The sequence below is a fragment of the Nocardioides marmorisolisilvae genome, from assembly GCF_003725775.1.
GTDB lineage: Bacteria > Actinomycetota > Actinomycetes > Propionibacteriales > Nocardioidaceae > Marmoricola > Marmoricola marmorisolisilvae.
The window spans coordinates 1,544,753-1,600,933 of record NZ_RJSG01000002.1 but is presented as its reverse complement, the minus strand read 5'-3'; the positions used below and the strand labels follow the sequence as shown (position 1 = coordinate 1,600,933).

Below are 56,181 nucleotides of genomic sequence, written 5' to 3'. Positions count from 1 at the left end.
CTGCGCGAGCTGGCCCAGCACTGCGGCCACGCCGAGATCCTGCGCGAGCAGATCCTCGACACGCGCAGATAGTCCCGGGCGATCCGCACCGTTTCTGCGTCGGAAAGCAGCCGGATTGTTGGGGACTAACGGCTCAACGCAGCGTCGGCACCGGCTGACGGCGGCCGCGGACGACGGCTCCGAGGTCGTCCACGTCGGTGTACCCGGTCCCCGGGCCGGCGAAGTTGTCGCGGCGGACGAACACGACCAGCGACACCAGGCCGCTGACCATGGCGATGATGGCGATGGCTGAAGTGATGATCTCGTTCATGGCAGTAATCCTGCGCTCATCTCATTCCTGCCAACAGTGGCAGGAATGACACCTACCCTCGCTTTTCTGCCATGTTCGTGCGACCCTGGGCAGATGCTCAAGAACGTTGCCGTGATCGTCTTCGACGGGGTCGCCCCGTTCGAGCTGGGAGTCGTCTGCGAGGCCTGGGGGATCGACCGGACCGAGCACGGCGTCCCGGCCCTGGAGTTCGCCGTCTGCGCCGCCACGCCCCGGGTGCGCACCAGCATGGGCTTCGACCTGCACGTGGAGCACGGACTGGACCGGGCCGCCCAGGCCGACCTGATCTGCGTCCCCGCCGTGAAGGGCGTCGACTCGGTGCCGCAGGAGGTCCTGCAGCTGCTCCGCGACGCGGTTGCCCGCGGCGCCCGGGTGCTGTCGGTCTGCTCGGGATCGTTCGTGCTCGGGGAGGCGGGGCTGCTCGACGGCCGCGACTGCACCACCCACTGGATGCACGCCGAGGATCTCCAGGCGCGCTACCCGCGGGCCCGGGTGATCCCCGAGGTGCTCTACGTCGACGAGGACCCGGTGATCACCTCCGCCGGATCCGCGGCCGGCCTCGATGCCTGCCTGCACCTGTGGCGCAAGGAGTACGGCGCGAAGGTCGCCTCGATGGTCGCGCGCCGCATGGTCGTGCCGCCCCAGCGCGACGGAGGGCAGGCCCAGTACATCGCCCGCCCGGTGCCGGACTGCGATGCGCCGACGCTCGGCCCGTTGCTGACCTGGATCACCGAGAACCTGGGCGAGGACCACAGCGTCGAGGCGCTCGCGCGTCGCTCCCACATGTCGCCGCGCACGTTCGCCCGCCGGTTCCGGGCCGAGACCGGTGCCACGCCGCACGCCTGGGTGACGAAGCAGCGGGTGCTTGCCGCCGAGGAGCTGCTCGAGGCCAGCGACGCCTCGATCGAGTGGATCGCCGACGAGGTCGGCTTCGGCAATGCGGCGACCATGCGCCAGCACTTCACCCGGGTGCGCGGCGTGAGCCCGCAGGGCTACCGCCAGTCGTTCAGCTGCTCGGAGGAGGAGATGGGGCGACCTGCGTGAGCGACCGACGCAGGATCTTCCCCGTCAGGGTCCTCGGGATCGCCTCGAGTCGCTGGTAGTCCTTCGGCCGCTTCGGCGGTGAGAGCCGTTCGCGTGCCCACGCGGTCAGCTCCTCGGCCGTTGCCGGCCCGACGTAGGCCGCGCAGACCCGCTGGCCCCAGCGCTCGTCCGGTACGCCGAACACGGCGACGTCGGTGACCCCCGGGTGCTCGGCCAGCGCGTTCTCGACCTCGGCCGGGTACACGTTGACCCCGCCGGTGATCACCAGGTCCTCGCGACGGGCGTCGAGGTAGAGGTAGCCCTCCTCGTCGAGGTGGCCGAGGTCGCCCACGGTGAACGCGTCGCCGCGCCACGCGGCCTGTGTCTTCGCGGGCGCGTTGAAGTAGGTGAAGCGGGCGTGCTCCGGGACGGCGCACCAGATCAGGCCGTCCTCGTCGACCGCCAGCGTGCGCCCGGGACGGGCCCGTCCGACGGTGCCGGGGTGCAGCAGCCACTCCTCGCTGCGGCAGGCGGTGAACTGGCCCTCGGTCGATCCGTAGAACTCCCAGGTCGACCCCTCCGGGAAGACCCGGATCAGGCGACGCTTGAGCGGGTCGGGGCAGGGGGCGCCGGCGTGAGCGACCAGCCGGAACGAGTCCAGGTCCGGCCAGGCGTGCTCGTCCCAGTGCTCGAAGAGCCGCTGCAGGTGGGCCGGGGCGACGAACATCGAGGTCGGTCGGTGCTCCGCGATCGCCGCCGTCATGGCGGCAGGTTCGAACGCTCCCGGGGCCACGATCCGGCCACCCGCGAGCAGCGTCCCGATCGCGAAGCGCAGCGGAGCCGAGTGGTAGAGCGGACTGACCACCAGGTTCACGTCGCCCGCGTTGAAGCCCCAGAGCAAGCGCTCCTCGGCGAGCAGCGCGGCTGCAGCTTGGACGTCGAGCACGCCGCTGTAGACGCCCTTGGGCGCACCGGTCGTACCGCTGGTGACGTGCATCGGCCGGGCCAGCGGGACGTCGCCGGGTGCCCAGCCGAGCGCCAGTGCCTCGAGCTCGCTCGGATCGGTGACCACCAGCGTCGGCTCGAGGTCGGCGAGGATCCCGGCACGCTCGCTCTCGGTGAGGCGGGGGTCCATCGGGATCGGGATGATGCCGCGCACCAGCAGGGACAGCACCACGTCGACGTACCGGGCCGAGCCGGGGACCAGCAGCGCGACGCGGTCACCGGGGGACAGGTCGGCCGGGCTCACGCCGGCCATCCTCGCAGGCGCCGACGGGCTCGAGAAAAAAGGTCGGACCGAATCGGGAACTCGCCTCTGCGAGCCGGACATGAAGGAGCATGAGAGCGAACGTGGTCACTCGGCCACTGGTCGAACCGACAGGACAGGATGCGGACGTGCCGGACGTGGTCTCCGACGCAGCAACCGTCGAGTCGGTGCGGCGCGGGGAGCGCGAGGCGCTCGCCGCCCTGTTCGAGCAGTACGCCGACCGGCTGTACAACCACTGCTTCCGGCGCCTGGGTGACTACGCGGACGCCGAGGACGCGGTCTCGACGGTCTTCCTCACCGTCTGGAACCGTCGCCAGCGCATCCAGCTGCACGAGGGTTCCGCGGCGCCGTGGCTGTTCGGGGTCGCGACGAACGTGTGCCGCAACCTGGAGCGCGGCCGCCGCCGGCACCTGCGGGTGGTCGCGAAGGCCGGCTCGATCGACGACGGGGAAGCGCCCGATCCCGCCGACGGGGTGACCGATCGCCTCGCCGACGAGCAGCGGATGCGGGCGTTGCTGGACCAGGTCCGCACGCTCTCGCGCGGCGAGCAGGACGTGCTCGCCCTCGTCGTCTGGTCCGGGCTCAGCTACGCCGACGCCGCAGCAGCTCTCGACATCCCGGTCGGCACGGTCCGATCACGACTCGCCCGCGCCCGTGCGCGGCTCTCCAGCACCGAAGGAGCAGGAGCATGAACGACTTCCCGGACCTCGTCCCGCCGCCTGAGCGGCCCCTGACCCCGCTGCAGCGCGACCGGCTACGGGCAGCCCTGCCTCTCCAGGACGCTCCCGGTGAGCGCCACTGGTTCGTTCCCGCGGTGGCGGCTGCGGCGGTCCTCGCCGTCGTCGGGGGCGGTGTCGTGCTCAGTCGCACCCTGAGCAACGACGAGCCTTCTCCGGCTCCGCTGACCGGTGGCCCGAGGGCCAACCCGATCCCGATGGGCGACGACGGCACGATGTGCTTGGGCGACCCGTCCCGCACCGTCGTCATGATGGAATCCGTGACGCCCGAGCGGGACATCGTGATGACCGGCGCCGTCCTGCGCGACCCGCAGGACGCGAGCTCCTCGGGCGCCTGGTACGCCGTCCAACCGCCCGGCGGGGTTGCCCTGGGTGGCGCGTTCGCTGAAGGAGTGCCCGGCATGTCCAAGCTCGAGAAGCAGGAGTGGGCTGCCCGCAAGCCGTTGGCCGGCGCGATGCTCGAGAAGGGCAAGAACTACACCTTCTTCGTCCGCGTCACGGTTGCGGTCGGTGGCCGCTTCAACGGCATCGCCTTCTCCTACAGCGACGCGAGTGCGTCCGGGACGTCGGTGATGAACCTCCGCGTCTCCGGGCGTCACCAGTGCTCGTGAACGCGCCTGCGATACTCGCCGCGTGACCAAGCGCGTAGGGCTGACCGGCGGCATCGCATCGGGCAAGAGCACGGTCTCGGCGATCCTCGCCGAGCTGGGCGCGGTCATCATCGACGCGGACGCTCTGGCGCGCGAGGTCGTCGAGAAGGGCACCCCGGGTCTCGCGGCTGTGGTGGCGGAGTTCGGTGACGGACTGCTCACCTCCGAGGGTGACCTCGATCGCCCGGCGATGGGCGCGCTGGTGTTCAACGACCCGGCCGCGCGCAAACGCCTGGAGGCGATCGTGCACCCGCTGGTGTTCGAGCGAATCGTCGACCTGGAGACCCATGCACCGCCCGGAGCGCTGGTCGTCCACGACATCCCGCTGCTGGCCGAGAGCGGTCGCGCCGACACCTTCGACGCGGTCATCGTGGTCGACGCGCCGGCCGAGCTCCAGCTGGAGCGGATGCTGCGCGACCGCGGGTGGACGCAGGAGGACGCCGAGTCCCGGATGGGGGCCCAGGCCACGCGCGAGGACCGCAACGCGATCGCGACCCACCTGATTGAGAACACCGGGACGATCGAAGACCTCCGTCGCCGGGTGACGGAGGTCTTCGAAGAGTTGTCGGGTCTCGGCTGACGCCTGGGGGCCGGCGGGCCGAGACCCGAGGTCAGGCGGCCAGGTCGGGGTCGGCCAGGCGGCGCAGCTTGGCGATCGCCTCGCGCTCGAGCTGACGGACCCGCTCGGCCGAGATGCCGTGCGCGGCTCCGATGTCGGCCAGCTTGTGCTGGCGTCCGTCGACCAGGCCGTAGCGGCTGCGGATGATGTCTGCGGACCGCTCGTCGAGCAGCTCGACCAGGGTGTTGAGCCGGTCGCGCGCCTCGACGTCGAGCACGGTCAGGTCGGGTCCGGGCGAGCTCTCCTGGGCGATCAGGTCGCCCAGCGAGGTGTCCCCGTCGACGTCGAGCGGGCTGTCCAGGCTGACGTGGTCGCGGCCCCAGCCGATCAGGTCGATGACCCGGTCGACGTCCATGCCGAGCTCGGCGGCGATCTCCGCCGGCTCCGGCTCGCGGCCGATCTGGCGCTCCAGCGTGCGGCGCGCCGACGAGACCTGGTTCAGCTCCTCGACCACGTGCACCGGCAGCCGGACCACGCGGGCCTGCTGGGCGATGCCGCGGGTGATGGCCTGGCGGACCCACCAGGTCGCGTACGTGGAGAACTTGTAGCCCTTCGCGTAGTCGAACTTCTCGACCGCGCGGATCAGGCCGGTGTTGCCCTCCTGGATCAGGTCGAGCATCGGCATCGCGCTGCGGCCGTACTTGCGGGCGATGGAGACCACCAGCCGCAGGTTGGCCTGGATGAAGCGCTGGACCGCGCGCTCGCCCTCCTCGACCATCCACTCGAGCTCGGCCTGGGTGGCGAACCCGGGGGCACCGCCCTTGCGGCGTCCGACCCGGCCCTCCTCGAGGAGCTGGGCTGCGAACAGGCCCGCCTCGATCGTCTTGGACAGCTCGACCTCGGTGATGGCGTCGAGCAGCGGCGTGCGAGCGATCTCGTCGAGGTAGAGCCCGACGCTGTCGCGGCCCTCGATCTCACGCTCCGTGCGACGTACAGTCACTTGTGCCTCCCTCTGCTACCCGGAACCGGTGGTTCTGGTTCCACTCATCTCAACGCGTGGCCCGGGTGGAGGATTCCCACCGATCGGCTCGCCCTACGTGATGTAGGACGATCAGGGGTTACCCGAAGTTGCCGACTTCCAACGGTTCTCAGTTACTTCTCAGATCGCCGTTATGGGTCCGTGGCCGGGCAGACTGGCTCCATGGGGTCCGGGAACGCGCAGATGGGCGCCGTGGTCGACCTGAATGCCGACCTCGGCGAGGGCGTCACCGACGACCCGGCGCTGCTCGCCGTCGTGACCAGCGCGAACGTCGCCTGCGGCTTCCACGCCGGGGACGCACGGGTGATGGCCGCGGTCTGCGGACAGGCTGCGGAGCTCGGGGTGGTCGTCGGCGCCCAGGTCTCCTACGCCGACCGCGAGGGGTTCGGGCGGCGAGCGATGGACCCGCCGGCCGAGCTGCTCACCAGCTGGGTCCTCGAACAGGTCGAGGTGCTGACGGAGATCGCCCGGGCGGCTGGCACCTCGGTCGAGTACGTCAAGGCGCACGGAGCCCTCTACAACCGGATCGTCGACGACGAGGAGCAGGCACGGGCCGTGCTCGCCGGCAGCGGCAGCCTCCCAGTCCTCGGGCTGCCGGGTTCCTCGGTCCTCGCGCTCGCGGCCGCTGCCGGACGCCTGGCCGTGGGGGAAGGCTTCCCCGACCGCGGGTACACCGCGGACGGGAGGTTGGTCCCGCGGAGCCAGCCCGGCGCCCTGGTCACCGACCCGGACGAGATCGCCGCCAACGCGGTGGCGCTCGCCGCGCGAGACGAGATCCGCACCGTCTGCGTGCACGGCGACTCCCCGGGCGCGGTGGCAGCTGCCGGTGCCGTCCGCGATGCCCTCCAGGCCGCCGGGTACGCGGTCCGAGGGTGGGTGTGACGGCCGAGTTGTCCACAGCGGCCTGTGGGTTCGGCTGTGGAAAAGCAGGTAATCCTGTGGAGCGATATGCCGGTTCGGTGGACAACCCGGGGTCCCGGAAAAAAACTCAAAAAATGTTGCCAGAAGCTCTTGCGCGACCCCTTCCGGGCGGCGTAGAAATCTCTCACCGCAGCCCGCAAGGGAGGCGGGGATCGGCCGAAGAACTCGGTTCCATCCGGCGGGGAAACTCGCAGGAAGATCGCCCGGTGGTGGGGAGATCGGAGCCAAGGAGGACGGCAGGTCAGGATCGGAGCATCACCGCTGATCCACCCGTAGGGCCCGTGAAACTCATACTTTCGCGGGCCCTACATCTATTTCAGAATGTATTTCTTGCGGGCGCCCGGTTGCTCACCGAAAATGCCCCGGAAAAGCGGCTTCGAAGCATTTCTTCTCGGTGGTGCACGGGCCGAGACCGCTTGTGGGCGGGCTTGTGGGTGAGGAGACGTCATGCGGGCACGTCCGGTCGGTGAGCACGCGGTGCTCGTCGAGTGTGACGACGCCGCGGACGTGAGGGCCACCTACGCCGAGATCCGGCTGCGAGCCTCGGACCTGGGCGCGGTGGAGGTCGTCCCGGCCGCGCGCACGGTCCTTCTCGACGGCCTCGTGGACGTGTCCGCGGCGCTGACCGCGATCGCTGACCTCCAGGTGCCCGCGGGAGCCGGACAGGAGGTGCCGGCGCGGTTGGTCGAGATCCCGACCCGGTACGACGGGGAGGACCTCGACGAGGTCGCCCGCCAGTGGGAGGTCAGCACTGCCGACGTGGTGCGGATACACCAGGCCGCGACGTTCACGGTCCTGTTCTGCGGCTTCGCCCCGGGGTTCGCCTACTGCACCGGCCTCCCGGACGGGTTGACGGTGAGCCGGCGCCCGGACCCGCGGCCGAAGGTGCCGGCGGGTGCGGTCGCCCTGGCCGGTGAGTACACCAGCGTCTACCCGTCCGCATCGCCCGGCGGGTGGCAGCTGATCGGCACCACCGGGATCGAGCTGTGGCGCCTCGACGCTGAAGAACCGGCGCTGCTCACGCCGGGGACCCGGATCCGGTTCGTCGATGAGTGAGCGATCCCTGGAGGTTCTCGCACCTGGCGCGCTGACGACCGTCCAGGACCTCGGCCGACCGGGGTACGCCCACCTCGGGGTGACGCGCTCCGGAGCGCTCGACCGCCCGGCCCTGCGGCTGGCGAACCGGCTCGTCGGGAACGCCGAGGACGCCGCCGGCCTCGAGACCACGCTCGACGGTGTCGGTCTCCGGGCCATGCAGAGCTGCCGGATCGCCGTGACAGGTGCCGAGGCGTTGGTCACGGTCGCCGGCCGCGCGATCGCCTGGGGGAGCGCAGTTCCCGTGCCAGCGGGCGCGGAGGTTGTCGTCGGACCTGCGCTCCGCGGCCTGCGCTCCTATGTCGCCGTCGCTGGCGGCATCGAGGTCGAGGCTGTTCTCGGCTCGCGGTCCACCGATCTTCTCTCGGGCCTCGGACCGCCTCCGTTGACAGCGGGCGCGGTGCTGCCGCTCGGCCTCGCAGGCGACGCCCCCGACGAGGGGTCAGCGGTTCCCCGGGTGCGGGACGCGGTTCTCCACCTCGACCTCGGACCGCGCGCCGACTGGTTCAGCGCTGACGCCCTGGCGGCGCTGGAAGGGGCGACGTACGAGGTCGGGTCGGCATCCAACCGGATCGGCCTGCGCCTGACCGGTGCCCCCGTCGAGCGGGAACGAGGCGGTGAGCTGCCGACCGAGCCGATGGTGCTGGGCGCCGTCCAGGTCCCGCCGAGCGGACAGCCCGTCGTGTTCCTGGCCGACCACCCGACGACCGGTGGCTACCCGGTGATCGGCGTCGTGCGCGAGGCGGACCTGCCGGTGTGCGCGCAGGCGCGTCCGGGCGACCGACTCACGCTTCGGGTGGTGGGCGGAGCTGCTGCAGAGCGGGATCGTCGGCCGCGAAGCTGAGCACCCGCCCGGGCCCGGTCGCAGCCGTCTCGAACCGCACGGTCACGACCCCGCGCCCCGATCCCCAGACCCAGCCCTGGCCGTGCTCGGTGTGCACGACGTCGAGCCCGGGGAGCCAGTACCGCCGCTCACCGAGCCGGGCCAGCGCCACCACGTCCTCGGGCTCGGGTGCCTCCTCCTCGATGTCCTCTGCGTCGCTGAACAGGTCGTCCTGGATCCAGTCCGCCAACGCCGAGACGCCGACGCCGAGCAGCCGCACGCCGCCCGAGGTGTCCAGCTCCGCGAGCAGGGTGCGCGCCACGCGCGAGATCGTGCGGGCATCGTCGGTCGGTCCGGGGAGCGTCGCGGACCGGGTGTGGGTGGAGAAGTCGTGCAGCCGCACCTTCAAGGTCACGGTCCGCCCCGAGGACCGCGCCTTGCGCAGCCGCTCGGTCACCTTCGTCGCCTGACGATCGACGAGCGCATCGAGGATGCGCCGGTCCACGTGGTCGACGTCGTAGGTGTCCTCGACGCTGATCGACTTGGCTTCGCGCTCGGAGACGACGGGACGGTCGTCCTCGGCCCGCGCCAGCAGGTACAGGCCGTGGCCCTGGGCCTTGCCGAGCACCCGGACCAGCTCGTCCTCGCTGACCGCCTCGAGGTCGGCGACCGTGTGCACGCCGATCCGTCGCAGGTTCTCAGCGGTGGCGGGACCAACGCCCGGGATCACGGTGACCTGCATCGGCCGGAGCAGGTCCTGCTCCATGCCGGGGGCGATCACCACCAGGCCGTTCGGCTTGTCCAGCTCGCTCGCGATCTTGGCGATGAACTTGGAGCTGCCGATCCCGACCGAGCCCGTCAGACCGCCGGTGACCTCGGTGACCTTCTCCTTCAGCTCGTGGGCCAGCGCGCTCACACCGGCGACCGAGGCGTCGGCCAGGTCGGCGGCGCTCAGGTCGACGAACGCCTCGTCCAGCGACAAGGGCTCGACCAGCGGGCTGATGCCACGCAACAGCTCCATCACCGCACGGCTGGTCTCGCGGTAGGCGTGAAAGCGCCCCGCCAGGAAGGCAGCGTTCGGACAGCGACGGCGAGCCTCGGCGGTCGGCATCGCCGAGTGCACCCCGAAAGCCCGAGCCTCGTACGACGCGGTGGCGACCACGCCACGTCCACCGATCCCACCGACGACGACCGGCTTCCCGCGCAACGACGGTTTGTCGCGCTGCTCCACCGAGGCGAAGAAGGCGTCCAGGTCGACGTGGAGGATCGTCGGCTCGGCACGCACCCGGGCATCGTACGGCGACAGTTCGCATCCACAGTCGGGCTTTCCGGTCGGCTGTCCACAGGTACGTCCGGCACGCCCGCGGAACGGGGGACCTGGCAACCACTGTTCGGGACATGCACCCGTTCATCGCCCAGAGCCCTGTCGACCTGCTCGCCGTCGTTCCGATCGCGATCGGATTCCATCCCGAGGACTCCGTCGTGCTGCTCGCGTTCGATGCTCAGATGCCGGGGGCTCCGGCCCGCCGGGGCGAGACGTTCCACGCGCGCGTCGATCTGCCCCGGACCGACGAGCACCGCGACGAGGTCGCCCAGCTGCTGATCAACGTTGTTCGACGCCACCGCGTCGGCATGGTCGGGCTCCTCGTCTACACCGAGGACATCGCGGAGTCCGTGCTCTTCGCCGACCTCTTCGTGCCGCAGCTGGTCGCTGCAGGCGTGGTCGTGGTCGATGTCCTCCGTGTCGGTCCGGACCGGTTCTACGCGCTCGGTGATCCGAGCGACCCCGGGGTGCCCTACGACCTGAGCAGCCATCCCTTCACCGCGCGGCAGGTGCTGAGCGGACGGGTCGTGCACCAGAACCGGGCCGCCCTGATGGACAGCCTGATCGGCGAGGACGAGGCGGACAGCGAGGCCCTGGGTCGGGTCGCCGACACCTACGTCGACGAGCTGCTCGCCTCAGGTCACACCCACGGCCGCCTGGGTGAGCTCCTCCGGGGAGAAGCGCGCTGGCTGCAGCGTCGCATCCGCTCCTACCTGCGATCACCCCGGCCTCTCGCCCCACTCGTGGCCGGACGGGTGCTGGTCCTGGTGGCCTTCGACGCGTTGCGCGAGGTCGCCTGGGCGGAGATGACGCGAGGGCAGGCGCACCTGCACGTGGAGCTCTGGCGGGACCTGACACGGCGTGCGCCGGCCGACCTGCGCAGTGGTGCGGGTGGGCTGCTGGCCTTCGCCGCGTGGCTCGCCGGCGACGGTGCGTTGGCCTGTTGCGCACTGGACCGCTGCTTCGGGACGGACCCCGAGGACCGGATGGCCCGCCAGGTGGTCGCGCTCCTGGAATCGGCGACGCCACCGACGGTGTGGGCGCCGATCCCGCAGAGCGCGCTGCGGGTCTTCACCATCGGGTCCGAGCCGACGGACGAGACTCCGCGGGAGAGCGAGGAGGGGAGCGCGGTGTCGTGATCTACTCGCCGACCCGGTGCCATCACCGCCCGGCTGCCCTATCGTCGGTCCATGGGCCAGGAAGTGGACCACCAGGAGTTCAGCCGAGCCGACCGGACCAAGCACCGGGAGAAGGTCCGCCGCTGCCTGGACGTGCTGGCCCTGATGCTGCGCCAGTCCAGCTTCGATGCCGAGGACCCGATGACCGGGCTCGAGATCGAGTTCAACCTCGTCGACGAGGACGGTCACCCGGCTCTGAAGAACGCCGAGGCGCTCGAGGCGATCGCGAATCCGTCCTTCCAGACCGAGCTCGGCCAGTTCAACCTCGAGATCAACGTGGCCCCTCGACGTCTGGGCAGTCGGGGCGCCACCGGCTTCGAGCAGGACCTGCGCGCCAGCCTGAACGACGCCGAGGCCCGGGCCAGCAAGGTCGGCGCCCACCTGGTGATGATCGGGATCCTGCCGACCCTCGAGCCCGGCCACCTGAGCCCTTCGACGCTGAGTCCCAACCCGCGCTACCAGCTGCTGAGCGACCAGATCCTCAACGCACGCGGAGAGGACATCGCGATCTCAATCAACGGGGTCGAGCGCCTGAGCACCACGGCTGACTCGATCATGCCGGAGGCAGCGTGCACCAGCACGCAGCTGCACATCCAGGTCAGCCCGGACGAGTTCGCGCCGTACTGGAACGCCTCCCAAGCGATCGCCGGCGTCCAGTTGGCCCTCTGTGCGAACTCCCCGTACCTGCTCGGCAAGGATCTGTGGAACGAGACCCGGATCCCGCTGTTCGAGCAGGCGACCGACACCCGCAGCGACGAGCTCAAGGCCCAGGGTGTCCGACCGCGCGTCTGGTTCGGCGAGCGCTGGATCAACTCGATCTTCGACCTGTTCGAGGAGAACGTCCGCTACTTCCCGGCGCTGCTGCCGATCACCGAGGACGAGGATCCGCTCGAGGTGCTCCAGAGTGGCGGTACGCCGATGCTGCACGAGCTGCGCCTGCACAACGGGACCATCTACCGCTGGAACCGGCCGGTCTACGACGTGGTCGACGGCCGGCCGCACGTGCGGGTCGAGAACCGGGTGCTCGCCGCCGGCCCGACGGTCGTGGACACGATGGCGAATGCGGCCTTCTACTTCGGTCTGACCCGGGCACTGGCCACCGACGAACGGCCGCTGTGGTCGCAGATGTCGTTCTCCGCCGCGGAGGAGAACTTCCACGTCGGTGCCCGTGACGGCATCGACGCCCAGCTCTACTGGCCCGGCCTGGGCCAGGTGCCGGCCACCGAGCTCACGATCCGCCGGCTGCTGCCGATGGCGCGCACCGGGTTGGAGGCGTGGGGAGTCGACACCGATGAGATCGACCGTCTGCTCGGCATCATCGAGGAACGCTGCCGGGTCGGGCAGAACGGCGCGAGCTGGTACCGCGGCCAGGTGCAGCGGCGTACTGCCGACGGGGCCACCCGCGGGGAGGCGCTGCGCCTCACCCTGCTCGACTACCGCGAGCGGATGCACAGCAACGAGCCGGTGCACTCCTGGTGATCACGCGCCCTTGGTCGCCCGAACCCTGCTCCACCTGATCAGCTCGTCGGTGGCCAGGTCGAGCCAGCCGTAGCGGGTCATCACGAAGAACCCGGGCAGGTCCAGCGAGTGCCGTCCGTAGGCCTCCCGGGTGGCGGCGAACCAGGCCAGGTCGACGTCCCCGGGTGCCAGCTCGCCGATGCGGGTGAGCCACGGCAGGGGGGTGCGGCTCAGGTCGAGGCCGTCCAGTGCGCGCTCCATCAGGTCGGCGCGAAGACCTGGGTCGAGGTCGGGTGCGTCCGGGACGGCAACCGCCTCGACTCCCGGAGTACCGACGTGCATGACGGTCGGCAGCGCGCGCTTGGTCCCGGCTGCCGAGACGTGCTCGGTCAGGGCGACGCGGAGGAGGCCGGCAACCTCGGCGAGATCGAGCCTGTGGGTCATCGGTCCAGGGTCACCCAGCACCTGGTTGCGGCGCAGCGGCGCTCCACAGGCGTTGGGGGAGTCGGTGTCCTGCGGCATCCTTGGGCCATGACCATCCAGATCACCGGCGACCCGGCCGCCGACCAGGTTCTCTCCGACGACCCGTTCGCGCTGCTTCTCGGGATGCTTCTCGACCAGCAGTACCCGATGGAGCACGCCTTCCGTGGTCCGGCGAAGCTGCTCGAGCGCTTCGGCACGCTGGACCCGGCCAAGATCGCCGCTGCGGACCCGACCGAGTTCGCGGCCCTGTGCGCCGTGACGCCGGCCGTGCACCGGTTCCCGGGGTCGATGGCCACGAAGATCCAGGCGGTCGCTACCGACGTGGTCGACCAGTACGACGGCGATGCCGCTCGGATCTGGACCGAGGCCTCCAGCGGTGCCGACCTGGTCAAGCGGGTGATGGCACTGCAGGGCTTCGGCAAGCAGAAGGCCCAGATCTTCACGGCCCTGGTGGCCAAGCAGCTCGGCGTACGCCCTGAGGGCTGGGAGAAGGCGGTGGGGGACTACAGCCTGGACGGGTACCGCTCGGTCGCGGATGTTGTCGATCCGGATTCGCTGGGCAAGGTGAGGGCGTACAAGAAGGAGAAGAAGGCTGCTGCGAAGGCACCTGCGGACGGCTGAGGTGGTATCGGTCTGGACGAATGCCAGGCCGATCAGCGGTTTTCACCGGGGCCGTGCCAGAATGTCTGCGCGGCTGTTGACAGGTACGGGCTTTGCCGCGCCCGAGAAGCCCCTTCGAAGATCCACCGAGAGGTAGTTCGTGTCCTCGAGCTCGTCCACCGCAACCCGGAAGTCCACCGCCAAGAGCGCTCCGGCCGCGGCCAAGAAGGCACCTGCGAAGACCACCGCCAAGGCTCCCGCGAAGAAGGCTGCCCCGGCGAAGAAGGCAGCGGCTCCGGCCGCGAAGAAGGCTGCCCCCGCCGCGAAGAAGGCCGCGCCCGCCAAGAAGGCCGCGCCCGCCGCAGCGAAGAAGGCTCCCGCCAAGAAGGCCGCTCCGGCTGTCGCCGAGGCCGCGGCCGAAGAGACCGTGGTGATCGGTCCTGACGGCAAGAAGGTGCTGCCCGACGTCTCCGACGAGCAGTTCGAGGCGGACGTCGCCGCCGACCCGACCATCGTCGAGGACGAGAAGCAGGCGTTCACCGTCTCCGCCGCGGACGACACCGACGAGCCCGAGCAGCAGGTCATGGTCGCCGGCGCGACTGCCGACCCGGTCAAGGACTACCTCAAGCAGATCGGCAAGGTCCCGCTGCTCAACGCCGAGATGGAGGTCGAGCTCGCCAAGCGGATCGAGGCCGGCCTGTTCTCGGAGGAGAAGCTCGGCAAGGGCGGCAAGATCAGCGTCAAGATGCTGGACGAGCTCCAGTGGATCGCGGAGGACGGCAAGCGCGCCAAGAACCACCTGCTCGAGGCCAACCTGCGCCTCGTGGTCTCGCTGGCCAAGCGCTACACCGGCCGCGGCATGCTGTTCCTGGACCTGATCCAGGAGGGCAACCTCGGTCTGATCCGTGCGGTCGAGAAGTTCGACTACACCAAGGGTTACAAGTTCTCGACGTACGCGACGTGGTGGATCCGACAGGCGATCACCCGCGCGATGGCCGACCAGGCCCGCACCATCCGTATCCCGGTGCACATGGTCGAGGTCATCAACAAGCTCGCCCGCGTCCAGCGGCAGATGCTCCAGGACCTGGGCCGCGAGCCCACCCCGGAGGAGCTGGCCAAGGAGCTCGACATGACCCCGGAGAAGGTCATCGAGGTCCAGAAGTACGGCCGCGAGCCGATCTCGCTGCACACCCCGCTCGGCGAGGACGGCGACTCCGAGTTCGGTGACCTGATCGAGGACTCCGAGGCCATCGTGCCGGCTGACGCGGTCAGCTTCACCCTGCTGCAGGAGCAGCTGCACGCGGTGCTCGACACGCTCTCCGAGCGCGAGGCCGGCGTGGTCTCGATGCGCTTCGGTCTGACCGACGGCCAGCCGAAGACCCTGGACGAGATCGGCAAGGTCTACGGCGTGACCCGCGAGCGGATCCGTCAGATCGAGTCGAAGACGATGTCGAAGCTGCGGCACCCGAGCCGGTCCCAGGTCCTGCGCGACTATCTCGACTAATCGGTAGCAGCAGCAGCCGTAGCAGTCACATCCGCCGCGCCAACCGGCGAGAGTGTGTGTGCGTAACAGCCGACCAGTACGGCGATCGAGCCGACGAGCATGATGATGGCGTAGGTCAGCGATCCGGTCTGGCCTCCGTCCGGCGCAATTCCGGCGACGGCGTCGAAGTAGTCCGGGAGAGCGGGCACCCAGATGATCAGGCCGACGACGAGGTAGATCATGACGGCCCTGAGTGCGAACGAGTCGCCCTGGGATGCAGGATCTGCACCGGCCGAGCCGATCGCGCGCTGGTTCCAGGCTCGGAAGAGTGCTCGACCGCCGATCGTCGCCACAGCGACGATCAGGGCCCAGGTTCCGATCCGGCGCGCATCCACGGTGCTCATGCCGAGCAGGTCCGGCACGATCCAGGGCACGTCGGAGAAGAAGATGATCGGCCAGACGCCTACGGCGATCACCGCCACCGACGCAACGACACCCGAGTTCCCGCGAGACGACCAGCGCTTGGTCAGCTGTGCGAGCAGGGTCATCGCGAAGGGCAGTGCAATCGAGAAGGCCTGGACGTTCAGGTAGGGGCTGGAACCGATCGCCGGCTTCGCTGACGGGACGTCCGTTGCCCACACCCACCAGTGCCACTGCGGCCCGATCATGTCGATGAACATGTAGGTGACGTGGAAGGCGAGCGCCGCGCACGTCGCTCCGACCAGGACATGGCGTCGCTCGAAGATGCCCGTGCGCTGGACCAGCATGTAGCTGACGTATCCGTACGCCGGGTACATCGCGACGATGTAGAGCGGCAGGCGGCCGTAGAGGAACTGCACCGAGAACTGGTTGTGCAGGAAGGTCAGGCCCATCGAGTCCTCGAGGCCCCACCACTGCGGGAAGTACGCGACTGGCTCGATCAGCAGTAGGCAGAAGATCCCTGAGAACCAGATCACCAGCGGGGCCGCATCGCCGTGAGCCTTGCGCCAGCGCAGGGCGTGGACGAGGCACGCGACTGCGCCCACCACCAGTGTCAGCTCGATCAACGGCATCGTCCAGTTGTCCAGGGTGAACGGGTCGTGGAACTCGACGAACGGGTTCGCGTTGCACCTCAGGCCGCCGACCGCACGAGCGAGGTGCTCGAACTCTTGTGTGCACGTGTCCACGGCCATACGCTACAACGTATGACGTATGGTCGTACACCCCCACGGCGCGGAGCCCTCGCGGTCGTCCTGGGCGGCAGCGTGGCGGGGTTGTGCTCGGCTGCGGCGGTTGCGCCGTTCTTCGACGAGGTGGTCGTCCTCGAGCGGGACGAGCTGCCAGCCGGTCCGGAGCACCGCCGAGGGACACCGCAGAGTCGGCACCCGCACTTCCTGCTCAATGCCGGTCGGTCGGCGATCGAGAACCTGCTGCCGGGCACGACCAAGGAGCTGCTCGCGGCAGGTGCCCGGGAGTTCGACCCGGCGCTGCTGACGGCCTACTGCGAACCGCACGGCTGGGCCCCTCGAAAGCCCGGCCCACTCACGATGCTGTACACCTCGCGCATCCTGCTGGAACACGTTCTGCGAGAGCAGGTGGCCGGGCTGGTCAATGTGCGCGTCGTGGAACGTGCCGACGTCGAAGGCCTGAGGTTCACCACGGACGGTTCATCGAAGCGCGTCGACGGTGTCGGCTACTCGGTGCAGAGCGAAGCGGCGCTGCTCGACGTGGACCTGGTTGTCGACGCCCTGGGACGGGGCTCCGGGGTGCCGCGCTGGGTGGGCGACGCCGTTGGCACGCCCGTTCCCGAGCAGACTCTGAACGCCAAGGTGATGTACTCCTCGCGCTGGTACCAACCGCCGAGCGGGAAGGAGCGTCCTGTCGAGTGGTGGTGGGAGCACCTCGCCCTGCTGCCGCTGCCCGCGGCGGCGCGTGAAGAGGACGACTACATGGCGACGATCTTCCCGGTCGAGGGTGGTCGCTGGATCGCGTTCCTCGGGTCCTGGGGCCACGACATGCCGACCACCCCGGAGGAGTTCGAGCACCGGGCAGCGAACCTGCGCACGCCGCTGTTCCTCGAGGCGATCCGTGCCTCCGAGCCGCTCTCGGACATCCACGTCACCCGGGCGACCGCGAACATCTGGCGACGTTACGACCGTTATGACGCACTGCCGCTCGGCCTGGTCAGCGTCGGTGACGCGGCCTGCGCCTTCAACCCGCTGTACGGACAGGGAATGTCGGCCGCCGCTGTGAGTGCGCAGCTGCTTGGCGAGGCGATCCGGGACCACGCCGACATCGACCGCGCCATGGTTTCCCAGTACCACCGGCGGCAGGCGGCGTTCCTCGACATCCCGTGGTCGCTGGCGGTCACCCGCGACCAGGTCTACGACCACGCGACCGGCACCGAGACGCTGCCGGACGGTCTGCGGAAGCGGCTGCTGAACCGCCTGACCTGGCCTGTCTTCGGACTGATCTCCCAGTCCTCACGGGAGGACGACGTGATCGCGGCCGAGTTCAGCGCCGTGTTCAACCTGGAGCAGAGCATGACCGGGATGCTCCGGCGGCCGCGGGTGCTGGCTGGGCTGCTGTTCTACGCGATCAAGCGGGCGACCGGGCGCACCCGCCTCCCGGCGTACCCCGGACCGCGATCCGCTCCGCCGGCCACCATCCACTCGCCCACGGCGGATAGGCTCGCCCGATGAGGACGCACGGCTGGGGTGGTCGACCGCCGAGCGACGACGCCGAGGCCCGTGACCGGATCATCGTCGCGGCCAAGGCGGTGCTCGATCGCTACGGCCCGGAGAAGACGACCCTCGCCGATGTCGCGAGCGATCTAGGCGTCACCCGGCAGACGGTGTACCGGTACTTCAAGAACACCGAGGACCTGCTCCGCGCTGCTGCGCTCTCGTCGGCTGCTGAGTTCCTGGACCGCCTCGTCGCCCATGTCGATGACCTCGACGATCCGGCGGACATCCTGGCCGAGGCGATGGTCTGGACGCTGGACCGGCTTCCCAAGGAGCGCTACCTCGGCGTGCTGCTCGCTGTCGGTCACGATGACGCGATGGTCCGCGGGATCACCTCCGAGCCGGCGCGCACGCTGGGTGGTGCGATCCTCGACCGCTTCCCGATCGACTGGTCGGCGCTCGGGATCGACGACTCCGATCGGGCCGAGCTCGCCGAGGTGATGCTGCGACTGCTGGTCTCGTTCGTACGGGATCCCGGAGATCCGGCGCGCTCGGGTCCGGACCTGCGTGCCTTCCTGCGTCGCTGGGTCGGCGCCATGCTGGTGACGGGCGCTCGTACCGGTGCTTGAGACTGGTGCTCCTGGAGGGCCGACGACTCCCGACCTGACCGACCTCGACCTGTTTGACGACGGCTTTCCGCACGAGGTGTTCGCGGACCTGCGTCGCGAGACTCCGCTCTTCTGGCATCCGCCCACCGAGCACACTCCGGACGGTGTCGGATTCTGGGTGGTCACCACCCACGAGCTCGCCCGCGAGGTCGCTGCCGATCCCGGCCTCTACTCGTCCGCTGCCGCGCCTGGACAGGAGGGTGGCGGGACCCTGATCGAGGACCTGCCCGTCGGGCTCGGCCCCGGGGTGCTGCTGAACATGAGCGACGACCCGCGGCACTCGCAGTTCCGCAAGCTGTTGACCCCGAGCGTGCTGCCGAAGGCGCTGCGCACGATCGAGGACGATCTCCGGTCGAGGTCGCGCAGTATCGTCGATGACGCGCTCGAGAAGGGGGAGTGCGATTTCGTTCTCGACGTGGCCGCTGAGCTTCCGCTCCAAGCGGTGTCCCAGCTCATCGGCGTCCCGCAGGAGGATCGGCACCGCCTGTTCGGGTGGGCCAACGCCACCCTCGACTACGACGGTCGTGAGCTCGGCCAGGCCACCGAGCGGAGCATGCAGGCCGCTGCTGAGATGTACGCCTACGGGGCTGAGCTCCTGGCCAGCAAACGAGAGAGTCCTGGTTCGGACCTGATCTCGGTGGTTGCCCAAGCGACCATCGACGGCCAGCCGCTGTCGGAGTTCGAGATCCAGATGCTGTTCAACCTGCTGATGGCTGCGGGCAGCGAGACGACCCGCAACTCGATCACCCTGGGGCTCCTCGGCATCCTGGCCCACGAGGGGATGTGGCAGCGGTTGGCGGAGGACCCGTCCCTGGTTCCCGGGGCTGTGGAGGAGATGCTGCGCTTCGCGTCCTCGACCCCGTACAACCGGCGTTCGGCGACCCGCACGCACCACCTGGGCGGCGAGACGATCGCAGCGGGGGACAAGGTGACGGTCTGGTGGGCGTCGGCCAACCGGGACGAAGCAGTGTTCGCCCGGCCCGACGTCTTCGATCCGACCCGCAACCCGAACCCTCACCTCGCGTTCGGCCGCGGCGGGCACTTCTGCCTCGGCGCTCCGCTCGCTCGGCTCGAGATGACCCTGGTGCTCGAAGCACTCCTGGAGTCGGTCGAGCGCATCGAGCAGACCGGTCCGGTCGAGTACAGCCGTAGCAACAAGCATTCCGGGGTACGCCGGATGCCGGTCAGGATGGTGAAACGAGATGACTGACTCAGTCGCCCACCGCTACGTCGCGGCGATCAACGCCCAGGCTGCCGACGACCTGATGGCGCTGTTCGCGGACGACGCCGTGCTGCTGCACCCGGTGGGACAGTTCGAGGGCAAGGACGCGATCGGTGGGTTCTACCGGGACATCGTGTTCCTCGGTCAGGCTCGGACCGAGATCGTCAACCACTACGCGCTCGACGGTGTCGAGATCGCAGTCCTCGAGGCGACCAGCCCGCTGGACCCGAACGCTCGAAGTGTCCACGCCGCTGACGTGTTCGCCCTGAACACCGCCGGAACGATCACCCAGCTGGAGATCTTCTACCGCTGACTTCAGCGAAGAGCGGTTCTCAGGTGCGCGTGGCTACGACCGAGGAACTCAGTCCAGAATATTGCAGCGCACAATGCTCGCTTCCTGCTGGCTCGGCCCGCGTCATCGCACAGCGTTCAGGCGTTTAGAGTTCGCGCCTACCTGGACTGACGTCCAATTCGCCCTAGGGCCGTTTGTGCAGGTCGAGAGCCTGTAGAGGCTGGTTCTCGCCGACACGCTAACCGTTACAGGGCTTCTGGTCCTGTGAGCGCGCGGCGTTAGTTGACGAAGTTGACCGGCGACGAGGTGACCTCGCGCCAGGCGAGGTATTTCGCGCAGGCTTCAGACAAAGAGATGGGTTCGGTCTTGCGGTTCTGTTCCCGCAGGCAGGGGTTGTCGAGCCGACCTGGACACGGACCGCCGGCCAGCGGTACTGATCTTGCTAGACCAGTCTCATTATCAAGGGCAGATCAGGTGACATGTGTGCGAGCGTGTCCAAGCGTCGAACTGCTCGACGGCTTTCATTCTCGGAGGTGGATGTCTCGTGGCACCAATTGATCGTCGAACTCTATTTCGGACCGGGGCAGTCATGAAGCTCGCCAACGTGCCGAAGTTCACCGGAATTCTCTTCTTGTCGCTCGTGTCGGCAGTGCTTGTTGGGGTCGTCAGCCCTCCGGCTGGTGCGGAGGCGACCCGGAGTCGATCCCTGCCGTCACCGACGTACGCCCAAGCCACGAAGGACCCCGACTGGATTGAGACGCCGTCCGGCTTGGTCAACAAGAGTTGCGTCCACAGGGTCCCGCCTGGTGCCACCGTGGCAGCGGACGGCAGCATTATCGATGGGGATGTGGTCACACGGGTCAAGCGATGCCCCTACGCGGGACCGGTTCGCCCAGCCAACTCGCCAAAGTCCGCCCGTCCCGATGCCCGGACGCCTTCGACTGGCGGTTGGTGGATCGACAGTTGGTGGCACCACAGTTGGCTCAGCGGCATTAGTGCGAACTGGAGCGTGCCCTCAGCCCCAACCGACCGGGTAGACCAAACTCTGTTTTTCTTCCCGTCCTTGGAGACTGAAACAGCCAAGAGCATCGTTCAACCGGTACTTCAATGGGGCGCATCTGCGGCGGGCGGCGGGCAATACTGGTCGATCGGCTCGTGGTACGTAACCGGGAATTCCTCCTACTACTCGACCCTCAGCCGGGCCTACTCGGGCGACAGCCTCACGGGCAAGGTCGCTCTGGGTACCTGCGCCAGTGATGGAGGCAATTGCGAGGGATACATCCATTTGTGGGATAACACGCGCGGATACGGGACCAGCTTGGACGTGAGCACGCCAGCAGCATGGACAAATGCCCAGAGCGGCGTCATGGAGAACTACGGCGTTTCGTCGTGCACGATGCTGCCGGCAAGCGGCTGGATCCAGTTCTCCTCCGTCGTCGTTACCAACGGGGCGTACCAGCAAGTTGATCCGAGCTTCTATCTCGACAGAGCGAGTGGGTCCTGCAATTCTCGAGGATCGCTTACCCAGACAACCATGAATATCGCTTGGAACTAGCGGGCGCCGACCGAGGTCGCGCCGCGCAGCGCCCCTGCCTACTTTGCTTCGGCAGGGGCGCTGCCTAGTCAGATCGCACTATGGAACCGTTCTGTCACCGCTGACAACCGTGTCTCGAGCCCCGTGGTAACCCGAGACGCCAAGGGTTCGTTCACGTCCGGCCTACCGCTCCAGGGTTGACTGCGTGCAGTCTCCGAGGGGCGCTGCTCTCCGCGTGACTCGACAGCTCCAGCCTTATCTGTGCCCGCGGCGACGTTTCGTGGGCGAGACCGGCGACGAACCTCGACTGAGCCGGGTTCCGACCCAGCGACGTTCGCAGGCTGCCTGCCTGTGACCGAGTCCACGCCGTAGGTGTGCCCTGCGCGGTCGTCCCCTCTGGTGCTTCGTGTGAGCGTGGGTGGTCCGGGCACGGCGAACGCCACCACGTCCGGGCGACAGGACGAGGCTGGTTTGGGCGATGGATCCGGAGGAACGGTCAGTCAGGCCACTGACGCGTCTCGAGCGTGAGATCTTGCTGTTCGAGGCGACCTGGCGCACGACCCGAGGTCGACCGTCGGACCGGAAGACCGTGATCCGGCAGCGGTTCGGGATGGGCGTGCCGGCGTACATCGACATCCTCGACGGGGCGTTGGAACACCCCGAAGCCGAGGGGCTGGCCCCAGCCGTGCTGCGTCGGCGACGAGGGATGCTCCACAAGTCCCGCAGGTCCGTCGCGCCGCCAGAAGAGCCGGGGGACCAGCAGGCGGACGGCGCATGACGCCTGACCACCGTTCCGGTGCGCGCCCCAGGAGGTGCGCGGCCCGACCCCCGTCGTGCAATGGGTTCACACCGATTGCCGGGCCGCGCTGACGGCAGATCCTGGGAGAAACCGGCCGTCGCGGCGGAACGCAGGGTGGGGGGAGCGCTCCGCCAACCTGGATCAACGCTGTCGTTGGTGCCCGGTTACGAGTGCGGCGGAGTGTTCTAGAGCACTCGTTCGGGTTTCGCCAGAAGTGCTGACATCCCGGCACAACGCGTGTCATCCTTTACTCCGAACCCCGTGGTGACCCGAGACGCCACGGGGTTCTTTCATGCCCGGAAGCGGCGGTGCGAAAAGGCGGTGCTCGGTCGAGCCCCGCCGTGATTTGCTGGCCCGATGCGCTTCACCACGTACGCCGACCTCTTCAGGAACCCGGCTGTACGTCGCATCCTCATCCTCGGTCTGATCATCCGGATCCCGCTCTGGGCCGGCAACATCGTGCTGACCCTGCACGTCGTCCAGCACCTCGACCGCTCCTACACCCAGGCCGGCATCCTCGAGATGGTCTACTCGCTCGCGCTGGCGATCAGCGGCCCGTGGCGTGGCCGTCGCCTGGACCGGGTGGGGCTGCGGACCTCCTTGATCCCGTCGCTGGTCGTGATGACCGCCTGCTGGCTGGTCGCTCCCTGGGTCGGGTACTGGCCGCTGCTGATCCTCGTGGGCGTCGTCGGCCTGTTCATGATCCCCGGGTTCTCGATCGTGAGGCAGGTGCTGATCGGCGCTGTCCCCGACGAGCAGCGCACGGCCGTGCTCTCGGTCGACTCGGTCGTCGTGGAGTTCTCGTTCATGATCGGCCCGATCCTCGGCGTCCTCGCCGCGGTCTACCTGCCGACCCCGGTCGCGCTGCTGATCTGCCAGCTCGCCTGCGTCGTCGGCGGCGTGGTGCTCTGGATCGCCAACCCGTCCCTGGGCATCGACAAGGCGGACACAGACGCAGCGGCCGGCGCCCGCGTCCGGGACTGGCTGACTCCCGCGGTGGTCGCGATCCTGCTGATCTGCGCCACCGCGACGGTGATCCTGACCGGTGAGGACCTCGGCATCGTCGCCGCCATGCGCGAGATGGGCCACACCAGCTCGATCGGGTGGGTCCTCGCCCTGTGGGGCGGCGGCTCGGCCGTCGGAGGCATCGTTTACGGAGCGCTGCACCGGCACCCGCCGGCCGGAGTGCTGCTGGCCCTCCTGGCGGCCTCGACAGCGTTGGTGGCGCTGAGCCACGGGCGGCCGATGTTCGTGCTGCTGCTCTTCATCTCCGGCGTCTTCTGCGCCCCGACGATCACCGCGACCATCGACGACCTGTCCCGGGCCGTCCCGGCAGGTGTGCGCGGCGAAGCGATGGGCTGGCACGGGTCGGCGCTGACCCTCGGCGGAGCCATCGGCGCGCCGGTCATCGGTGCGGCCATCGACAACAACGGCTGGCAGGGCGGGTTCGAGCTCGCCGGTGCCATCGGGTTCGCCAGCGCGGTCCTCGGTCTGATCGCCGCCACCCAGCGCCGACGCGCGGGGGAGGCCGACGAGGAGCTGGCGCCGGAGGGCGTGGAGCGGGCCTTCGACCCCTCGGTCTGAGCGCCTGGGTCCGGCCGGAAAAGCAGACCGCCCGGGCTGCTTCTCAGCAGGCCGGGCGATCGGATGTCGTGCGCCCCCCAAAGTCGTCGACGGGTCCAGGACCCGGCGGCGTCAGTGTGATCCCCGAAAACCGTTGAGAAGGCGGGAACGGTGGACCGGTTGCACCACAGGTGTGACGGTAGTGAATCTGTGAGCCAATTGGCGACGAAGTCATCTGATGTACAAATTCTGGTCTGGACAGGTCGCGCCTCCCCGGTATCTGTTACCCGGGTTCCTACTCTGGGTAGCCAGGAAGCGATTCCTGCGACCAAGGAGAACCGACATGGGCCTCACCATCGGCATCGTGCTCATCATTCTCGGGTTCACCCAGCTGCACCGCACGCTCTCGGAGCCACGCTCACCGCGCTGACGCACCCGGCGCGTACGCCGGAGTTCCTGCGGTTCCTGTCTGGATACAGGCACCGCCTCGTCGACATGTCCTGATCGGGGGTTACAGGGCACGGACGAGGCGGTACGCAGTGGCGCGCTGGGGGGAGTCGCGCCGCTTCGACCTTATCGACCCAAACGGGCTGAATCATCCTCAATCGGGGCCGATCGGGTGTGGGCTCGGCCACCTTCGGCGTTAGCGTCGGCCTGGGAAAGGGAAGCGCCCCGCAGCCTGGCGTACAGGCGGTGCGGGGCGCTGGGCGAGCTTCGCGTAAGGGGACGCGGCGGCTCGGTTCCTCCCTGTGCCCAGACTAGTAGCGGCGTTATGCGGGGTCACTAGGCCAAAGGCCCCGTCCTGGCGGCCAAAGGTCCCTGGTCAGCCCTGGGCTTGGTCTTTGGCCCCCACCCCCGGCACCTCAGGTGCCCTGGGCTTGGTCCTTTGCCCCCACCCCCGGCACCTCAGGTGCCTTGGGCTTGGTCCTTTGCCCATCGATAGTCGGCCTTGCCGCTCGGCGACCGCTTGATCTCGGTCCGCCGCACGATCGCCTTGGGCAGCTTGTACCGGGCCACGTGCTTGGCAGCCTCGTCCAGCAGCTCCTCGTCGCTCGGGTCGGCCCCGGCGCGCACAGCGACGATCGCGATGACCTCGCTGCCCCAGCGCTCGGAGGGGCGGCCGGCCACGACGACGTCGGCGATGTCCGGGTGCGCCGCGATCGCGCGCTCCACCTCCTCGGCGAAGATCTTCTCCCCGCCGGAGTTGATCGTCACCGCGTCACGCCCCAGGAGCCGGATCCGACCGTCCTCGAGCAGCTCGGCGCGGTCGCCCGGGACCGAGTAGCGGACCCCGTCGATGACCGGGAAGGTGGCAGCGGTCTTGGCGGCATCGCCGAGGTAACCCAGCGGCACCAGGCCTCGGCGGGCGAGCCAACCGCCGCCCTCGCCCGGCTCGAGCAAGCGGGTGCGGTCGTCGTCGACGACCCCGGTGTCGGGCTCGGGGTTGAACACCGCCGTCTCGGCCTCCGCGCCGGCCATCGAGTAGTGGTTCATCTGGATGCCGGTCTCGGAGGAGCCGACGGCGTCCAGGATCAGGATGTTCGGCAGCGCCTCGTGGATGCGGTGCCGGACGCCGGGGGTGATCGGGGCGCCGCCGTTGTTGATCGCCGCCAGGCCGGACAGGTCGTAGTCGCCGCGCTCGATCTCGTCGATCAGCGGCCGCGCCATCGCATCGCCGACGACCGGGATGCTCATCACGCCCTCGCGCTCGGTGGTGCGCAGCCAGTCGGCGGCGTCCATGCTCCTGATGTTGTCCGGGAGAACGACCTTGCCGCCGCCGGTGAACATGTGGAAGGTCGACCATTGCGCAGCGCCGTGCATGAACGGGGCCGTCATCAGCAGTCGGATGCCCCCGTTCGCATTGCGCGCGGCCTCCGCGATCTCCTCGTAGGAGGTGAACGGGTCCGGCGAGCCGAACGGACGGCCGCCCATGGCGGCGACGTACACGTCGTGCTGGCGCCAGATGACGCCCTTGGGCATCCCGGTCGTCCCACCGGTGTAGAGCAGGAACGCGTCCTCGCCGAGGGCCTCGGGCAGCGGGACCGGGGGAGTGCCGACGATCGTCTCGTAGTCCACGGCGCCGGGCAGCAGCTCGTTGCCGGAGTCGTCGGCGACCTGGATCAGATGGGTCAGGGTCGGCACCTGGTCGAGGATCGCGGCCATCCTCGGGGCGAACTCGGCGTGGAAGAACACGGCCTTCGCGCCGGCGTCGTTGAGGAGGTAGACGAGCTCCTCCTCGACGTACATGTAGTTGATGTTGAACGAGGCGGCCCTGGCCCGGTACGCCGCGATCATGGCCTCGGGGTACTCGTTGCCGTTGCGCAGGTACAGGCCGACGGTGTCCTGGCCGATCTCGTGGCCCGCGAGCCCGCTGCGTGCGGTGGTGCGACCCAGGCCGAGGCCGGCGAGGTGGTGCGCGACCCCGTCGATGCGGGCGTCCATCTGGCCGTAGGTGAGCCGGCGGTCGCGCCAGATCAGCGCCTCCTGGTCCGGGACCGCGGCGGCGACGGTGGCGAAGACCCGAGAGAGGTTGAACTCCACCACGTCGTTCACCAACCCTCGGGCAGGTTGGTGAAGTCGGGTTCGCGGCCCTCGGCGAACGCGGTCAGGGCCTCGAGGTTGGCCGGTCCGCCCATCAGCTCGGCGAACGCAGCGTTCTCACGCTCGCGCGCAGCCGCGATCTCGGCCCGCACCGGCTCGACCATCGTCCGCTTGACGGCGATCAGGCTGGAGATCGGGCGGGCAGCGAGGAGCTCGGCGTGCTTCCGTGCGGTGGGCAGGAGGTCGTCGGGCTCGCAGACCTTCCAGACCAGGCCCATCTCGTGTGCCTCGGCCGCACCGACCCACTCGGCGGAGAGGAGCATCCAGGCGGCGTTCTGGCGGCCGAGCAGCTGCGGGAACAGATAGCTCGACGCCGCCTCGGGAGCCACGCCGAGGCTGGTGAACGGGCACTTGAGCTTCGCCGTGGTCGACATGAAGGCGAGGTCGGCGAACCCGAGGATGGTGGCGCCGATGCCCAGGCCGAGCCCGTTGACCGCGCAGACCAGCGGCTTGGGGAACGCCACCAGGGCGTCGATCAGGCCGAGGAACCCGTGCTTGCCGCGCGCGAAGTCCGGGTTGGTGGCGAGCTGGTGCATCTCGAGCAGGTCGGTTCCGGCGCTGAACGCGCGTCCGTTGCCGGTGAGCAGCACCACCGCGACGGTGGGGTCCGCGGCAGCGTCGAGGAGAGCCTCCGCGGTCGCGTCGTACAGGGCCTCGTTGAAGGCGTTCAGCGCGTCGGGCCGGTCCAGGGTCAGGGTGCGGACCCGGTTCTCGTCGTGGATGAGGAGGCTCATGCGCCGATACTAGAACGCGTTTCAGTTCTTGGGCAGGAGTCCGGACCACGTGTTGGACACCTGTCCAGTTTCTGGGGATCGAGTCAGGGCAACGACACCAGCACGACGGATGCAGCGCAGAACGCCAGGCCGACCGCCTGCGCCCGGTGCACGTGCTCGCGGAGCAGGCCGACCGCGAAGATCACGGTGAAGGCCGGGTAGAGCGAGGTGATCACCGCCGCGATGCTCAGCAGGCCGTGACTGTTGGCCAGGGCGAAGAACAGAACCGCGAGGCTGGCCAGTCCGCCGGCGAGCAGGCCACCGAGGTCGACGCGGTTCCGGGGGACCAGGCTGCCGCCGACGGCCAGAGCGACGACGACCAGCGAGAGCACGGACACCGTGTTCGTAGCGACGAGCGGCCAGTAGCCGGCTTCCTCGGTCGGAACCTGCCCGAGCGCGGCGAACAGGAGTCCGAAGCCGAGCCCGGCGAAGATGCCGTCGAGCAGGCCGCTGGACCCGGACGGCGCCGCATCGTCCTCACGGGACACGAGCCAGATGCCCGGCAGGGCGAGCGCAATGCCGATCCAGCTGGCGATAGGCGGGCGTTCGCCCGTCGCGACCCCGGCGACCAGCGGCACCACCACGGCGCCGACCGCTGAGACCGGGGCGACCACTCCCATCCGGCCTGAGGCCAGGCCCCGGTACAGAAACGCGGTGCCCGAGCCGCTGCCGACGCCTGCGAGCAGCGCCCACGCGAAGTCGTGGCCGGTGGGGTCACCGGAGGTGAAGGTGGCGATCACGACCGAGCCGAAGGTCGCCCCGACGCAGGCCAGCAGGCCGACCGGCCAGACCGACGTACGCCGGGAGAAGACCCCGCCGAGGAAGTCGGAGAGGCCGTAGAAGAAGGCGGCGACCAACGCCAGCGCCACCGTCATATCGCGATGGCGCCGATCAGCCAGGTCACGGCGGCCAGCGACGCGAAGGTGAGCTCGATGAGCATGCCCAGCCCGACCGCCTTGAGTGCCTCCACGGTGGCCGGCCAAGCCCGGTCGCGGCCGGTCCGCTCGAGCTCAGCCAGGTAGATGCCGAGCACGAAACCGAGCGGCAGCCCGACGACCGGAACCACGAAGAAGCCGACGATGCCGAGCACCCCGCCGATCAGCAGGGTCCGGTTCGGGATCCCGCTGCGCTGCAGCCGCCGTCCGGGCACCAGGTACTTCACCACCACGCCGACCGCCAGCAACGCGGTCGCGATCGCGGCGACCAGCCAGCCGCCGCTCTCGCCGACGACCGCGGCCCAGACGAGGACAGCGGCCAGCACGAGCGCGCTCCCGGGCAGCATCGGGATCAGCACGCCGACCAGGCCGACCGCGATGGCCAGAGCGATCAGCAGGTCCAGGAGGAGCATGGGAGGAGTCTCCTACGAAAAGGCAGATGCCCCGGTCGCAGACCGGGGCACCGTGCTGACGTCAGCGAGTGGTCAGTGCTCGTCGTCCGTGGCGATGGTCGGAGTGTCGGCCAGCTTCTCGGTCTCGTCGTGCACGTAGGCCGCGATCTCACGGAGCTTGTCGCCGTGCTCGCGGGCGTGGTGGGCGCAGAAGAGGAGCTCGCCGCCGGACTTGAGCGATACGCGCAGGTAAGCCTGGGCGCCACAACGGTCGCAACGGTCCACCGCGGTCAGCGGGGTCTCACTAGGGGCAGTCGCAGTGTTCACGTTCGCCTCTCTCTCTTCGGCAGTTCCCTGGTTCCAACTCGGGAGTCGAGGGAGAAGTTCCCCCGCCCCGGACTGTTACCGGGCTCAACATCGAATCACGCCATTTGCTTCCCGCCCGACCCATTTTCAGCGCCTGAGACGAGTGGGTGGATTGAGTGTGACTCACCCCACGTCCTCATCATCGGCATCTAGGCCGCCGTGTTGCGGGGAATTTGTCAGATCGATACCTAGTAGATTTTTCGGTACCGCACCCGGCCCTGCCCAGATTGAGGAAAGTCCGATCGACAACACGTACAACGCGCAGCACCTCCTGGTCCTCGAAGGCCTCGAGGCGGTGCGCAAGCGGCCCGGCATGTACATCGGCTCGACCGACACCCGGGGCCTGATGCACTGCCTCTGGGAGATCATCGACAACGGCGTGGACGAGGCCCTCGCGGGCGCGGCCACCAAGGTCGAGGTGATCCTGCACCCGGACGGTTCCGTCGAGGTCCACGACAACGGTCGCGGCATCCCGACCGACAAGGAGCCCAAGACCGGGCTCCCCGGCGTCGAGGTGGTGGCCACCAAGCTGCACGCCGGCGGCAAGTTCGGCGGCGGTTCCTACGTGGCCACCGGCGGTCTGCACGGCGTCGGCCTCTCGGTGGTCAACGCGCTCTCGGCCCGGATGGACATCGACGTCGAGCGCTCGCCGTCGGTGCAGGGAATGAGCTTCCAGCGCGGCGTACCGGGCGTCTTCAAGGGCGACGGCCCGACGGTGGACTTCAAGGCCTCCTCGGGGCTGTCCCGCAAGGGCGCCCGGGTGGCCAAGGGCAAGACCGGCACCCGGATCCGGTTCTGGCCGGACCGGCAGATCTTCACCAAGGACGCCAAGTTCGAGCTGGACGGGCTGATCGGGCGCGCCCGGCAGACCTCGTTCATCGTGCCCGGCCTCGAGCTGGTCATCCGTGACGACCGCGGCGACGTCCCGGTGGTGGAGAGCTTCAAGCACGCCGGTGGCATCTCGGAGTTCGCCGAGTTCCTCTCCGAGGGCGAGCCGGTCACCGACGTCCTCCGCCTCCAGGGCGCGGAGACCTTCACCGAGACCGTGCCGCTGCTCGACGACAAGGGCCACATGACCCCCCAGGACGTCGAGCGCGAGCTGACCGTCGACGTCGCCGTGCGCTGGAGCGTCGGGTACGAGAGCGAGATGCGTTCCTACGTGAACGTGATCGCCACTCCGAAGGGCGGCACCCACGTCTCCGGCTTCGAGGCCGCGCTGACCAAGACCTTCAACGACGCGATGCGCGCCGGACGGGTGCTCAAGGTCAACGACGCCGACGTCGTCAAGGACGACGTGCTCGAGGGCATGACAGCGGTCGTCACCGTGCGCCTGGCCGAGCCGCAGTTCGAGGGTCAGACCAAGGAGATCCTCGGTACGCCGGCAGCACGTGGCATCGTCCGCAAGGTCGTCGCGGCGGAGCTGAAGAAGTTCCTCACCTCGACCAAGCGCGCCGAGAAGGCCCAGGCCAAGCTCGTGATGGAGAAGGTCGCCGGAGCGGCCAAGACCCGGATCGTCGCCCGCCAGCAGCGCGACACCCAGCGTCGCAAGAACGCGTTGGAGTCCTCCGCCCTGCCGGCCAAGCTCGCCGACTGCCGCTCCAGCGACGTGGAGAAGTCCGAGCTGTTCATCGTCGAGGGTGATTCGGCACTCGGAACCGCGAAGCTGGCCCGGAACTCGGAGTTCCAGGCGCTGCTGCCGATCCGCGGCAAGATCCTGAACGTCCAGAAGGCCCAGGTCGCCGACGTCCTCAAGAACACCGAGTGCGCCTCGATCATCCAGGTCGTCGGCGCCGGCTCGGGACGCACCTTCGACATCGACGCCGCCCGCTACGGCCGGATCATCTTCATGGCTGACGCGGACTCCGACGGCGCGCACATCCGCTGCCTGCTGGCCACCCTGTTCTTCAAGTACATGCCCGACCTGGTCACCCAGGGGCGGGTCTACACCGCCGTCCCGCCGCTGCACCGGATCGAGCTCTCCAACCCCAAGAAGGGGATGGAGAAGTACGTCTACACCTACTCCGACCCGGAGCTGCAGCGGAAGCTGGCCGAGCTGACCAAGAAGGGCATCCGCTGGAAGGACCCGGTGCAGCGCTACAAGGGTCTGGGCGAGATGGACGCCGACCAGCTGGCCGAGACCACGATGGACCCGCGGCACCGGACCCTGCGCAAGCTGACCGTCGACGATGCCGCGGCCGCCTCGGATGTCTTCGAGTTGTTGATGGGGTCGGAGGTCGCACCGCGCAAGGACTTCATCGTCGCGGGTGCCTACGAGGTCGACCAGGACACGATCGACGCCTAGCGGTTTGCCCGTCTACTGGCCGCCGTTTGCCACTGACAACTGGTCTTTCATCACTGCGATCACGTCTGCGAGCTGTTCAACAGGGCCGCGAGGGGCCTCTTGTGCTGCTTTGAGGACGTCCGCTTCGGTTGCATCAAAGCCCAGCGCTGTGGGAAGGCAGCGCTCTCGAGCCATGTCGGAATTGACGATCTCGAACATTCCGCGCCATCCGCCCAGCACGGTCCACTTGCCGGTGTCTGGGTAGACCAACAGGACGTAGCGTCCGGGTGGGAGGTAGACCGGAACACTCTTTGCAGACATGGGACTTGAGATCTCTCGGGGGAGGGACGAGGTTTGATGTCCCGCTACCTGTTTGACGTTGATCAGCGGATAGACCGCCTGGACTTCGACGCCCTCGAGCTTGGTCACCTGGGGTGCCCTTACGGGCACCTCGGCGGTGACCGCAATGGTGCCCTCGGGGCTGGTTCCCACTAGTTCTGCGACGGTGCTTTTTCCGCCGCATGAAGTTGGGGGACGAGCGGCGACCGGTTGCTTGTTTGCGGCGGGCGCAGGTGAAGGCAGCTCGTGTTTCGGCGCCGCGTTCGCCGGCGCCCCAGAGGTCTGACCGCTACCGCATCCAGCCAGGAGCGCCGACGCGGCGACAAGGCCTCCGATGATTTTGGTTAGGTTCCTAGTCACCACAGCGCTACTCCGTCCGCCTTGCACGTAATGGATGGGTCTTGTGACGTGACGAGCGCGTTTGCCGTTCCCGAACCCACTCGATATGGCGGGCATTGCGAAAAGTAGCCACCACCCGGCGTTGCTCGGTAGACGAGGCCAGATGCTTGATCGTGCCAGCTGCCGTCTAAATACATCAGCCGGACCGCAGGATCGTAAGAAGTTCGCGGGATGATGGGACTTCCGCCGCCAAAGGTGCCAACCGTTGAGACCTCGGAGACCGCGTTCGCTCCACGCAAGGGGAACGAGTTCGGCAACGGAACGGCATTGCCGATGTTGGTCGTTCCAACCCTCGCCTGCCAATACTTCCGGCCGTCTCCGTAAGGCGTTCCAGTGTTGATCATGTTGAAGTAGTGGGTTTCTCCGACAGGCACGCAACTCTGCGTGACGTATTGCACAAGGTTGTTGCTGTCGTCGATTTCAGCCACGAAGTACTCGAGCCCCTGGCAACCTGACGTGGCCCCAGCGTCCTTGAAGCCCACCTGGAAGAAATAGTCGTTCGAGAAGGTCGCGCCGACCCAGTAGAACCGGTCCGTCTTGTAGGTGTAGTTGTACGAGTAGACATCGTCAACAGTGATCGTCGTTCCGATCGCGACTCCCCACCCCACCACCGTTGTGGGTTGTCTCGACCCAACTTGGACCCATTCGTCGGCGTTTGCAGCAGGAATGATGAGCGTGGAAATTGCGAGCGCCGTGGTAAGGACCGCTAGAGCTCTCCGGATTGCCATGTCCTCATGACTGACGAGACGGCCCGTTCATTACGCCGCCGGGGGCGATCGAGTTCTGGCGGCTGCGCAGGTCATTCGGTGATTCGCAGCCGTGGCTTAGCAGAGCGGATAGCGTCCCCGGCGTGACCACGATCTCGCGGCGAGCTCTGCTGCTCGGCGGCGGTGGCACGCTGCTAGCCGGGTGCGGGAGGAGTCCGGCAGAGCCGGGTGGGAAGCCCGCCCGGATGGTCAGCGGGTCGTTCCACACGCGCTGGATGAGGACGCAGACGGGCTGGACGATCGCCTACCCCGATGGGCATGGGGCGGGGGACAAGCTGCCGGTGGTGGTCAGTCTGCACGGGCGCGGCGGGACCCATCGGACGAGCTTCAGCTCGCTCGGGCTGGACACCTACCTCGACCAGGTCGTGAAGGCCGGGACCCCGGCGTTCGCGATCGCGTCGGTCGACGGTGGCGACCACAGCTACTGGCACCGGCGTACGGACGGGACCGACGCGTCAGCGATGGTGCGTGACGAGTTCCTGCCTCTGCTGGCTGAGCGGGGCCTCGACACCGAACGGCTGGGGCTCTTCGGCTGGTCGATGGGCGGGTACGGCGCCCTCCTGATGGCCGGCAAGCAGAAGCTGCCGGTCAAGGCGGTGGCGGTCTCGAGCCCGGCGCTGTTCACCAGCCCGGGTGCGACCGCGGCAGGAGCTTTCGACAGCCCGGCGGACTTCGACGCCAACAACGTCCACGGCCACCCGGAGTGGTTGCGCGGCGTCCGGCTGCTGATGGACTGCGGCCTCCAAGATCCGTTCTACGCCGCGACCAAGAACCTGGCGGGGCGGCTCTCGCCCAAGCCGGCCGGTGGATTCACCGAAGGGGCCCACAACAAGGACTACTGGCGTCGGATGGTTCCGGCCCAGCTGCGGTTCCTCGGCCCTATCCTCAGAGCGTGAGCGTCACTACCGGAGTCCCTGAGCTGGCCGAGGAGGCCGTCGACGCGCTGCCGCGCCGGCGCCCGGCGGTTCTGCGGAGCCTGCTGCCCGTCGTGGCGGCAGTCGCAGCGTTCGTCCCGGTCGTGTTGTTCACCGGTGAGCGCGGAACAGGTAGCGATGCGATCCGCATGGCCGTCTACCTGGCACCGTGGGCACTGGCGCTGCCCTGGCTCAAACGCCTCGACCTCCGCCCGGTTCCCTGGTTCTTCCTCTGCGCCGCTCTTGGTTTCGTGATGGCTCCGGTGCTGGCGTACAAGGTCGTCCACCGTGCGCTCTCGTTGCCGTTCCGGGACTGGGAGGTGGGGTTCTGGCATGGTCACCTTGCCCGGTCCGTGCCCGGGATGAGAGCCCTCGTGCTGCTGCCGGCCGGATCCGTTCCTGAGCCGGTGGTGCCGCGATGGGTGCGGCGTGCTGACGGGGTGCAGCGGGGCGCGTGGATCTTCTTCCTGGTGGCCTTCCCGGTCGGCGTCGCCTTCGGGCAGTCCTGGCCGGCGTTTCTCGGCTCAGCGCTCGTGGTCGGACTATTTGTCCTGATGGTCTCGCACGTGGTCGTCGCGGTGCTCCTGTCGGACTGGTTCAGGAAGAGGACGGTCCGCACCGCCTGAACGGCTTCCCGCGCGCTCGCTGGTGCTGGACATTACTGCCGAGTAACGCTTTGCTGTGACCCAGGTCACGTGGGGTGGCCGTTCCTCCCAGCAAGGAGATCTCTCGGATGACTCACCGCTTCCGTCTGTCTGTGCTCGGTTCAGTAGCAGCCGTGCTGTCCATCATCGGAGGAGCACTCGCCACCGCTCCCGCAGGAGCCGCCGGGCCGGCGTACGTAGCTCTGGGTGACTCCTACTCCTCGGGCGTCGGCACCCGGACCTACATCAGCGACGGGACCAGCTGCCAGCGCTCCACGAAGGCCTACCCGTACCTGATCGCCCAGGCCCGCGGGTACACCCTGAACTTCCAGGCCTGCTCGGGTGCGAAGACGGCCGACGTCACCGCGAACCAGCTCGGGGCGCTGAACACCTCGACCCGCTACGTCACGATCTCGATCGGTGGCAACGACGCCGGGTTCTCCGACGTGATCACCGAGTGCGCCAAGCCGGCGTGGGCCAGCGACTGCTCCGGCAAGGTCAACACCGCCAACTCGTTCATCACCAACACGCTGCCCGGGCGGCTGAACACCCTGTACGCGAGCATCAAGACGAAGGCGCCGAACGCCAAGGTCGTCGTTGTCGGCTACCCGCGGATCTTCAACGGCGAGGACTGCAACGCCGCCACCTGGTTCAGCCCGGACGACGAGTCCCGGCTCAACGCCACCGCGGACCTGATCAACTCCAAGATCTCCGCGGCCGCCTCGGCCAAGGGCTTCACGTTCGCCAACCCGACCAGCCGGTTCATCGGGCACGCCGTCTGCGGTGACCCCGAGTGGCTCAACGGCCTGTCGAACCCGATCTCGGAGAGCTACCACCCGAACGTCACCGGGCACGCCTCGGGCTACTACCCGCTCGTGAGCCCGCTGCTCGTCTGATCGCCCTAGGATCCTGCCCGTGGTCGAACCCCTACGTCCGCGCGCACTGGTGACCGGTGCGACGCGCGGCATCGGCAGAGCGACAGCGCTCGCTCTGGCCGGTGCCGGTTTCGACGTGGCGATCGCGGGCAGGACCCTGGTCGAGGGCGCAGGGACCATCGCGCCCCGGGTCAGCGAGGACGAGGCCAGCGACCAGACCGTCCTGCCGGTGCAGGGCAGCCTGCAGGCCACGGCTGCCGAGGTCGAGGCGTTGGGTGCTCGTTGCCTGCCGGTGCAGATGGACCTCGCCCAACGCACCAGCGTGGTCGAGGCGGTCGCCCTGGTCCATGCCGAGTGGCAGGCGCTCGACCTCGTGGTGAACAACGGCTTCGTGCACCTGCCCCAGCAGCGGTTCCTCGATCTCACCGAGGACGCCCTGGTCCGCACCTGGCAGGGCAACTTCTACCACCAGCTCCTGCTGACCCATGAGGTCCTCGCGCCGATGCTCGAGCGCGGTCGGGGCACGATCGTGAACATGGCCTCGAGCTCCGCGACCAACGACCCTCCGGCCGGTCCCGGCGACGGCGGCTGGGGCCTCGCGTACGCGGCGTCGAAGGCGGCCTTCGGCCGGATCGCCGGGAGCATCAATGCCGAGTTCGGTGGACAGGGCGTGCGGGCGTTCAACGTCGACCCCGGCTTCGTGGTCACCGAGTCGGCGGTGGCTCGCGGGGGAGCCGACGCGATCGCGTCCAGCGGTGGCTACCCCTCAGCCGACCCAGCCGCTTCCGGTCAGGTCATCGCCTGGCTCGCGACCAGCCCGGAGGCCGAGCGGTTCCTCGGCAAGACCATCTGGGCCCCCAAGCTCGCCGCGGACCTGGCCTCGAAGGCCGACGGGTGAGCGGTCCGGAGGACCTCGTCACGGCGTACGCCGCGGCGGTGGACGCCCGGGACTGGGTCGCACTCGCGGATCTCTTCGTCGAGGACGGTGCGCTGATCACCCCGGATCCGCCGCGCTCGCTGGAGCCGGTCATCGCCTCGATCGGTCGCGACGCGATCGTGGCGACGGTGCGGAAGGTCGAGGGGTTCGCCGGCACGGACCACGTCGTCGATTCCACGCACTGGCAGGTCGACGGCAGCGCCGCGTCCGGGCTGACGATCGGCCAGGCCCACCACCACGTCGACGGTCCTGAGCCGCACTCCTGGGTCTGGTACGTCGAGTACCGCGACGACGCCGTCCGGACGGAGGCCGGGTGGCGGTTCGCGACCCGCAGGCTCACGCTCGCCCGGATCGAGAAGCAACCGCGTCCCTGACCAGTACGGTCTGCCCATGGAGTTCGACGTCATCGCCCCGGTCGGCAGCGGCCTCACCGCCGATCCGGACTGGATGGTCGGGCTCGCCCAGCACGTCGAGTCGTGCGGCTTCGGCTCTCTGGTGGTGGTCGAGCACGCGGTCATGTTCGCCGAGTACGCCTCGACCTACCCGTACGACGCGTCGGGCCGCGTCGAACTCGCCGCCGACTGCCCGGTCCCGGATCCGTTGGAGCTGCTGGCGTTCATCGCCGGGTCGACCTCGACGCTCGGCCTGGCCACGGGCGTCCTGGTGCTGCCCGACCACAATCCGGTCGTGCTGGCCAAGCGGATCGCGACCCTGGACGCGTTGTCCGGTGGGCGGTTCCGCCTCTGCGTCGGGATGGGCTGGATGCGCGAGGAGGTCGAGGCCTGTGGCGCCGACTTCGACACCCGCGGTCGGCGCGCCGACGAGCAGATCCAGGTGATGCGCGCGCTCTGGTCGGGTGACCCCACCTCGTACGAGGGCGAGTTCTTCCGCTTCGAGCACGCGGTCTGCCGTCCGGCGCCGGGAGAACGCTCGATCCCGATCCACATCGGGGGGCACAGCAAGGCGGCCGCCCGCCGAGCCGGACGACTCGGTGACGGGCTACAGCCGCTCGGCGTCGCCGGCGAGGACCTGCAAGCGCTGCGGGCCGAGATGGCGCGCGCGGCCGAGGACGCTGGGCGTGACCCCGCGAAGCTCGAGCTCAACCTGGGCCACCTGGTGACCCGGATCGACCAGGGCAAGGCCGAACGACTCGCGGAGGTCGGCGCGACCCGGGTCGTGCTGGCGATGTCGGACGCCGCGGACCTCGACCAGGCCAAGGACGAGCTGTCGGCCTGCGCCGAGCGGCTGGGGTTCTGAGCCGGCTCTAGACGAGCTGGTTGAGCAGGCCGGTGTCGACGTCGTAGATGAATCCGCCGACCTTGATCGTGTCCGGGATCAGCGGGTGCGCCTGGACCTTGTGCACGTCGGTCTTCAGCGCGACTTCCTGGTTCTCGATCACGTGGAAGGCGTGCCAGGACGCGTCCTGACCGGCCGAGGCGCCGACGCGCTCCTGGATCTCGGTCTCGCTGGCCGAGGCCATCGCGCAGCGGGTGTGCGGCACCACGAGGATCCGCTCGACCTTGAGCAGGTGCACGCCGAGGACCAGGGCCTCGAGCGCGGCCTCGGTGACGCGGCCCCCGGGGTTGCGGAAGATCTTCGCGTCGCCCGGCTTGAGGCCGAGCATGCGCAGCGGGTCGATGCGCGAGTCCATGCAGGTGACGATCGCGATGCCCGCGTGGGCGACGCCGTCGAACCCGGAGAGGTTGAAGTCGTTCGCGAACTCGCGGTTCGCGGCCAGCAGGTCGTCGAAGTCACTCACGACCAGAAGGCTAGTCCTCACCGGTTTCAGCGGACGATCCGGGCCTCGAACCGCTTCACCGGCTTGGACTCCTTGCCGCAGGACTCTGGGCGTTCCCCGGACTCGGCGGAGCTGACTGCGACCCACCAGCTGCGGCCGTCGCGGTGGCGGACCCGCCAAGCGTCGACCTCGGGAACGACCTCGAGGTCGTCCAGGCCGAGGACGCCCTCGGTGCGGCGTACGTGGTCCTCGGCGACCTGGGCGCCGGGGGAGTACGAAGACCGACCGCGGTAGCCCTCGAGGGTGAGCTGTCCGCGGCGCGCGGCGGTGAGCAGCCCGGTGCCGTTGAGCACCCGTCCGTGCAGCACGCCGGAAGGAAGCAGCACGGTGGTCGCGGCGAGCCGGTGGCCGGAGGTGTGGGTCACCTCCCAGACGTGCTCGGGGTCGATCCCGGCGGCGGTGAGGGCGATCGGGCGCCCGAGCCGCGCGCAGCAGGTGTCGCGGGTGCCGTTGGTACACACGAGCAGGACAGGGTCCGGCGCGACGGACAGCCCAGGCAGGGATGCGCGCGTCGTCTCCAGGTCGCCCGCCGCGAGAGCTGCCCAGTCGAGGTCGAGGAGGGCGGCCGGGTCGGTGACGGTTCCGGTGAGCAGCCAGGTGCGTCCCGGGTAGGTGTAGGCGATCAGGACGGCGCGGTGCTCGGCCGTGCCCGGGTCGGCGTGCCGGCCGGGGCGCCGTACCAGCGATGGACGGACACCGTGCTCGGCGGCCGCCGCCTCGATGCTCCGCCCGACCTCGGCGTCGAGGTGGGAGTCGGTGAAGGCTTTCGCTCCCCACGGGCCGTTCTGCTCCAGGCAGACCCACGCGATCGCATCCGGCGCGGAGCCGATCAGCGGCTCGTCAGCGGCGAGGCTGGCGTCCGAGCACGGAGGAACGATCATGAGCCGATCCCGATCAGGGCGGAGGTCGAGGAGCCGCGGGTCGCGGCACCCCGGAAGAGTACGAGAGCGAGCAAGCCGGCGAGCAGCGCGCACAGCGACGCCCCGACGAAGATCGCGTGAAGTTGCTGGACGCCGGCGCCCTGGAGCAGGTCGGTGTACTCGTCGCAGCGGGTCTTGCCACCGCAGACCTGGCTCGGTTCGGGGAAGTCGGCCGAGACCGCGTAGTAGCGCCGCAGCCCGATGGTCGTCAGCGCGGAGATGCCGATCAGCATGCCGACCATCCGGCTGACCACGAGCAGGGCGCTGGTGACGCCGTGCACCGCGGAATCGGTCGTCGCGAGCAGCGCCGCGTTGACCGGGGCCAGGGCCAGTCCGAACCCGAGCCCGGCGATCACCAGGACGACGCTGCTGCTCGGGTGGTGCAGGCTGTCGACGCCCCAGTCGCTCATCCGCCAGAACCCGAGGGCCGAAAGCGCCATCCCGGCCGCGGCGATCGCTCCCACCGGCAGGCTCCGGCTCAGGTAGCCACCGACCACGGCTCCGACCGGGAGTGCGATCAGGAATTCGACCAGGACCAGCGCGGCCTTGATCTGCGAATCGCCGTAGATGGTGACGCGGGCGAAGACCGGGATGTCGACGAGCGCGGCGATCAGCGCCGATCCGACGAAGAAGCTCACCGCCAGCGAACCCCAGGCCGGCATCCGGGCGAAGGCACCGCGGGGGATCAGCGGAGACGCGGCGCGGCGCAGGTGTAACCCGAACCCGATCGCCGCGACAGCCGCCACGGCCAGGTAGATCGGGCCGGCGTCGGAGAAGACCTGCACCTGCGGATCGGCGGTGGCGAAGGCGAGGATCACGCCGCCGAGCGCGACTGCCAGCAGGCCGGCGCCGGTCAGGTCGGCCTGCCGTGCGGTGCGCCACCAGTCGCGGACGTCGACGAACGGACGCGGGGCGAGCACCAACCAGGCGAGCAGGACCAGTCCGAGGCCGATCGTGGCCAGGCCGACCTGGGACCACCAGATCGACGTCGAGGAACCGAAGGGGACGAACGGTCCGCCCCAGCGCACCGAGGTGACCAGGCTGGTCGGCTGGCGCATCACCAGCAGGAGGGCCGTGATGAAGAGGGCCAGGAGGACCAGGCCGATCGGGTCGAGGCGACGCGGGGACCGCTCGGACTCGGCCACGGGTGCGGCCACGGGGGTGGGGAGCGCGGCGATGCCGGCGGCGAGCACCAGCCCGACCGCGAGGTTGATCCAGAAGATGTCGCGCCAGTCGCCGACCGCCAGTACGACGGCGCCGTAGAGCGGGCCGATGACGCTGCCGAGCTCCTGGACCGCGCCGACGATGCCGAGCGGCACCCCGCGCTTCTCGACCGGGTAGATGTCGGCCACCAGAGCCAGTGTGACCGGCACCAGGCCGCCGCCGCCGACGCCCTGGAGGAACCGTCCGGTCACCAGGCTCGGCAGGTCGTAGGCGGCGGCCGTGATCAAGGAGCCGAACCCGAAGATCAGCAACGAGCCCACCAGCACCGGGAGGCGGCCGCGCAGGTCGGCGATCCGGCCGATCAGCGGCAGCATCGCCACGTAGCCGAGCAGGAAGCCGGAGATGATCGGTGCCGCGCGCTGGAGCTCCTCGACGCTCAGGCCGACCGAGCCCATCATGTCGGGCAGCGACAGGACGACCACGTAGGTGTCGGCCGCGGCGAACGCGACGGCGACCGCAGCCAGGGCCAGCAGGGTGCGGGCAGCGCGCGGTCGTGCCACCGGGTCGCTCACGGCTTCTTGATGGTGACGTTCTTGCCGTAGTCGTAGAAGGTCAGGTCGTAGGTGACGTCTCCGCTCCCGGCGAAGAAGTCTCCGGTGACCGACAGGGTCGTGATGCGGCCGTCGCCGTCGATGCCGACGACCGTCTTGTAGGTCCCGGTCTCGTCGGCGCTCGGGATGATCGGCGCGACCAGCGAGCCGGACAGGGTCCCGGAGTACGTGGTCACCACGATCTTGCCGTCCCGCTTCTGGCCGGTCTGCTTCGCGCCGTCCAGCTTGAGCAGCAGTCCGGAGATGCCCTTGGCCGGATCGGCGAAGTCGGACGGGTCCGGCGCGCCGTACTCGCTCGGGTCGATCGTCGAGTACGACGGGGTCAGCGGCAGCTTGGCGTAGACCTTCCCGTCGACCGAGACCACCGGGATGCTGGTGTTGAATCCGCTGAAGAGCACCTTCACGTCGCCCTTGAACGCCGGCTGGTGGGTCAGCGTCCCCTTCGCGCCGAGGACCGCGTTCCCGCTCGTCGGGGTCGAGCCGGTGGCCATCGTGAACTTCACGCTCGAGGCCTGGTCGAACTGGGTCTTCGCCGCGGTCAGCACCTTCTGGATGTCGGCGCCAGAGGTCTTGGACCCGCCGTCGCCGCTCCCACCGCAGGCGGCGGTCGTCAGGAGCAGGGCTGCGCCAGCCAGGGCGAGCGCGATCCGGCGAGGCTTCGAGAACGTCATGACCGCTAGCCTGCCATGGTCGGGACGGGGCCCGCGGCAGCGGTGACCGGCTGGCTGCCCGGCGTACCGGAGCCGTCGCGGCGGCCGTTCGCCTCGGGGAGGTCGACCGGGGCACCGCTGGCGGCGGCAGCACGGGCGGGCGCCGTGCCGGCCCAGGCGAAGACCAGGGTGTCCTCACCCTTGAGGAACCGGTGGCACCGGACTCCGCCGGTTGCGCGGCCCTTGGCCGGGTACTCGCTGAACGGGGTGACCTTGACCGAACCGGACTCGGTGCCGGGCAGCGCCGAGGAAGCCCCGGAGATGCTGACCACCACGGAGTCCTCCGCGGTGACCGCGCCGAACCAGGCGACCTTCGCGCCGGCTCCGAGCTTGATGCCGGCGATGCCACCGCCCGAACGACCCTGCGGCCGGACGCCGGCGGCGCCGAAGTGCAGCAGTTGGGCGTCATCGGTGATGAAGCACAACGTCTCCTCGCCGGTGCTCAGCTGGAGCGCTCCGACGACCTCGTCGCCGTCCTTGAGGGCGATCACGTCCCAGTCGTCCTTGTTGGACAGGTACTCGGGGTTCACCCGCTTGACCACGCCTTGGGCCGTCCCCAGGGCCAGGCCGGGGGAGTCGGTGTCGAACGTGGTCAGCCCGAGGACCCGCTCACCCCCGTCGAGGGTGAGGAACTCGCCGACCGGCGCGCCGCCCTGGAGGTTCGGGTGGCTGGCCGTGCTCGGCAGTGTCGGCAGGTCGAGAACCCCGAGCTTGATCACCCGGCCCGCGCTGGTCAGCACGCCGACCTCGCCGCGGGCCGTGCTGCGCACCGCCGAGACGATCACGTCGTGGCGGGTGCGGGCGCCCTCGGCGCCCGGCGCCTCCACGTCGGTGCTGCGCGCGAGCAGACCGCTGGAGGAGAGGTAGACGAAGCACGGGTCGTCCGCCACCTCGAGCGGGGTCGCCGTCGCGGTCGCAGTGACCCCGGACGACTCCAGCAGGACCGTGCGGCGCGGCGTGCCGTAGGTCTTGGCGACGTCGGCGAGCTCGTCAGAGACGACCTTCCGCAGCCGCGACTCGTCGCCGAGGATCTCGTCGAGACCAGCGATCGTGGCGACCAGCTCGTCGCGCTCCTTGTCGAGCTCGATCTTGGAGAACTTGGTCAGGCGGCGCAGCGGCATGTCGAGGATGTAGTTGGCCTGGATCTCGGTCAGGTCGAAGACCGACATCAGGCGCTCGCGCGCGGCCTCGGCGTTGTCGCTGGCGCGGATCAGCTGGATCACCTCGTCGATGTCGAGGATCGCCAGCAGCAGGCCCTCGACCAGGTGCAGCCGGTCGGCCGCCTTGCCGCGCCGGTACGTCGAGCGTCGGCGGACCACGTCGAACCGGTGGCCGAGGAAGACGTCGAGCATCTCCTTGAGGCCGAGGGTGCGCGGCTGGCCGTCGACCAGCGCGACCGCGTTGATGCCGAACGAGTCCTCCATCGGCGTGGACTTGTAGAGCTGCTCGAGCAGCGCCTCGGGGTGGAAGCCGTTCTTGACCTCGATGACCAGCCGCAGGCCCTTCTCGCGGTCGGTGAGGTCCTTCACGTCGGCGATGCCCTGGAGCTTCTTGGACTGCACCAGCTTCTTGATCGCCTCGATGACGCGCTCGGTGCCGACTCCGTAGGGGAGCTCGGTGACCACGATGCCCTTGCGACGCGGCGTCACCGACTCGATCCGGGCGGTCGCGCGCATCTTGAAGGAGCCGCGGCCGGACTCGTAGGCGTCGCGGACGCCGTCCAGGCCGATGATCTTGCCGCCGGTGGGCAGGTCGGGACCGGGGATGAACCGCATCAGCGCGTCCAGGTCGGCGTCCGGGCGGGTGATCAGGTGCCGCAGCGCCTGCACCACCTCGATCAGGTTGTGCGGTGCGATGTTGGTGGCCATGCCGACCGCGATGCCGGCGGCACCGTTCACGATCAGGTGCGGGATCGCGGCCGGGAGCACCGACGGCTCGACCTCGCGGCCGTCGTAGTTCGGCCGGAAGTCGACGGTGTCCTCGTCGATGGTGGCGGTCATCGCGACCGCGGCCGGCGCCATCCGGCACTCGGTGTATCGCATCGCCGCCGGCGGGTCGTCGGGCGAACCGAAGTTTCCGTGGCCGTCGATGGTGGGCAGCCGCAGCGACCAGGCCTGAGCCTGGCGCACGAGCGCGTCGTAGATCGCGGTGTCGCCGTGCGGGTGGAACCGACCCATCGTCTCGCCGACGACGCGGGAGGACTTCACGTGGCCGCGGTCGGGGCGCAGGCCCATGTCGTGCATCGAGAAGAGGATCCGGCGCTGCACCGGCTTCAGCCCGTCGCGGGCGTCCGGGAGGGCGCGGGAGTAGATGACCGAGTAGGCGTACTCGAGGAAGCTCGACCTCATCTCGTCGCCGACGTCGATGTCGACGATGTGTTCTTCGAATTCCTCAGGGGGTGCTGCGGTACGCCGTGCCATGGGCGCATTCTTCCAACAGGGCAAGGGGATCCGGGGCAGGGGCTCGCCGTCACCCTTGACGGATCCCGCTGGATCGCGTTGAGTGTATTCAACTAACTGGTTGAATACACTCGGAGGTAGTCGGATGGCCACGGTCCTCACCCACGCAGTCATGTCGCTCGATGGCTTCATCGCTCGACCGGACGACTCGGTCGGACCGTTGTTCGACTGGTACGAGAACGGCGACATCGAGCTCGTCGGTGGTGGCGGGAGCTGGACCTTCCACGTCTCGCGGACCTCGGCCGACCACGTGCAGCCGTGGTGGGACTCCTGCCGGGCCATCGTCATGGGTCGGCACCTCTTCGACCTCACCAACGGGTGGAACGGCGTCCCGTCAGTCGGTGAGCACGACTTCGTGGTCACCCACGAGGCACCGACCGACTGGGTACCGAGCGAGCACCTGAGTGCCGAGGATGCGCCGTTCACGTTCGTGACGACGGGCATCGAGGACGCGATCGCCCGAGCGCGCGAGTTCGCTGGCGACGGAGCGGTCGCGGTCTGCGCCGGCGACGTCGGCGGTCAGGCGGTCGCGGCAGGTCTCGTCGACGAGGTGGCGATCGACGTCGCACCGGTGCTGCTCGGTCAGGGCAAGCGCTACTTCGGTGACGCGGTCCTGCCCGAGGGCCTGCTCGACGATCCTGTCGTCGTCCAGGGCGACCGCGTGCTGCACCTGAGCTACCGGGTCCGCCGCTGAAACGCAGCCGTCACCGGAGCCCGGTACATTTCTCGGGTGACCGCGGCTGAACCCACCTCTCCGGCCTGGCCGGCCCACTGGGAGGCCGATGTCGTGCTCCGCGACGGTCGGACCGCGCACATGCGCCCGATCATGCCCAGCGATTCCGAGGGTCTGGTCACCTTCTACGCCGACGTCTCGGACCAGTCGAAGTACTTCCGGTTCTTCTCCCCGATGCCGACGCTCTCGGAGAAGGACCTGCACCGGATCACCAACGTCGACCACCACAGCCGGGTCGCGTTCGTGCTGACCGTCGCCGAGAAGATCCTGGCGATCGCCAGCTACGAGCTGGTCGCACCCGGTGAGGCCGAGGTCGCCTTCCTGGTCCAGGACGCCCACCAGGGCCGCGGCATGGGCCAGCTGCTGCTCGAGCACCTCGCCCAGGCAGCCCGCGAGCGCGACGTCCACCGGTTCACCGCCGAGGTGCTGCCGGACAACCAGCGGATGCTCCAGGTCTTCTACGAGCAGGGCTACCAGGTGATGGGCGGTTGGGACGAGGGCGTCATGCACCTCGAGTTCAACATCGACCCGACCGACACCGCGATGGGTGTGATGGCCGCCCGCGAGCACCGGGCCGAGGCTGCATCCATCGAGGCGTTCCTCTCGGCGCGCAGCGTCGCGGTGATCGGAGCCTCCCGCCGCTCGGACACCATCGGTGCCGCCCTGGTGCGCAACCTCGTGCTCGGTGACTACGCCGGCAAGGTCTACGTGGTGAACCCGACCGCCGACGCGGTGGCCGGGATGCCGGCGTACGCGCGGGTGGGCGACATCCCCGACGACGTCGACGTCGCGATCGTGGCGGTCCCGGCAGACGCGGTGCAGGACGTCGTCCTGGACTGTGCGGCCAAGGGCGTGCACGGCCTGATCGTCATCTCCTCCGGCTTCGCCGAGACCGGTGAGGACGGCCGGCAGCGCCAGCGTCGCCTGGTCGGCCTGGCCCGCTCGTACGGCCTGCGGCTGATCGGCCCGAACGCGCTCGGCATCATCAACACCGCGGCCGACGTCTCGCTGAACGCCTCCCTCTCGCCGATCATGCCGCCGCGCGGACGGGCCGGGTTCTTCTGCCAGTCCGGCGCGCTCGGCTCGGCCATCCTCGAGAAGGTCCAGGGCCGCGGCCTGGGTCTGTCGACGTTCGTCAGCGCCGGTAACCGCGCCGACGTCTCGGGCAACGACCTGCTCCAGTACTGGGAGGAGGACGAGAGCACCGAGGTCGTCCTGCTCTACCTGGAGTCGATCGGTAACCCGCGCAAGTTCTCCCGCATCGCCCGCCGGGTCTCGCGCAACAAGCCGGTGATCGCGGTGCGTTCGGGTCGGACCACCCAAGGTGTCCCGATGGGCCACGTGGTCCGATCCATCGAGGCACCCCAGGCCGCGGTCGACGCGATGTTCCGCCAGGCCGGCGTGATCCAGGTCGACACCCTGGACGAGATGTTCGACGTCGCCCAGCTGCTCGCCCACCAGCCGCTGCCGCGCGGACCTCGCGTCGCCGTCGTCGGGAACTCCGACGCGCTCGGCCTGCTCGCCGCCGACGCCGCGGCTGCCAGCGGGCTGGAGGTCACCCGGTCGGTGGCCCTGGGCGCCGAGGCCGGCGCCGAGGACTTCGAGACCGCCCTGGACAAGGTCATCGACGATCCCGAGGTCGACGGCCTCGTGGTCATCTACATCCCGCCGCTCAACGCCGGCGGCGCCGAGGTCGCGAACGCCTTGGCCGCGGTCTCCGAGCAGTCGGACAAGCCGATCGTGGCAACCTTCCTCGGCCGCGAGGGCGTTCCCGAGCTGCTGCGGGTGCCCGACCTGGCCGGCAACACCGCCGGCCGCGGCTCGGTGCCCTCCTACCCGGCCGTCGAGCAGGCGGTCCGGGCGCTGTCCCGGGTCTGCGAGTACAACCACTGGCTCGACCGGCAGCCCGATGCCGACGAGCTGCTCGAGGACGTCGACCACGACGCGGCCGCCCGGATGCTCGCCGAGCTGTTGATGCACTCGCCGCAGGGCCGCGACCTCACCTTCGCCGAGTGCAAGGAGCTGCTCGGTCACTACGGCATCACGCTCTGGGACCGGATCGCGGTCAACAGCGCCGAGGAAGCCGTGCGCGCCGCCGACCTGCTCGGATGGGACGCGGTCCTCAAGGCGACCGCGGAGCCGCTGCGCCAGCGCCCCGACCTCGGCTACGTCTGGCGCAACATCGCTGATGCCGACGAGATGCGGCACGCCTTCGAGTCGCTGGCCAAGACGGTGCCCTCGATCACCGACGCGGCCTTCGTGGTGATGCGCACCGCGCCGCCCGGCGTACCGGTGCGGATGGACGGCCTGGAGGACCCGCTGTTCGGTCCGGCCGTCTCGTTCTCGATCTCGGGGGCGATCACCGAGCTGGTCGGGGACAAGGCCTACCGGATCCCGCCGATCACCGGTCAGGACGCAGCCGAAGCGGTGCGCTCGATCAAGGCGGCACCGTTGCTCTTCGGCCACCGCGGTAGCGAGGCCGTCGACGTGGACGCCGTGGAGGACCTGTTCCGCCGGGTCGCCCACCTCAAGAACGACCTCCAGCAGGTCGCTGCGCTCGACCTCAGCCTGGTGCACGCGACCACGAACGGTGTCGCCGTGCTGGACGCCGCGATCCGCTTCGAGCCGGTCGTCGACCCGCGCTCGGACTGGTTCACCCGCCGCCTCAACGTGCACCCGGGGGACACCCTCCCCGACTGACGGGCGCGTGACAGACTGCGACCCATGAGCGTGACGTCCGAAGACCAGGCCGCCGACCTCGGTGTTGCGATCGAGAAGAGCGGCTACTACCCGACGGTGGTCCGTTCGGGCGTCGAGGCCGCCGTGGCCGGTGAGCGCGTCGTCTCCTTCCTGGTGCACCACGAGCCCACGATCGACCGCGACGAGGTACGCCGGCACATCACCGTGGTGGTGCTGACCCCGTCGCGCCTCATCCTGTGCCACACCGACGAGCACGAGCCGGACGACCTGCTCCCGGAGCCGTACACCTCGACCTCGACCGAGGCGGTCAAGCTCGACAGCGTGAAGTCCGTGGTGGTGAACCGGATGGTCGCCAACCCGGCCAAGGTCACCAGCAGCCCGGCACCTGCCGAGGCCGTGCTGACGATCGGCTGGGGCGGCATCAACCGGATCGACCTCGAGCCGGCCGCCTGCTCGGACCCGCAGTGCGAGGCCGACCACGGCTACACCGGGGTGCTCGCCTCCGACGACTTCTCGATCCGGGTCAGCTCGGCCGCCGACGGCCAGGACGCGGTCGACCGGCTGCTCGCGTTCGCCGAGATCCTGTCGGCGAGCACCCAGGCCTGAGCCCGACGCCGCCGTGACCTCCTTCTCCTTCGTCGAGCCCTCGTACGGCGGCCGCACCCTCGGTGACGTGCTCCCGGCGATCGCGACGGCACTCGGCGTCGACGTCGGCTTCCACGACACCGAGCTCGTGCTCCCACCCGCCCAGCGCTACGTGGTGTTCCTGGTCGACGGGTTGGGTCATCGGCTGATCGAGCAGCACGCCGAGCACGCGCCGTACCTGCACGCGCTCCTGCAGGAGCCGGGGGTCGCCGGGGTTCCGTCGACCACCGCGACGAGCCTGACCTCGCTCGGCACGGCGCTGACACCGGGGGAGCACGGCCTGGTCGGTTTCACCTCCCGCATCCCCGGCACCGAGAAGCTGCTCAACGCGCTGTTCTGGAACAAGGACGTCGTCGATCCGGCCGAGTGGCAGCCGAACCCGAGCGCCTTCGCGCGCCTGCGGTCAGCCGGGGTGCATGCGACCGTCGTCAGCAAGAAGGAGTTCGTCGACTCGGGTCTGACGCTGAGTGCCTTCCGCGGCGCCGAGTTCGTCGACGGCGACAAGATCGGCGAGCGGATCGCCGCTGCGGTCACCGAGTCCGCGGTGTCCCCGTCGGTCACCTACGTCTACGACGGCGACCTCGACTGGACGGGACACCGCTACGGCGTCGACTCCGCGCAGTGGCGGGCCCAGCTCGGGGCGATCGACGCCGGGGTCGAGCAGCTGCGCGAGTCCCTCGACCCGGGCGTCCGATTGGTCGTCGTGGCCGACCACGGCATGGTCGACTGCCCGAACGAGTTCCGGATCGACATCGACGAGCACCCCGAGCTGCGCTCCGGTGTCCAGCTGATCGGCGGAGAGGCGCGCTTCCGGCACCTGTACTGCTCGGGTCGTGCCGTCGACGACGTGCTGGCCACCTGGCGCGAGTTCCTCGGCGACCGCGGTCAGGTGCTCGCGCGCGACGAGGCCATCGAGCGCGGCTGGTTCGGCACCGTCGCCCCGCAGGTCCGCCCGCGGCTCGGCGACGTGGTCGTGGCAGCGGCCGGTCAGACCGCGCTGATCAGCATGGCCGACTTCCCGTACGAGAACCTGCTGGTCGGATTCCACGGCTCGCTGACCGCGGTCGAGATGGAGATCCCGATCCTGATCTGCTGACGCCCATGCTGGTTGAGCTTGTCGAAACCCGGCGACGGGCGCGCAGTCGCAGGCGAACGGCAGCGGTCCGCTGACCGCGGAAATCACCTTGGCCCGGCCGGTCCACCGGCGATTCCTAAGCGAGCGGCCAGTCGAACGCATCGCTCCAGGAGTTGATCCGAGAACGACGCACGTCGACCTGCCAGGGCCACGGTGCGTTGTCCCAAGGAAGCACGCGCGTCAGCAGTGCGTCGAGCAGGTAGGTCGCCCAACGCGAGTAGTAAAGCTGGGAAACAGGTACGTGTTCACCGAACAGCCGGATCGCCGGCCAGAGCACGAGGCCGACAAGCCACACGAGTACCGAGAACGCCAGCAACAGCCACAGCAGGATTCCGCGGACGAAGAGGAAAAGGATCCCGCCGCCGATTCCAGCGGCCTTCCGGATCATGCGAACGGCAGCGGTTCGCTGACCGCGGAGATCGCCTTCGCGCGGGCCGCGGTCATCCGACGCCGGTGGTGCTGGCGGCAGAGGACCTCGTAGGCGACCTCAGCCGGCTCGGCGTTCTTGTTCTCCACGTCACCCACGACGATGACCTCGCCCTCGGTCACCATCTCGCCGTTCTCGGTACGGGCGTTGTGGGTGGCCCGCTTGCCGCACCAGCACAGCGCCTCGACCTGGAGCACGTGGGTGCGGTCGGCGAGCTCGACCAGGCGGCGTGAACCGGCGAAGAGCTCGGTACGGAAGTCGGAGAGGATCCCGAAGGCGAAGACGTCGATCTGGAGCTCGTCGACGATCCGGGCGAGCTGGTCGATCTGGCGCGGGCCGTAGAACTGGGCCTCGTCGCAGATCAGGTAGTCGATCCGGGCGCCGTGGGTCAGCGCGTCGACGACGTAGCGCCAGAAGTCGAAGTCGTCGGTGACCTCGAGGGCGTCGTGCTCCAGGCCCAGGCGCGAGGACAGGATCGCCTCGCCGGCCCGGTCGTGGGTGGTGAAGATCCGGCCGACCCGGCCGCGCGCGGCGTGGTTGTGGTTCGTCTGCAGCGCGAGCGTGCTCTTCCCCGAATCCATGGTCCCGGTGAAGAAGTGGAGTTCAGCCATCGGGGAGGATCATGCCATGAGCCCGCTCGTGCAAGCCGCTGAACTCGACGCCCTTCTCGGGAAGGTCACCATCCTCGACGTCCGGTACCAGATGGGCGGGCCGGGCGGCATGGCTCTCTACCTCGAGGGACACGTCCCGTTCGCCCAGTACGTCGACATGGACACAGCGCTGGCAGCGGCTCCTGGAGCCGGTGGTCGGCACCCGCTACCCGATCCGGAGGTCTTCGGTGCGGCGATGCGCAAGGTCGGCGTCTCGGTCGAGCGGCCGGTCGTGGTCTACGACGACTGGCAGGGCCGGGCAGCCGCCCGGTGCTGGTGGCTGCTGCGTCACCACGGGCACCCCGACGTACGGGTGCTCGACGGTGGGTTCAGCGCCTGGGTCGCTGCCGGGGGAGCCGTCGAGGACGGGTTGCGGCTGCCGATCGACGGCGACTTCCAGCCCGGTCCCGGCGTGATGCCGGTGGTGACGGCCGACGAGATCCCGGCGTTCGTCGAGCGCGGCGTGCTCGTCGACGCCCGGGCACCCGAGCGCTTCCGTGGCGATACCGAGCCGGTCGACCCGGTCGCCGGACGCATCCCGGGAGCGGTGAACGTGCCCACGACCGCGAACGTGCGAGTGGACGGCACCTTCCGCTCGCCGGCCGAGATCCAGGCCCTATACGCCGTCGAGGGCGCCACGGCCGAGACCGAGGTGGGCGTCTACTGCGGATCCGGCGTGACGGCGGTGCACAACATCCTGGCGCTGGCCAGTGCGGGGATCGACGCGTCGCTCTACCCGGGCTCGTGGAGCGAGTGGATCACCGACCCGGAACGGCCGATCGCGACCGGTTAGTCCCGGCGCAACTGCATCGTCAGCGTGCCGACCCGGATCCCCAGGAAGCGGAACTCGATGGTGTCCAGGAGGGTCGCCTCGTCGGAGAAGCGAACCTCGTCGTGGCACCGCAACGGCACCTTGAGCGGTCCGAGGAGCGGCACCCAGATCCGGTAGGTGAACGTGTAGCCGTCGCTGCCCACGGTGATGAGCGCACCACCGGGCATGTCGTCGGCCGTCATCCGCCAGCGCCCGGGCTCGAGCAGCTCGCCGCGCATGGTCCGCTCCCACACCTTGCCGTTCGGAAAGGTCTGGGTGTCGTTGACGACGACGTCCCTCGGCCCGTCGGGGACGGCCACGGTGCGGAACTCGAACCGGGTCGGCAGGAACGGGATCCAGCGCAGCCACCAGGGCAGCCGGGTCGTCGCCTGCCCGGCCCAGGGGCTGGCGAAGACCTCGCGCAGGTCGAGCGGGGTTACCAGTGCACGCCCTTGAGGACGCGCGACATCATGACCTGCTCGTTGGTCGGCGCCGCCGCGGTCTCGCCCTTGGCCGCCGCGGAGTCCGGGAACACCTGGTAGGCCAGGTTGAGGATCCGGAACGCCACCTTCGGGGCCAGGGTGTGCGCGAGGGCGCCCAGGTTGCCGGTGAGGGTGTTGATCTCGTGCGGCCGCTCGACCAGCGCGCTGACCACCATCGAGGCGGCCTGCCCGGGGCTGATCGTCGGGAACCGGTCGTACATCTTGGTCGGGGCGATCATCGGGGTCCGCACCAGCGGCATGTGGATGCTGGTGAAGGAGACGCCGTCCCCGACGAGCTCGGAGGAGACCACGTTGCTCCACGCGTCCAGCGCGGCCTTCGAGGCGACGTACGCGCTGAACCGCGGCGGGTTGGTGAGCACGCCGATCGAGGAGATGTTCACGACGTGGCCGGACTTCTGCTCACGCATCTTCGGCAGCAGGCCCATGATCAGCCGGATCGCGCCGAAGTAGTTCAGCTGCATGGTGCGCTCGAAGTCGTGGAAGCGGTCCTCGGACAGCTTCAGCGAGCGGCGGATCGAGCGGCCGGCGTTGTTGACCACGTAGTCGATGTGCTCGAAGTCGCCGGAGAGCTGGGTCGTCAGCGCGTCGATCGCCTGCAGGTCCGACAGGTCGCAGCCGTAGGCGTAGGCCTGGCCACCCTGGCTCTCGATCAGCGCCTTGGTCTGCTCCAGCTTGTCCTTGCCGCGGGCGACCAGGATCGGGATGGCCCCGGCCTTGGCGACCTGGACGGCCGTGACCAGGCCGATGCCGGAGGAGGCGCCGGTGATCACGACGGTCTTGCCCTTGAGCGCGGACGTCGCGGCCCGGTCGGACTTGATCGAGTCGTCGAGCATGTCCTCCCAGTAGGACCACAGCGTGCCGGCGTACGACTCAAGGTCCGGTACGGCGAGACCCGAGCCGGCCAGCGCCTTCTGGGTCGACTTCGACGCGTAGACGGTCGGGAACGCGGCGTGCTCGAGGACCTCGGCCGGGATGCCGAAGCGACCCAGCGTCTGGTTCAGCACCAGGTGGGCCGGCGCGGTCCGCAGGGCGGCACCGAACAGTGCGCCCGGGCGGAACTGGCGGGGGAGCAGCGCGGTGGGCAGCCGGTTCGTCACGGTCCGGTCGATCGGCACCGCGAACTGCGGCGCCTTGGCGGCGGCAGCGAAGGTGTTGAAGAGCTCGACGGTGTTCTGCGGCTCCGGGTTGACCAGGTGGAACGCCTCGCCGTCGTGGCCCGGCACGTGGCCGAGGTAGTCCATCGCCTTGGCGACGTAGTCGACCGGCACGACGTTGGTGTCGCCCAGGTCGACGCCGACCAGCGGCAGCCAGGACGGCAGGTTGTCACGCATCCGCTTGAACAGCGGGAAGAAGTAGTACGGGCCGTCGATCTTGTCCATCGCGCCGGTCTCGGAGTGACCCACGACGACGGCCGGGCGGTAGACGCGCCACGGGACCGGCGACTCCTCGCGGACGATCTTCTCGGACTCGAACTTGGTGCGGTGGTACGCCGACGGCAGGCCCTGGCCCTCGTCGAACATCGACTCGTCGTACAGGCCGGCGTAGTCACCGGAGGCGGCGATCGAGGAGACCTGGTGGAAGACCCCGGCGTTGATGGCGCCGGCCAGGGAGAGGGCCGCCCGGGTTCCGCCGACGTTGAGCTCCTCGTTCATCTCGTCCGAGGCGGTCATGTCGTAGATCGCGGCGAGGTGGAAGAAGTGGTCGATCTTGCCGTCGTGCTCGGCGATCCAGTCAGGGTCGACGCCGAGCTGGTCGGCGCGCAGGTCGCCGATGACCGGGACCAGGCGGGAGCTGCCGCCCCACTGGGTGATCAGGGCGTCCAGCCGCGCGCGGGAACCGCCCCGGCAGAGCAGGTAGATCGTGCCCTCACGGTTCGCGAGAAGCTCGGAGACCAGGTAGCGACCGATGAATCCGGTCGCGCCGGTGACGAAGTAGGACATGGCGCCTCTTCACTGGTGCGTTGCGGGGGCGGGCTGGACTGTCATTCAACTCGCAACGCGCCGTTGCGTCACGTTCCCGCCAAATGTTACTGGCGAGTAACGAGCGCTGTCCAATCAGTCGTTCTTGCCGCCGCCGAACATGATCTCGTCCCAGCTCGGCACCGAGGAGCGACCCTTCTTGCGGGCCGGCGCCTCGTCGGTGGGCTCGGGAGCGATGTCGACCTCGGCTGCCGGGGCCTCCGGCTCGGGCGCAGGCGTCTCGACCAGCTCGTCCTCGGCGGGCTCGTCCTCGACCTCGTCGGTGTGCGCGGTGGGTGCGATCCAGTCGGCGTCGGCGTGGTCGGCCGCCAGGTCGTCCAGGCTGGCCTGCTCCTCGACGGGCTCGTCGCGGACCAGCTCGATCGCATCGTCGCCCAGCGGGAGCTCGTCGGTGCCGGGCACCGCGCTCAGCCGCCGGGTCGGCACGGTCGGCTCGTCCTCGCTCGCGGCGGTCGCCTCACCGGTCAGCAGGCGAGCCTCGTCGTTGTCCGCGACCACGTAGCGGCCGGGCTGGTCGTAGCTGAACTCGGCACGGTGCTCGGTGCCGCGGACGACGTAGGTGCCGACCAGGGTCCAGCGGCCGTCCTCGCGGCGCCAGGCGTCCCAGTCCACGTCCTCGGAACGGACCGAGACCGACATCAGGTGCTGCAGGGAGGCTTCGTCGAGGGTGCGACCGGCAGGCGTGGAGTCCGCGGAGGCACGGCGGATCGAGGACTTCACGGCGGTCTGGGCCACGTGGGCGCGCTCGGCAAGGACCGGCGCAGCGAACGGCATGATCGCCTCGACCGTGGTCTGGGCGGCCGCGGCGACGTCGTCCGTGGACTCACCCGCCCTGATCCGGGTCTGGATGTCGCGCGGTCGCAGAGCGCTTTCCATCTTCATCTCCAACTGGCCGAGCCGAGCGTGGTCACCCCTGAGGGCCGTTCGCAGCCGATGGTCGACCGGTACGGCGAACTCCTCTCCGGATTCGCTCACCAGGACCAGGTTCTTGCCGTCCTTGCTGAGCCCCACCGGGGTGAGGTGCTGCATCGTTGCCAGTACTCCTTCGGTCCGCGTGGGGCGAGCCTACCTTTCCCCGGCGTGTCGCTGGGGCGGCGCGCCGCCCTACGCTCAGCGCATGATCGACGACTCTCCCTTGCTCCTGACCCTGGAGCTCGCCGGGATCTTCGTGTTCGCGATCTCCGGGGCGCTGGTGGCGGTCCGCAAGCAGCTCGACGTCTTCGGCGTGCTGGTGCTGGCCGGTACGACGGGACTCGGGGGCGGCTTCCTGCGCGACGTGCTGATCGATGCCACCCCGCCCAAGGCGCTCGCGGACTGGCGCTACCTGCTGGTGCCGGTGGTGGCCGGGCTGATCACCTTCGTCTTCCACCCGGCGCTGGGGCGGTTGGAGCGGGTGGTCAACATCTTCGACGCCGCCGGGCTCGGGCTGTTCTGCGTCACCGGCGCGCTCAAGGCCCTGGACTACGGCCTGGGTCCGGTGCCGGCGGCGCTGATGGGCATGGTCACCGGGATCGGCGGCGGCATGGCGCGCGACCTCCTGGCCGGCCGCGTGCCGGTGATCTTCTCCTCCGAGCTCTACGCGACCCCGGCCCTGGCCGGTGCTGCCTGGGCCGTGTTCGCGCACGAGCAGGGCTGGGCGCTCGCGTTCGTCGCACTGCCGGGCCTGGTGATCTGCTTCGGCTGGCGGGTGCTGGCGATCCTGCGCAACTGGCGGGCTCCGATCGCCAGCGGCTCGCCGAGCGTGTAGGGCGCGGTTTCCCATCAGCACGTGGGAAACCGTCGCTCACCCGTCGTTCTTTCGACGAGTAGGCGTAAGGATCGACGGGTCAGTCGCCCAGAACCCGGCGCAGGTAGGTGTTGCTGAAGACCCGGTCGGGGTCGAGGCGGTCGCGCACGGCCTGGAACTCATCCCAGCGCGGGTACGCCGGCGCCAGGTCGGCCGCGGTGCGGGTGTTGAGCTTGCCCCAGTGCGGCCGGCCGTCGTAGCCGCGCAGGATGTCCTCGACGCCCTTGAAGTAAGCCGTGTGGTCGGTCTGGGCGTTCATGTGGAACGCCAGGTACATCGACTCCCGGCCCGAGGACGTCGACAGCGCGATGTCGTCGGCCGGCGTGGTGCGCACCTCCACCGGGAAGCTGATCATGATGCCCGAGGAGTCGATCCAGCGCCGGACCTCGGCCAGAGCCTCCAGGCCCACCTCGCGCGGCACGGCGTACTCCATCTCACGGAAGACCACCGACCGTGAGGACGTGAACACCTTGTGCGGCACGTCGGAGTAGGTGCGCTCGGAGAGCATCTGCCCCGACAGGTTGCTGATCTTGGGGATGAGCGAGGGGCGCGCGTTGCCGATCCGGTTGACCACCCCGAACATCGTGTTCGACAGGAACTCGTCGTCCAGCCAGTGCCGGAAGCGGCCCAGGGGTTCGGGGTCCTCGAGCACCCGGTTGTTCTCCTTGGCGAGGATCCGGTCGGTGTGCGGGAACCAGTACATCTCCGCGTGGTGGTTCTCCCTGGCCATCGCGTCGAAACGCTCCATCGCCTCGTCCCAGAGCATCGGGAACTCGTGCGCCTCGAGGGTGAAGACCGGCTCGACGGCGAAGGTGATCTCCGTGAGGATCCCGAGCGCCCCGAGTCCGAGTCGGGCGACCGCGAACACGTCCGGGTTCGTCTCCGCGTCAGCCCGCAGGACCTGGCCGGTGCCGGTGACCAGCTCGAGGCCGGCGATCTGGGCGCTGAGCGAGGCCACCACGCCGCGGGTGCCGGTCGAGGTCGCGCCGGCGATGGTCTGCTCGGCGATGTCGCCCATGTTGTGCAACGACAGTCCCTGGGCCGCGAGCGCCTCGTTGAGCACCTTCAGCGGCGTACCGGCGCGGGCGGTCGCGGTGAGCTTCTCCCGGTCGACCGAGACCAGTCCGGCCAGGCCGGAGGGCTCGAGCATGATCCCCTCAGGGGCCGNGAGGCCGGCGATCTGGGCGCTGAGCGAGGCCACCACGCCGCCGGTGCCGT

56 protein-coding genes (1 of these 56 running past the window's edge) are annotated in these 56,181 nt (G+C 69.3%); 32 read left to right on the top strand and 24 right to left on the bottom strand.

Annotated features, from left to right (window positions below; translation table 11 throughout):
• Positions 1-72: the final stretch of a DinB family protein gene (locus tag EFL95_RS11850; protein ID WP_123234158.1), read on the top strand. Its footprint begins 420 nt before the window's first position; only the last 72 of its 492 coding nucleotides appear in the window; its start codon lies off the left edge, out of view; the stop codon is at positions 70-72.
• Positions 73-133: 61 nt separating this feature from the next.
• Here the strand turns inward: EFL95_RS11850 and EFL95_RS19545 are convergent, their stop codons facing one another.
• Positions 134-310: a hypothetical protein gene (locus tag EFL95_RS19545; protein WP_183407137.1), complete on the bottom strand. Its 177-nt coding sequence runs from the start codon at positions 308-310 to the stop codon at positions 134-136.
• A 93-nt stretch (positions 311-403) separates the two neighbouring features.
• Between EFL95_RS19545 and EFL95_RS11845 the strand changes: the two genes are divergently transcribed.
• A complete protein-coding gene (locus EFL95_RS11845) occupies positions 404-1,372 on the top strand; it encodes a helix-turn-helix domain-containing protein (RefSeq protein ID WP_123234157.1) in 969 nt (322 codons plus the stop codon).
• On the opposite strand, the gene EFL95_RS11840 is transcribed toward EFL95_RS11845, so the two are convergent.
• Entirely contained in the window at positions 1,335-2,609 is a 1,275-nt protein-coding gene (locus EFL95_RS11840) for a class I adenylate-forming enzyme family protein (protein WP_123234156.1), read from the bottom strand. The two genes, EFL95_RS11845 and EFL95_RS11840, sit on opposite strands and share 38 nt — an antisense overlap.
• A gap of 137 nt (positions 2,610-2,746) precedes the next feature.
• On the opposite strand from EFL95_RS11840, the gene EFL95_RS11835 reads away from it, so the two are divergent.
• From EFL95_RS11835 to coaE, 3 genes are read left to right on the top strand one after another with little or no spacing between them, the layout of a single operon-like run.
• Positions 2,747-3,310 carry an RNA polymerase sigma factor gene (locus EFL95_RS11835; protein ID WP_183407136.1) on the top strand — a complete coding sequence of 188 codons (564 nt, stop codon included), beginning with the start codon at positions 2,747-2,749 and terminating at the stop codon, positions 3,308-3,310.
• Positions 3,307-3,966 carry a hypothetical protein gene (locus EFL95_RS11830; RefSeq protein WP_123234154.1) on the top strand — a complete coding sequence of 220 codons (660 nt, stop codon included), beginning with the start codon at positions 3,307-3,309 and terminating at the stop codon, positions 3,964-3,966. Before EFL95_RS11835 ends, EFL95_RS11830 begins: the two co-directional genes overlap by 4 nt.
• Before the next feature lie 22 nt (positions 3,967-3,988).
• On the top strand, positions 3,989-4,585 hold the full coding sequence (coaE, locus tag EFL95_RS11825) for a dephospho-CoA kinase (RefSeq protein ID WP_123234153.1): 597 nt from the start codon (positions 3,989-3,991) through the stop codon (positions 4,583-4,585).
• A 31-nt stretch (positions 4,586-4,616) separates the two neighbouring features.
• Here the strand turns inward: coaE and EFL95_RS11820 are convergent, their stop codons facing one another.
• Positions 4,617-5,564, bottom strand: coding sequence for a sigma-70 family RNA polymerase sigma factor (locus EFL95_RS11820; RefSeq protein ID WP_123234152.1), 948 nt, complete (start codon positions 5,562-5,564; stop codon positions 4,617-4,619).
• A gap of 201 nt (positions 5,565-5,765) precedes the next feature.
• Between EFL95_RS11820 and EFL95_RS11815 the strand changes: the two genes are divergently transcribed.
• The 3 genes from EFL95_RS11815 to EFL95_RS11805 all read left to right on the top strand — a co-directional run bounded on the left by EFL95_RS11815 (position 5,766) and on the right by EFL95_RS11805 (position 8,463).
• Positions 5,766-6,485 carry a 5-oxoprolinase subunit PxpA gene (locus tag EFL95_RS11815; RefSeq protein WP_246004917.1) on the top strand — a complete coding sequence of 240 codons (720 nt, stop codon included), beginning with the start codon at positions 5,766-5,768 and terminating at the stop codon, positions 6,483-6,485.
• 486 nt (positions 6,486-6,971) lie between these two features.
• Positions 6,972-7,580, top strand: coding sequence for a 5-oxoprolinase subunit B family protein (locus tag EFL95_RS11810; RefSeq protein WP_123234150.1), 609 nt, complete (start codon positions 6,972-6,974; stop codon positions 7,578-7,580).
• On the top strand, positions 7,573-8,463 hold the full coding sequence (locus EFL95_RS11805; RefSeq protein ID WP_123234149.1) for a 5-oxoprolinase subunit C family protein: 891 nt from the start codon (positions 7,573-7,575) through the stop codon (positions 8,461-8,463). The genes EFL95_RS11810 and EFL95_RS11805 overlap by 8 nt, the downstream gene beginning before the upstream one ends.
• Here EFL95_RS11805 and EFL95_RS11800 read toward each other — a convergent pair.
• Entirely contained in the window at positions 8,405-9,727 is a 1,323-nt protein-coding gene (locus tag EFL95_RS11800; protein WP_123234148.1) for a DNA polymerase IV, read from the bottom strand. The two genes, EFL95_RS11805 and EFL95_RS11800, sit on opposite strands and share 59 nt — an antisense overlap.
• Positions 9,728-9,840: 113 nt before the next feature.
• Between EFL95_RS11800 and EFL95_RS11795 the strand changes: the two genes are divergently transcribed.
• Complete coding sequence (locus EFL95_RS11795) at positions 9,841-10,905, top strand: DUF4192 domain-containing protein (RefSeq protein WP_123234147.1); 1,065 nt, start codon at positions 9,841-9,843, stop codon at positions 10,903-10,905.
• A gap of 51 nt (positions 10,906-10,956) precedes the next feature.
• On the top strand, positions 10,957-12,423 hold the full coding sequence (locus EFL95_RS11790; protein WP_123234146.1) for a glutamate-cysteine ligase family protein: 1,467 nt from the start codon (positions 10,957-10,959) through the stop codon (positions 12,421-12,423).
• Here the strand turns inward: EFL95_RS11790 and EFL95_RS11785 are convergent, their stop codons facing one another.
• The gene (locus EFL95_RS11785; protein ID WP_148045036.1) at positions 12,424-12,846 is read right to left on the bottom strand and encodes a hypothetical protein; all 423 of its coding nucleotides are present in this window, start codon (positions 12,844-12,846) and stop codon (positions 12,424-12,426) included.
• Positions 12,847-12,933: 87 nt separating this feature from the next.
• On the opposite strand from EFL95_RS11785, the gene EFL95_RS11780 reads away from it, so the two are divergent.
• Positions 12,934-13,506 (top strand): HhH-GPD-type base excision DNA repair protein, encoded by a 573-nt coding sequence (locus EFL95_RS11780; RefSeq protein ID WP_123234144.1) that lies wholly within the window; start codon positions 12,934-12,936, stop codon positions 13,504-13,506.
• 139 nt (positions 13,507-13,645) lie between these two features.
• Positions 13,646-14,989 (top strand): RNA polymerase sigma factor, encoded by a 1,344-nt coding sequence (locus tag EFL95_RS11775; RefSeq protein ID WP_123234143.1) that lies wholly within the window; start codon positions 13,646-13,648, stop codon positions 14,987-14,989.
• On the opposite strand, the gene EFL95_RS11770 is transcribed toward EFL95_RS11775, so the two are convergent.
• Positions 14,986-16,134, bottom strand: coding sequence for a hypothetical protein (locus tag EFL95_RS11770; protein ID WP_148045035.1), 1,149 nt, complete (start codon positions 16,132-16,134; stop codon positions 14,986-14,988). The two genes, EFL95_RS11775 and EFL95_RS11770, sit on opposite strands and share 4 nt — an antisense overlap.
• Before the next feature lie 18 nt (positions 16,135-16,152).
• Between EFL95_RS11770 and EFL95_RS11765 the strand changes: the two genes are divergently transcribed.
• The 7 genes from EFL95_RS11765 to EFL95_RS11740 all read left to right on the top strand — a co-directional run bounded on the left by EFL95_RS11765 (position 16,153) and on the right by EFL95_RS11740 (position 23,730).
• Positions 16,153-17,649 carry an NAD(P)/FAD-dependent oxidoreductase gene (locus tag EFL95_RS11765; protein WP_123234141.1) on the top strand — a complete coding sequence of 499 codons (1,497 nt, stop codon included), beginning with the start codon at positions 16,153-16,155 and terminating at the stop codon, positions 17,647-17,649.
• A complete protein-coding gene (locus tag EFL95_RS11760; protein WP_123234140.1) occupies positions 17,646-18,260 on the top strand; it encodes a TetR/AcrR family transcriptional regulator in 615 nt (204 codons plus the stop codon). The genes EFL95_RS11765 and EFL95_RS11760 overlap by 4 nt, the downstream gene beginning before the upstream one ends.
• Positions 18,253-19,509: a cytochrome P450 gene (locus EFL95_RS11755; protein ID WP_123234139.1), complete on the top strand. Its 1,257-nt coding sequence runs from the start codon at positions 18,253-18,255 to the stop codon at positions 19,507-19,509. The genes EFL95_RS11760 and EFL95_RS11755 overlap by 8 nt, the downstream gene beginning before the upstream one ends.
• The gene (locus EFL95_RS11750) at positions 19,502-19,834 is read left to right on the top strand and encodes a nuclear transport factor 2 family protein (RefSeq protein WP_123234138.1); all 333 of its coding nucleotides are present in this window, start codon (positions 19,502-19,504) and stop codon (positions 19,832-19,834) included. Before EFL95_RS11755 ends, EFL95_RS11750 begins: the two co-directional genes overlap by 8 nt.
• A gap of 568 nt (positions 19,835-20,402) precedes the next feature.
• Positions 20,403-21,368 carry a hypothetical protein gene (locus EFL95_RS19240; RefSeq protein WP_148045034.1) on the top strand — a complete coding sequence of 322 codons (966 nt, stop codon included), beginning with the start codon at positions 20,403-20,405 and terminating at the stop codon, positions 21,366-21,368.
• Between the two features lie 457 nt (positions 21,369-21,825).
• Positions 21,826-22,125, top strand: coding sequence for a DUF3263 domain-containing protein (locus tag EFL95_RS11745; protein WP_123234137.1), 300 nt, complete (start codon positions 21,826-21,828; stop codon positions 22,123-22,125).
• Between the two features lie 378 nt (positions 22,126-22,503).
• On the top strand, positions 22,504-23,730 hold the full coding sequence (locus EFL95_RS11740; RefSeq protein WP_123234136.1) for an MFS transporter: 1,227 nt from the start codon (positions 22,504-22,506) through the stop codon (positions 23,728-23,730).
• An 885-nt stretch (positions 23,731-24,615) separates the two neighbouring features.
• On the opposite strand, the gene EFL95_RS11735 is transcribed toward EFL95_RS11740, so the two are convergent.
• From EFL95_RS11735 to EFL95_RS11715, 5 genes are all read right to left on the bottom strand, one after another.
• Positions 24,616-26,262, bottom strand: a complete 1,647-nt coding sequence (locus tag EFL95_RS11735; protein WP_123234135.1) for an acyl-CoA synthetase — start codon at positions 26,260-26,262, stop codon at positions 24,616-24,618.
• Positions 26,259-27,044 carry an enoyl-CoA hydratase/isomerase family protein gene (locus EFL95_RS11730; RefSeq protein ID WP_123234134.1) on the bottom strand — a complete coding sequence of 262 codons (786 nt, stop codon included), beginning with the start codon at positions 27,042-27,044 and terminating at the stop codon, positions 26,259-26,261. Before EFL95_RS11730 ends, EFL95_RS11735 begins: the two co-directional genes overlap by 4 nt.
• Before the next feature lie 83 nt (positions 27,045-27,127).
• On the bottom strand, positions 27,128-27,958 hold the full coding sequence (locus tag EFL95_RS11725) for an EamA family transporter (protein ID WP_123234133.1): 831 nt from the start codon (positions 27,956-27,958) through the stop codon (positions 27,128-27,130).
• Entirely contained in the window at positions 27,955-28,431 is a 477-nt protein-coding gene (locus tag EFL95_RS11720; RefSeq protein ID WP_123234132.1) for a DUF456 domain-containing protein, read from the bottom strand. The genes EFL95_RS11725 and EFL95_RS11720 overlap by 4 nt, the downstream gene beginning before the upstream one ends.
• 72 nt (positions 28,432-28,503) lie before the next feature.
• Positions 28,504-28,737 carry a DUF7455 domain-containing protein gene (locus EFL95_RS11715; protein ID WP_123234131.1) on the bottom strand — a complete coding sequence of 78 codons (234 nt, stop codon included), beginning with the start codon at positions 28,735-28,737 and terminating at the stop codon, positions 28,504-28,506.
• Positions 28,738-29,002: 265 nt separating this feature from the next.
• Between EFL95_RS11715 and EFL95_RS11710 the strand changes: the two genes are divergently transcribed.
• A complete protein-coding gene (locus EFL95_RS11710; RefSeq protein WP_123234941.1) occupies positions 29,003-31,078 on the top strand; it encodes a DNA gyrase/topoisomerase IV subunit B in 2,076 nt (691 codons plus the stop codon).
• A gap of 12 nt (positions 31,079-31,090) precedes the next feature.
• Here the strand turns inward: EFL95_RS11710 and EFL95_RS19235 are convergent, their stop codons facing one another.
• Positions 31,091-31,486: a hypothetical protein gene (locus tag EFL95_RS19235; RefSeq protein ID WP_148045033.1), complete on the bottom strand. Its 396-nt coding sequence runs from the start codon at positions 31,484-31,486 to the stop codon at positions 31,091-31,093.
• 266 nt (positions 31,487-31,752) lie between these two features.
• Positions 31,753-32,523, bottom strand: coding sequence for a hypothetical protein (locus tag EFL95_RS19230; RefSeq protein ID WP_148045032.1), 771 nt, complete (start codon positions 32,521-32,523; stop codon positions 31,753-31,755).
• A 122-nt stretch (positions 32,524-32,645) separates the two neighbouring features.
• Here EFL95_RS19230 and EFL95_RS11705 point away from each other — a divergent pair, with 122 nt between their 5' ends.
• The 6 genes from EFL95_RS11705 to EFL95_RS11680 all read left to right on the top strand — a co-directional run bounded on the left by EFL95_RS11705 (position 32,646) and on the right by EFL95_RS11680 (position 37,189).
• Positions 32,646-33,458 (top strand): alpha/beta hydrolase, encoded by an 813-nt coding sequence (locus EFL95_RS11705; protein ID WP_148045031.1) that lies wholly within the window; start codon positions 32,646-32,648, stop codon positions 33,456-33,458.
• Positions 33,455-34,102: a hypothetical protein gene (locus EFL95_RS11700; protein ID WP_123234129.1), complete on the top strand. Its 648-nt coding sequence runs from the start codon at positions 33,455-33,457 to the stop codon at positions 34,100-34,102. Before EFL95_RS11705 ends, EFL95_RS11700 begins: the two co-directional genes overlap by 4 nt.
• 152 nt (positions 34,103-34,254) lie before the next feature.
• Complete coding sequence (locus EFL95_RS11695; protein ID WP_246004916.1) at positions 34,255-35,016, top strand: SGNH/GDSL hydrolase family protein; 762 nt, start codon at positions 34,255-34,257, stop codon at positions 35,014-35,016.
• A gap of 19 nt (positions 35,017-35,035) precedes the next feature.
• A complete protein-coding gene (locus EFL95_RS11690; protein ID WP_123234127.1) occupies positions 35,036-35,893 on the top strand; it encodes an SDR family oxidoreductase in 858 nt (285 codons plus the stop codon).
• A complete protein-coding gene (locus EFL95_RS11685; protein ID WP_183407134.1) occupies positions 35,890-36,306 on the top strand; it encodes a nuclear transport factor 2 family protein in 417 nt (138 codons plus the stop codon). Before EFL95_RS11690 ends, EFL95_RS11685 begins: the two co-directional genes overlap by 4 nt.
• Before the next feature lie 16 nt (positions 36,307-36,322).
• Positions 36,323-37,189: an LLM class F420-dependent oxidoreductase gene (locus EFL95_RS11680; protein ID WP_123234125.1), complete on the top strand. Its 867-nt coding sequence runs from the start codon at positions 36,323-36,325 to the stop codon at positions 37,187-37,189.
• A gap of 7 nt (positions 37,190-37,196) precedes the next feature.
• Here the strand turns inward: EFL95_RS11680 and EFL95_RS11675 are convergent, their stop codons facing one another.
• Genes EFL95_RS11675 through EFL95_RS11655 form a run of 5 tightly spaced genes read right to left on the bottom strand, consistent with a single transcriptional unit; the run spans position 37,197 to position 43,555 of the window.
• On the bottom strand, positions 37,197-37,691 hold the full coding sequence (locus EFL95_RS11675; RefSeq protein ID WP_183407133.1) for a beta-class carbonic anhydrase: 495 nt from the start codon (positions 37,689-37,691) through the stop codon (positions 37,197-37,199).
• A 26-nt stretch (positions 37,692-37,717) separates the two neighbouring features.
• Positions 37,718-38,611, bottom strand: coding sequence for a ferredoxin family protein (locus tag EFL95_RS11670; protein ID WP_123234124.1), 894 nt, complete (start codon positions 38,609-38,611; stop codon positions 37,718-37,720).
• Positions 38,608-40,386: an MFS transporter gene (locus tag EFL95_RS11665; protein ID WP_246004915.1), complete on the bottom strand. Its 1,779-nt coding sequence runs from the start codon at positions 40,384-40,386 to the stop codon at positions 38,608-38,610. Before EFL95_RS11665 ends, EFL95_RS11670 begins: the two co-directional genes overlap by 4 nt.
• On the bottom strand, positions 40,383-41,096 hold the full coding sequence (locus EFL95_RS11660; protein ID WP_123234123.1) for an LppX_LprAFG lipoprotein: 714 nt from the start codon (positions 41,094-41,096) through the stop codon (positions 40,383-40,385). The genes EFL95_RS11665 and EFL95_RS11660 overlap by 4 nt, the downstream gene beginning before the upstream one ends.
• Before the next feature lie 5 nt (positions 41,097-41,101).
• Positions 41,102-43,555, bottom strand: coding sequence for a DNA gyrase/topoisomerase IV subunit A (locus EFL95_RS11655; RefSeq protein ID WP_123234122.1), 2,454 nt, complete (start codon positions 43,553-43,555; stop codon positions 41,102-41,104).
• Between the two features lie 124 nt (positions 43,556-43,679).
• On the opposite strand from EFL95_RS11655, the gene EFL95_RS11650 reads away from it, so the two are divergent.
• From EFL95_RS11650 to EFL95_RS11635, 4 genes are read left to right on the top strand one after another with little or no spacing between them, the layout of a single operon-like run.
• Positions 43,680-44,288, top strand: a complete 609-nt coding sequence (locus EFL95_RS11650) for a dihydrofolate reductase family protein (protein WP_123234121.1) — start codon at positions 43,680-43,682, stop codon at positions 44,286-44,288.
• Between the two features lie 36 nt (positions 44,289-44,324).
• A complete protein-coding gene (locus EFL95_RS11645; RefSeq protein WP_246004914.1) occupies positions 44,325-47,027 on the top strand; it encodes a bifunctional acetate--CoA ligase family protein/GNAT family N-acetyltransferase in 2,703 nt (900 codons plus the stop codon).
• A 24-nt stretch (positions 47,028-47,051) separates the two neighbouring features.
• Positions 47,052-47,633, top strand: coding sequence for a DUF5998 family protein (locus EFL95_RS11640; RefSeq protein ID WP_123234120.1), 582 nt, complete (start codon positions 47,052-47,054; stop codon positions 47,631-47,633).
• Between the two features lie 13 nt (positions 47,634-47,646).
• Positions 47,647-48,768 (top strand): alkaline phosphatase family protein, encoded by a 1,122-nt coding sequence (locus EFL95_RS11635; RefSeq protein WP_123234119.1) that lies wholly within the window; start codon positions 47,647-47,649, stop codon positions 48,766-48,768.
• Positions 48,769-48,883: 115 nt separating this feature from the next.
• On the opposite strand, the gene EFL95_RS11630 is transcribed toward EFL95_RS11635, so the two are convergent.
• Positions 48,884-49,195: a hypothetical protein gene (locus tag EFL95_RS11630; protein ID WP_123234118.1), complete on the bottom strand. Its 312-nt coding sequence runs from the start codon at positions 49,193-49,195 to the stop codon at positions 48,884-48,886.
• A complete protein-coding gene (locus EFL95_RS11625; RefSeq protein WP_123234117.1) occupies positions 49,192-49,845 on the bottom strand; it encodes a thymidine kinase in 654 nt (217 codons plus the stop codon). The genes EFL95_RS11630 and EFL95_RS11625 overlap by 4 nt, the downstream gene beginning before the upstream one ends.
• 16 nt (positions 49,846-49,861) lie before the next feature.
• On the opposite strand from EFL95_RS11625, the gene EFL95_RS11620 reads away from it, so the two are divergent.
• On the top strand, positions 49,862-50,677 hold the full coding sequence (locus EFL95_RS11620) for a sulfurtransferase (protein ID WP_123234116.1): 816 nt from the start codon (positions 49,862-49,864) through the stop codon (positions 50,675-50,677).
• Here EFL95_RS11620 and EFL95_RS11615 read toward each other — a convergent pair.
• The 3 genes from EFL95_RS11615 to sepH all read right to left on the bottom strand — a co-directional run bounded on the left by EFL95_RS11615 (position 50,674) and on the right by sepH (position 54,206).
• Positions 50,674-51,015: a DUF3833 family protein gene (locus tag EFL95_RS11615; protein WP_123234115.1), complete on the bottom strand. Its 342-nt coding sequence runs from the start codon at positions 51,013-51,015 to the stop codon at positions 50,674-50,676. The genes EFL95_RS11620 and EFL95_RS11615 overlap by 4 nt on opposite strands.
• A 116-nt stretch (positions 51,016-51,131) precedes the next feature.
• Positions 51,132-53,138 (bottom strand): SDR family oxidoreductase, encoded by a 2,007-nt coding sequence (locus tag EFL95_RS11610; RefSeq protein ID WP_123234114.1) that lies wholly within the window; start codon positions 53,136-53,138, stop codon positions 51,132-51,134.
• A gap of 114 nt (positions 53,139-53,252) precedes the next feature.
• Positions 53,253-54,206: a septation protein SepH gene (sepH, locus tag EFL95_RS11605; RefSeq protein WP_123234113.1), complete on the bottom strand. Its 954-nt coding sequence runs from the start codon at positions 54,204-54,206 to the stop codon at positions 53,253-53,255.
• 88 nt (positions 54,207-54,294) lie between these two features.
• Here sepH and EFL95_RS11600 point away from each other — a divergent pair, with 88 nt between their 5' ends.
• Positions 54,295-54,924: a trimeric intracellular cation channel family protein gene (locus EFL95_RS11600; protein ID WP_123234112.1), complete on the top strand. Its 630-nt coding sequence runs from the start codon at positions 54,295-54,297 to the stop codon at positions 54,922-54,924.
• A 79-nt stretch (positions 54,925-55,003) separates the two neighbouring features.
• Here the strand turns inward: EFL95_RS11600 and EFL95_RS11595 are convergent, their stop codons facing one another.
• Positions 55,004-56,113: a D-arabinono-1,4-lactone oxidase gene (locus tag EFL95_RS11595; RefSeq protein ID WP_425463967.1), complete on the bottom strand. Its 1,110-nt coding sequence runs from the start codon at positions 56,111-56,113 to the stop codon at positions 55,004-55,006.
• Positions 56,114-56,181: the final 68 nt, after the last annotated feature.

Coding starts and splice junctions, on each gene's coding strand:
- EFL95_RS19545 (WP_183407137.1), bottom strand. CDS start 310: ATGAACGAGATCATCACTTCAGCCATCGCCATCATCGCCATGGTCAGC.
- EFL95_RS11845 (WP_123234157.1), top strand. CDS start 404: ATGCTCAAGAACGTTGCCGTGATCGTCTTCGACGGGGTCGCCCCGTTC.
- EFL95_RS11840 (WP_123234156.1), bottom strand. CDS start 2,609: ATGGCCGGCGTGAGCCCGGCCGACCTGTCCCCCGGTGACCGCGTCGCG.
- EFL95_RS11830 (WP_123234154.1), top strand. CDS start 3,307: ATGAACGACTTCCCGGACCTCGTCCCGCCGCCTGAGCGGCCCCTGACC.
- EFL95_RS11815 (WP_246004917.1), top strand. CDS start 5,766: ATGGGGTCCGGGAACGCGCAGATGGGCGCCGTGGTCGACCTGAATGCC.
- EFL95_RS11810 (WP_123234150.1), top strand. CDS start 6,972: ATGCGGGCACGTCCGGTCGGTGAGCACGCGGTGCTCGTCGAGTGTGAC.
- EFL95_RS11805 (WP_123234149.1), top strand. CDS start 7,573: ATGAGTGAGCGATCCCTGGAGGTTCTCGCACCTGGCGCGCTGACGACC.
- EFL95_RS11795 (WP_123234147.1), top strand. CDS start 9,841: ATGCACCCGTTCATCGCCCAGAGCCCTGTCGACCTGCTCGCCGTCGTT.
- EFL95_RS11790 (WP_123234146.1), top strand. CDS start 10,957: ATGGGCCAGGAAGTGGACCACCAGGAGTTCAGCCGAGCCGACCGGACC.
- EFL95_RS11785 (WP_148045036.1), bottom strand. CDS start 12,846: ATGACCCACAGGCTCGATCTCGCCGAGGTTGCCGGCCTCCTCCGCGTC.
- EFL95_RS11780 (WP_123234144.1), top strand. CDS start 12,934: ATGACCATCCAGATCACCGGCGACCCGGCCGCCGACCAGGTTCTCTCC.
- EFL95_RS11765 (WP_123234141.1), top strand. CDS start 16,153: ATGACGTATGGTCGTACACCCCCACGGCGCGGAGCCCTCGCGGTCGTC.
- EFL95_RS11760 (WP_123234140.1), top strand. CDS start 17,646: ATGAGGACGCACGGCTGGGGTGGTCGACCGCCGAGCGACGACGCCGAG.
- EFL95_RS11750 (WP_123234138.1), top strand. CDS start 19,502: ATGACTGACTCAGTCGCCCACCGCTACGTCGCGGCGATCAACGCCCAG.
- EFL95_RS19240 (WP_148045034.1), top strand. CDS start 20,403: ATGAAGCTCGCCAACGTGCCGAAGTTCACCGGAATTCTCTTCTTGTCG.
- EFL95_RS11745 (WP_123234137.1), top strand. CDS start 21,826: ATGGATCCGGAGGAACGGTCAGTCAGGCCACTGACGCGTCTCGAGCGT.
- EFL95_RS11740 (WP_123234136.1), top strand. CDS start 22,504: ATGCGCTTCACCACGTACGCCGACCTCTTCAGGAACCCGGCTGTACGT.
- EFL95_RS11730 (WP_123234134.1), bottom strand. CDS start 27,044: ATGAGCCTCCTCATCCACGACGAGAACCGGGTCCGCACCCTGACCCTG.
- EFL95_RS11725 (WP_123234133.1), bottom strand. CDS start 27,958: ATGACGGTGGCGCTGGCGTTGGTCGCCGCCTTCTTCTACGGCCTCTCC.
- EFL95_RS11720 (WP_123234132.1), bottom strand. CDS start 28,431: ATGCTCCTCCTGGACCTGCTGATCGCTCTGGCCATCGCGGTCGGCCTG.
- EFL95_RS19230 (WP_148045032.1), bottom strand. CDS start 32,523: ATGGCAATCCGGAGAGCTCTAGCGGTCCTTACCACGGCGCTCGCAATT.
- EFL95_RS11680 (WP_123234125.1), top strand. CDS start 36,323: ATGGAGTTCGACGTCATCGCCCCGGTCGGCAGCGGCCTCACCGCCGAT.
- EFL95_RS11670 (WP_123234124.1), bottom strand. CDS start 38,611: ATGATCGTTCCTCCGTGCTCGGACGCCAGCCTCGCCGCTGACGAGCCG.
- EFL95_RS11660 (WP_123234123.1), bottom strand. CDS start 41,096: ATGACGTTCTCGAAGCCTCGCCGGATCGCGCTCGCCCTGGCTGGCGCA.
- EFL95_RS11655 (WP_123234122.1), bottom strand. CDS start 43,555: ATGGCACGGCGTACCGCAGCACCCCCTGAGGAATTCGAAGAACACATC.
- EFL95_RS11650 (WP_123234121.1), top strand. CDS start 43,680: ATGGCCACGGTCCTCACCCACGCAGTCATGTCGCTCGATGGCTTCATC.
- EFL95_RS11640 (WP_123234120.1), top strand. CDS start 47,052: ATGAGCGTGACGTCCGAAGACCAGGCCGCCGACCTCGGTGTTGCGATC.
- EFL95_RS11630 (WP_123234118.1), bottom strand. CDS start 49,195: ATGATCCGGAAGGCCGCTGGAATCGGCGGCGGGATCCTTTTCCTCTTC.
- EFL95_RS11625 (WP_123234117.1), bottom strand. CDS start 49,845: ATGGCTGAACTCCACTTCTTCACCGGGACCATGGATTCGGGGAAGAGC.
- EFL95_RS11620 (WP_123234116.1), top strand. CDS start 49,862: ATGAGCCCGCTCGTGCAAGCCGCTGAACTCGACGCCCTTCTCGGGAAG.
- EFL95_RS11610 (WP_123234114.1), bottom strand. CDS start 53,138: ATGTCCTACTTCGTCACCGGCGCGACCGGATTCATCGGTCGCTACCTG.
- sepH (WP_123234113.1), bottom strand. CDS start 54,206: ATGCAGCACCTCACCCCGGTGGGGCTCAGCAAGGACGGCAAGAACCTG.
- EFL95_RS11600 (WP_123234112.1), top strand. CDS start 54,295: ATGATCGACGACTCTCCCTTGCTCCTGACCCTGGAGCTCGCCGGGATC.
- EFL95_RS11595 (WP_425463967.1), bottom strand. CDS start 56,113: ATGCTCGAGCCCTCCGGCCTGGCCGGACTGGTCTCGGTCGACCGGGAG.